This window comes from Actinomycetospora aeridis (assembly GCF_037400275.1).
Classification (GTDB): domain Bacteria; phylum Actinomycetota; class Actinomycetes; order Mycobacteriales; family Pseudonocardiaceae; genus Actinomycetospora; species Actinomycetospora aeridis.
Window position 1 is genome coordinate 1 of the sequence record NZ_JBBEGL010000006.1, and the last position, 56,994, is coordinate 56,994.

Annotated in this window: 55 protein-coding genes; 11 read left to right on the forward strand and 44 right to left on the reverse strand. The window is 75.6% G+C overall.

The features are described from left to right. Positions 1-144: 144 nt before the first annotated feature. The 29 genes from dapA to WCD41_RS21310 all read right to left on the reverse strand — a co-directional run bounded on the left by dapA (position 145) and on the right by WCD41_RS21310 (position 33,326). Positions 145-987 (reverse strand): 4-hydroxy-tetrahydrodipicolinate synthase, encoded by an 843-nt coding sequence (dapA, locus tag WCD41_RS21170; RefSeq protein WP_337716108.1) that lies wholly within the window; start codon positions 985-987, stop codon positions 145-147. Positions 988-1,020: 33 nt separating this feature from the next. Beyond that, positions 1,021-1,401, reverse strand: a complete 381-nt coding sequence (locus WCD41_RS21175) for a cupin domain-containing protein (protein ID WP_337716110.1) — start codon at positions 1,399-1,401, stop codon at positions 1,021-1,023. A 13-nt stretch (positions 1,402-1,414) separates the two neighbouring features. Further along, positions 1,415-2,395, reverse strand: a complete 981-nt coding sequence (locus WCD41_RS21180) for a malate dehydrogenase (protein ID WP_337716112.1) — start codon at positions 2,393-2,395, stop codon at positions 1,415-1,417. 76 nt (positions 2,396-2,471) lie between these two features. After that, complete coding sequence (locus tag WCD41_RS21185; protein WP_337716116.1) at positions 2,472-3,734, reverse strand: NAD(P)/FAD-dependent oxidoreductase; 1,263 nt, start codon at positions 3,732-3,734, stop codon at positions 2,472-2,474. Positions 3,735-3,907: 173 nt separating this feature from the next. After that, entirely contained in the window at positions 3,908-4,567 is a 660-nt protein-coding gene (locus WCD41_RS21190; protein WP_337716118.1) for a hypothetical protein, read from the reverse strand. A gap of 113 nt (positions 4,568-4,680) precedes the next feature. Continuing rightward, the gene (locus WCD41_RS21195) at positions 4,681-5,610 is read right to left on the reverse strand and encodes an RluA family pseudouridine synthase (RefSeq protein WP_337716120.1); all 930 of its coding nucleotides are present in this window, start codon (positions 5,608-5,610) and stop codon (positions 4,681-4,683) included. Continuing rightward, on the reverse strand, positions 5,607-6,167 hold the full coding sequence (gene lspA / locus WCD41_RS21200) for a signal peptidase II (RefSeq protein ID WP_337716123.1): 561 nt from the start codon (positions 6,165-6,167) through the stop codon (positions 5,607-5,609). Before lspA ends, WCD41_RS21195 begins: the two co-directional genes overlap by 4 nt. Further along, a complete protein-coding gene (locus tag WCD41_RS21205; RefSeq protein WP_337716125.1) occupies positions 6,164-7,735 on the reverse strand; it encodes a potassium/proton antiporter in 1,572 nt (523 codons plus the stop codon). Before WCD41_RS21205 ends, lspA begins: the two co-directional genes overlap by 4 nt. A gap of 116 nt (positions 7,736-7,851) precedes the next feature. Then, positions 7,852-9,411, reverse strand: coding sequence for a hypothetical protein (locus WCD41_RS21210; RefSeq protein ID WP_337716127.1), 1,560 nt, complete (start codon positions 9,409-9,411; stop codon positions 7,852-7,854). A gap of 68 nt (positions 9,412-9,479) precedes the next feature. After that, on the reverse strand, positions 9,480-10,421 hold the full coding sequence (gene wag31 / locus WCD41_RS21215; RefSeq protein WP_337716129.1) for a DivIVA-like cell division protein Wag31: 942 nt from the start codon (positions 10,419-10,421) through the stop codon (positions 9,480-9,482). 507 nt (positions 10,422-10,928) lie between these two features. Next, complete coding sequence (locus WCD41_RS31250; protein ID WP_444876308.1) at positions 10,929-11,861, reverse strand: cell division protein SepF; 933 nt, start codon at positions 11,859-11,861, stop codon at positions 10,929-10,931. An 83-nt stretch (positions 11,862-11,944) separates the two neighbouring features. Then, positions 11,945-12,661, reverse strand: coding sequence for a YggS family pyridoxal phosphate-dependent enzyme (locus WCD41_RS21225; protein ID WP_337716131.1), 717 nt, complete (start codon positions 12,659-12,661; stop codon positions 11,945-11,947). Then, positions 12,658-13,368 carry a peptidoglycan editing factor PgeF gene (gene pgeF / locus WCD41_RS21230; protein WP_337716994.1) on the reverse strand — a complete coding sequence of 237 codons (711 nt, stop codon included), beginning with the start codon at positions 13,366-13,368 and terminating at the stop codon, positions 12,658-12,660. Before pgeF ends, WCD41_RS21225 begins: the two co-directional genes overlap by 4 nt. A 67-nt stretch (positions 13,369-13,435) precedes the next feature. After that, the gene (gene ftsZ, locus WCD41_RS21235) at positions 13,436-14,848 is read right to left on the reverse strand and encodes a cell division protein FtsZ (protein WP_337716133.1); all 1,413 of its coding nucleotides are present in this window, start codon (positions 14,846-14,848) and stop codon (positions 13,436-13,438) included. Between the two features lie 298 nt (positions 14,849-15,146). Continuing rightward, positions 15,147-16,049: a cell division protein FtsQ/DivIB gene (locus WCD41_RS21240; protein WP_337716136.1), complete on the reverse strand. Its 903-nt coding sequence runs from the start codon at positions 16,047-16,049 to the stop codon at positions 15,147-15,149. 10 nt (positions 16,050-16,059) lie between these two features. Further along, positions 16,060-17,559 (reverse strand): UDP-N-acetylmuramate--L-alanine ligase, encoded by a 1,500-nt coding sequence (gene murC / locus WCD41_RS21245; RefSeq protein ID WP_337716138.1) that lies wholly within the window; start codon positions 17,557-17,559, stop codon positions 16,060-16,062. Further along, the gene (gene murG, locus WCD41_RS21250) at positions 17,556-18,668 is read right to left on the reverse strand and encodes an undecaprenyldiphospho-muramoylpentapeptide beta-N-acetylglucosaminyltransferase (protein WP_337716139.1); all 1,113 of its coding nucleotides are present in this window, start codon (positions 18,666-18,668) and stop codon (positions 17,556-17,558) included. Before murG ends, murC begins: the two co-directional genes overlap by 4 nt. Positions 18,669-18,700: 32 nt before the next feature. Then, positions 18,701-20,020, reverse strand: coding sequence for a putative lipid II flippase FtsW (ftsW, locus tag WCD41_RS21255; RefSeq protein WP_337716141.1), 1,320 nt, complete (start codon positions 20,018-20,020; stop codon positions 18,701-18,703). Then, on the reverse strand, positions 20,017-21,468 hold the full coding sequence (gene murD / locus WCD41_RS21260) for a UDP-N-acetylmuramoyl-L-alanine--D-glutamate ligase (protein WP_337716143.1): 1,452 nt from the start codon (positions 21,466-21,468) through the stop codon (positions 20,017-20,019). Before murD ends, ftsW begins: the two co-directional genes overlap by 4 nt. Further along, positions 21,461-22,528, reverse strand: coding sequence for a phospho-N-acetylmuramoyl-pentapeptide-transferase (gene mraY / locus WCD41_RS21265; RefSeq protein ID WP_337716145.1), 1,068 nt, complete (start codon positions 22,526-22,528; stop codon positions 21,461-21,463). Before mraY ends, murD begins: the two co-directional genes overlap by 8 nt. After that, positions 22,525-23,970 carry a UDP-N-acetylmuramoyl-tripeptide--D-alanyl-D-alanine ligase gene (locus WCD41_RS21270; protein WP_337716147.1) on the reverse strand — a complete coding sequence of 482 codons (1,446 nt, stop codon included), beginning with the start codon at positions 23,968-23,970 and terminating at the stop codon, positions 22,525-22,527. The genes mraY and WCD41_RS21270 overlap by 4 nt, the downstream gene beginning before the upstream one ends. Then, positions 23,967-25,457, reverse strand: a complete 1,491-nt coding sequence (locus WCD41_RS21275) for a UDP-N-acetylmuramoyl-L-alanyl-D-glutamate--2,6-diaminopimelate ligase (RefSeq protein WP_337716149.1) — start codon at positions 25,455-25,457, stop codon at positions 23,967-23,969. The genes WCD41_RS21270 and WCD41_RS21275 overlap by 4 nt, the downstream gene beginning before the upstream one ends. 207 nt (positions 25,458-25,664) lie before the next feature. Continuing rightward, complete coding sequence (locus WCD41_RS21280) at positions 25,665-27,416, reverse strand: peptidoglycan D,D-transpeptidase FtsI family protein (RefSeq protein ID WP_337716151.1); 1,752 nt, start codon at positions 27,414-27,416, stop codon at positions 25,665-25,667. A gap of 164 nt (positions 27,417-27,580) precedes the next feature. Then, positions 27,581-28,312: a cell division protein FtsL gene (gene ftsL / locus WCD41_RS21285; protein ID WP_337716153.1), complete on the reverse strand. Its 732-nt coding sequence runs from the start codon at positions 28,310-28,312 to the stop codon at positions 27,581-27,583. Further along, positions 28,309-29,307: a 16S rRNA (cytosine(1402)-N(4))-methyltransferase RsmH gene (rsmH, locus tag WCD41_RS21290; RefSeq protein ID WP_337716155.1), complete on the reverse strand. Its 999-nt coding sequence runs from the start codon at positions 29,305-29,307 to the stop codon at positions 28,309-28,311. The genes ftsL and rsmH overlap by 4 nt, the downstream gene beginning before the upstream one ends. 212 nt (positions 29,308-29,519) lie before the next feature. After that, positions 29,520-29,951, reverse strand: coding sequence for a division/cell wall cluster transcriptional repressor MraZ (gene mraZ, locus WCD41_RS21295; RefSeq protein ID WP_337716157.1), 432 nt, complete (start codon positions 29,949-29,951; stop codon positions 29,520-29,522). 788 nt (positions 29,952-30,739) lie between these two features. Beyond that, a complete protein-coding gene (locus tag WCD41_RS21300) occupies positions 30,740-31,138 on the reverse strand; it encodes an SCO2097 family morphological protein (protein WP_337716159.1) in 399 nt (132 codons plus the stop codon). A 128-nt stretch (positions 31,139-31,266) separates the two neighbouring features. Continuing rightward, the gene (gene dinB / locus WCD41_RS21305) at positions 31,267-32,577 is read right to left on the reverse strand and encodes a DNA polymerase IV (protein ID WP_337716997.1); all 1,311 of its coding nucleotides are present in this window, start codon (positions 32,575-32,577) and stop codon (positions 31,267-31,269) included. After that, positions 32,574-33,326 carry a class I SAM-dependent methyltransferase gene (locus WCD41_RS21310; RefSeq protein WP_337716162.1) on the reverse strand — a complete coding sequence of 251 codons (753 nt, stop codon included), beginning with the start codon at positions 33,324-33,326 and terminating at the stop codon, positions 32,574-32,576. Before WCD41_RS21310 ends, dinB begins: the two co-directional genes overlap by 4 nt. A gap of 95 nt (positions 33,327-33,421) precedes the next feature. Between WCD41_RS21310 and WCD41_RS21315 the strand changes: the two genes are divergently transcribed. Next, complete coding sequence (locus tag WCD41_RS21315; RefSeq protein WP_337716164.1) at positions 33,422-34,264, forward strand: ParA family protein; 843 nt, start codon at positions 33,422-33,424, stop codon at positions 34,262-34,264. A 22-nt stretch (positions 34,265-34,286) separates the two neighbouring features. Here the strand turns inward: WCD41_RS21315 and WCD41_RS21320 are convergent, their stop codons facing one another. Together WCD41_RS21320 and WCD41_RS21325 are read right to left on the reverse strand one after the other, a co-directional pair. Next, a complete protein-coding gene (locus WCD41_RS21320) occupies positions 34,287-34,820 on the reverse strand; it encodes an SAV_6107 family HEPN domain-containing protein (RefSeq protein WP_337716165.1) in 534 nt (177 codons plus the stop codon). Between the two features lie 33 nt (positions 34,821-34,853). Next, on the reverse strand, positions 34,854-35,147 hold the full coding sequence (locus WCD41_RS21325; RefSeq protein ID WP_337716167.1) for a hypothetical protein: 294 nt from the start codon (positions 35,145-35,147) through the stop codon (positions 34,854-34,856). 329 nt (positions 35,148-35,476) lie between these two features. Here WCD41_RS21325 and WCD41_RS21330 point away from each other — a divergent pair, with 329 nt between their 5' ends. Both WCD41_RS21330 and WCD41_RS21335 read left to right on the forward strand, forming a co-directional pair. After that, a complete protein-coding gene (locus tag WCD41_RS21330; protein WP_337716169.1) occupies positions 35,477-36,094 on the forward strand; it encodes a GNAT family N-acetyltransferase in 618 nt (205 codons plus the stop codon). A gap of 35 nt (positions 36,095-36,129) precedes the next feature. Next, positions 36,130-36,861, forward strand: a complete 732-nt coding sequence (locus tag WCD41_RS21335; RefSeq protein ID WP_337716171.1) for an LppM family (lipo)protein — start codon at positions 36,130-36,132, stop codon at positions 36,859-36,861. A 37-nt stretch (positions 36,862-36,898) separates the two neighbouring features. Here WCD41_RS21335 and WCD41_RS21340 read toward each other — a convergent pair whose 3' ends face one another. After that, the gene (locus tag WCD41_RS21340) at positions 36,899-37,786 is read right to left on the reverse strand and encodes a methylenetetrahydrofolate reductase (protein ID WP_337716173.1); all 888 of its coding nucleotides are present in this window, start codon (positions 37,784-37,786) and stop codon (positions 36,899-36,901) included. A 168-nt stretch (positions 37,787-37,954) separates the two neighbouring features. Between WCD41_RS21340 and WCD41_RS21345 the strand changes: the two genes are divergently transcribed. The 4 genes from WCD41_RS21345 to WCD41_RS21360 all read left to right on the forward strand — a co-directional run bounded on the left by WCD41_RS21345 (position 37,955) and on the right by WCD41_RS21360 (position 41,966). After that, positions 37,955-39,067, forward strand: a complete 1,113-nt coding sequence (locus WCD41_RS21345; RefSeq protein ID WP_337716174.1) for a polyprenyl synthetase family protein — start codon at positions 37,955-37,957, stop codon at positions 39,065-39,067. A 62-nt stretch (positions 39,068-39,129) separates the two neighbouring features. Continuing rightward, positions 39,130-40,623, forward strand: coding sequence for a phytoene desaturase family protein (crtI, locus tag WCD41_RS21350; protein ID WP_337716176.1), 1,494 nt, complete (start codon positions 39,130-39,132; stop codon positions 40,621-40,623). A 6-nt stretch (positions 40,624-40,629) separates the two neighbouring features. Beyond that, positions 40,630-41,598: a phytoene/squalene synthase family protein gene (locus WCD41_RS21355; protein ID WP_337716178.1), complete on the forward strand. Its 969-nt coding sequence runs from the start codon at positions 40,630-40,632 to the stop codon at positions 41,596-41,598. Continuing rightward, positions 41,595-41,966: a hypothetical protein gene (locus tag WCD41_RS21360; RefSeq protein WP_337716180.1), complete on the forward strand. Its 372-nt coding sequence runs from the start codon at positions 41,595-41,597 to the stop codon at positions 41,964-41,966. Before WCD41_RS21355 ends, WCD41_RS21360 begins: the two co-directional genes overlap by 4 nt. Here WCD41_RS21360 and WCD41_RS21365 read toward each other — a convergent pair. Together WCD41_RS21365 and WCD41_RS21370 are read right to left on the reverse strand one after the other, a co-directional pair. Beyond that, complete coding sequence (locus WCD41_RS21365) at positions 41,935-42,297, reverse strand: Rv2175c family DNA-binding protein (RefSeq protein ID WP_337716182.1); 363 nt, start codon at positions 42,295-42,297, stop codon at positions 41,935-41,937. The genes WCD41_RS21360 and WCD41_RS21365 overlap by 32 nt on opposite strands. A 4-nt stretch (positions 42,298-42,301) precedes the next feature. Further along, entirely contained in the window at positions 42,302-43,021 is a 720-nt protein-coding gene (locus WCD41_RS21370) for an alpha/beta fold hydrolase (protein ID WP_337716184.1), read from the reverse strand. Positions 43,022-43,113: 92 nt separating this feature from the next. Between WCD41_RS21370 and WCD41_RS21375 the strand changes: the two genes are divergently transcribed. Continuing rightward, positions 43,114-44,400 (forward strand): protein kinase domain-containing protein, encoded by a 1,287-nt coding sequence (locus WCD41_RS21375; RefSeq protein WP_337716186.1) that lies wholly within the window; start codon positions 43,114-43,116, stop codon positions 44,398-44,400. Between the two features lie 17 nt (positions 44,401-44,417). Here WCD41_RS21375 and WCD41_RS21380 read toward each other — a convergent pair whose 3' ends face one another. The 3 genes from WCD41_RS21380 to WCD41_RS21390 all read right to left on the reverse strand — a co-directional run bounded on the left by WCD41_RS21380 (position 44,418) and on the right by WCD41_RS21390 (position 47,118). Next, positions 44,418-45,818 (reverse strand): class II 3-deoxy-7-phosphoheptulonate synthase, encoded by a 1,401-nt coding sequence (locus WCD41_RS21380; RefSeq protein WP_337716188.1) that lies wholly within the window; start codon positions 45,816-45,818, stop codon positions 44,418-44,420. Between the two features lie 79 nt (positions 45,819-45,897). Beyond that, positions 45,898-46,401, reverse strand: a complete 504-nt coding sequence (locus WCD41_RS21385; RefSeq protein WP_337716189.1) for a polyadenylate-specific 3'-exoribonuclease AS — start codon at positions 46,399-46,401, stop codon at positions 45,898-45,900. A gap of 27 nt (positions 46,402-46,428) precedes the next feature. Next, positions 46,429-47,118 (reverse strand): lysophospholipid acyltransferase family protein, encoded by a 690-nt coding sequence (locus WCD41_RS21390; protein ID WP_337716190.1) that lies wholly within the window; start codon positions 47,116-47,118, stop codon positions 46,429-46,431. Between the two features lie 260 nt (positions 47,119-47,378). Between WCD41_RS21390 and WCD41_RS21395 the strand changes: the two genes are divergently transcribed. Together WCD41_RS21395 and WCD41_RS21400 are read left to right on the forward strand one after the other, a co-directional pair. After that, positions 47,379-48,197, forward strand: coding sequence for an alpha/beta hydrolase (locus WCD41_RS21395; protein WP_337716192.1), 819 nt, complete (start codon positions 47,379-47,381; stop codon positions 48,195-48,197). Further along, the gene (locus tag WCD41_RS21400; RefSeq protein ID WP_337716194.1) at positions 48,194-48,838 is read left to right on the forward strand and encodes a hypothetical protein; all 645 of its coding nucleotides are present in this window, start codon (positions 48,194-48,196) and stop codon (positions 48,836-48,838) included. The genes WCD41_RS21395 and WCD41_RS21400 overlap by 4 nt, the downstream gene beginning before the upstream one ends. Here WCD41_RS21400 and WCD41_RS21405 read toward each other — a convergent pair. From WCD41_RS21405 to WCD41_RS21425, 5 genes are all read right to left on the reverse strand, one after another. Next, the gene (locus WCD41_RS21405; protein WP_337716999.1) at positions 48,835-49,779 is read right to left on the reverse strand and encodes an ROK family protein; all 945 of its coding nucleotides are present in this window, start codon (positions 49,777-49,779) and stop codon (positions 48,835-48,837) included. The genes WCD41_RS21400 and WCD41_RS21405 overlap by 4 nt on opposite strands. A 20-nt stretch (positions 49,780-49,799) precedes the next feature. After that, positions 49,800-50,690 carry a hypothetical protein gene (locus tag WCD41_RS21410; RefSeq protein WP_337716196.1) on the reverse strand — a complete coding sequence of 297 codons (891 nt, stop codon included), beginning with the start codon at positions 50,688-50,690 and terminating at the stop codon, positions 49,800-49,802. Beyond that, positions 50,687-51,919 (reverse strand): ArsA family ATPase, encoded by a 1,233-nt coding sequence (locus WCD41_RS21415; protein ID WP_337716198.1) that lies wholly within the window; start codon positions 51,917-51,919, stop codon positions 50,687-50,689. The genes WCD41_RS21410 and WCD41_RS21415 overlap by 4 nt, the downstream gene beginning before the upstream one ends. Further along, positions 51,920-52,348, reverse strand: coding sequence for an SRPBCC family protein (locus WCD41_RS21420; protein WP_337716201.1), 429 nt, complete (start codon positions 52,346-52,348; stop codon positions 51,920-51,922). Between the two features lie 78 nt (positions 52,349-52,426). Continuing rightward, the gene (locus tag WCD41_RS21425) at positions 52,427-52,852 is read right to left on the reverse strand and encodes a polyketide cyclase / dehydrase and lipid transport (RefSeq protein ID WP_337716203.1); all 426 of its coding nucleotides are present in this window, start codon (positions 52,850-52,852) and stop codon (positions 52,427-52,429) included. 126 nt (positions 52,853-52,978) lie between these two features. Here WCD41_RS21425 and WCD41_RS21430 point away from each other — a divergent pair, with 126 nt between their 5' ends. Continuing rightward, complete coding sequence (locus WCD41_RS21430) at positions 52,979-54,775, forward strand: AMP-dependent synthetase/ligase (RefSeq protein ID WP_337716205.1); 1,797 nt, start codon at positions 52,979-52,981, stop codon at positions 54,773-54,775. A 109-nt stretch (positions 54,776-54,884) separates the two neighbouring features. Here the strand turns inward: WCD41_RS21430 and WCD41_RS21435 are convergent, their stop codons facing one another. Next, positions 54,885-56,030, reverse strand: coding sequence for a glycosyltransferase family 4 protein (locus WCD41_RS21435; protein ID WP_337716207.1), 1,146 nt, complete (start codon positions 56,028-56,030; stop codon positions 54,885-54,887). Between the two features lie 61 nt (positions 56,031-56,091). Continuing rightward, complete coding sequence (locus WCD41_RS21440) at positions 56,092-56,976, reverse strand: alpha/beta fold hydrolase (RefSeq protein ID WP_337716209.1); 885 nt, start codon at positions 56,974-56,976, stop codon at positions 56,092-56,094. Positions 56,977-56,994: the final 18 nt, after the last annotated feature.

A 56,994-nucleotide genomic window follows, 5' to 3' on the forward strand; every position in this document is an offset into this window, starting at 1 on the left:
TACGGCGTGTCAAGGATGTCGCCGGTCACGACACACCTCGTGAGCGCCCCGGAGGTGCACACACCGCCCCTGATCACCCCCGCCCGCCGCGCGCCCTCGCGAGAGGCACCGTCAAGCGGGTACGCCCTGCGCGGGACCCCGGCGTCAGAGCAGCCCGGCCCCCGCCAGCGCGGAGCGCACGACCTCGCGCTCGTGCTCGTCGGCCTCGAGCAGCGGGAGGCGCAGGCCGCCGGCCCGGTGGCCCAGCAGCTCGAGCGCCGCCTTGACCGGGATCGGGTTGGTGGTGACCCCGAGCGCGTCGAACACCGGCTTCAGCGACGCCTCGATCTCGGCGCGCTGGTCCGGCTCGTCGACCATGCGCCGCATCTCGGTCCCGACGACGTGGCTCGCGACGAGGATGCCGCCGCAGCCGCCCATCTCGAGGACCGAGCCGAACAGGTCGTCGTTGCCGGCGTAGATGCCGAGGCCGTCGACGGGCGCGAGGTTCGCGTTGTTGGCCTGCTTGACGTAGTCGATCCGCTCGATCTGGGCGAGCTCGGCGAGCAGCTCGTTCGGCAGGTCGACGACGCAGCGCGAGGGGATGTTGTAGAGGACGACGGGCTTGTCGGTGGCCCGGGCGATCGCCCCGAAGTGCGCGAGCATCCCGCGCCGGTTGGGCTTGTTGTAGTACGGGGTGACCGAGAGGATCGCGTCGGCACCCAGCTCGGTGGCCCGCTCGGTCATCTCGCAGGCGTGGCGGGTGTCGTTCGAGCCGGTGGAGGCGACGACGGTCTTCCCGGCCGGCCGGTGCTCCAGGGCAAGCTCGACGAGGCGCAGGTGCTCCTCGGTGGAGAGCGTCGACGCCTCGCCGGTGGTGCCGCACACCACGAGCCCGTCCGAGCCGTGCGCGTAGAGATGGCCCATGAGGTCGACGAACGCCTTCTCGTCGACCGCGCCGTCGGGGGCGAACGGGGTGACGACGGCGGTGAGGACGGCTCCGAGGGTCATGACCTCAGGTTGCCCCACCGCACCGGGAGCGGTCTACGCCGGGTCCGGCCCGTCGACGTTGACCGTCGGCGGGCCGTCCCCGGCACGCCCGATGACCGCGGTGGACCGCTCGCCGGTCGGGTTGGACTCGCGGTGCACGGTGTGCGGCGGCACCCGCAGGAAGTCGCCGGGTCCGGCCTCGACGACGTGATCGCCGCCGGGGCCGAACTCGAGCCGCATCGCCCCGTGCACGACGTAGAGGCTCGTCTCGTGCTCACCGTGGTGGTGCCACCCCGAGGCCGCGCCGGGCTCGGTGTGGACGAGGCCCGCCCACAGCGCGTCGGTCGAGAACGCCACCTCGCGCCGCATGCCCGGCGTCGGGTCGCCCTCGGCCAGCTGGTCGCCGCGGAAGACCTCGACCGGTTCGCTGCTCACGCCCGACAGCGTGTCAGACGAGACCGAGCTTCTGGACGGCGTCGCGCTCCTCGGCGAGCTCGTTCACCGACGCGTCGATCCGCTCGCGGGAGAAGTCGCTGATCTCCAGGCCCTGGACGATCTCGAACCTCCCGTTCGACGCCGTGACCGGGAACGACGACACCAGGCCCTCGGGCACGCCGTAGGAGCCGTCGGAGACGATCGCCGCGGAGGTCCAGTCGTTCGGCTTGGTGCCGTTGACCCAGGTGTGGACGTGGTCGATGGCCGCCGCGGCCGCGGACGCCGCCGACGACGCGCCGCGCGCCTCGATGATCTCCGCGCCGCGCTTGGCGACCCGCGGGATGAACTCGTCGGTGAGCCAGCTCTGCTCGACCTGGTCGGCGATCGGCTTGCCGTCGACCTCGGCGTAGGTGACGTCGGGGTACTGGGTGGCCGAGTGGTTGCCCCAGATCGTGAGCTTCGAGACCGAGCCGACGCGCACGCCGAACTTGGTCGCGAGCTGCCCGACGGCGCGGTTGTGGTCGAGGCGCGTCATGGCGGTGAAGCGGTCGGCCGGCACGTCGGAGTTCGACCGCGCGATGAGCGCGTTGGTGTTGGCCGGGTTGCCGACGACGAGCACCTTCACGTCGTCCGCGGCGCCGTTGAGCGCCTCGCCCTGCGGCTTGAAGATGCCGCCGTTGGCCTCGAGCAGGTCGCCGCGCTCCATGCCCTTGGTGCGGGGCCGCGCGCCGACGAGCAGGCCGACGTTGGTGCCCTCGAAGGCCTTGGTGGCGTCGTCGTAGACGTCGATGCCGTCGAGCAGCTCGAACGCGCCGTCGGTGAGCTCCAGCGCGGTGCCCTCGGCGGCCTTCACGGCCTGCGGGATCTCCAGCAGCCGCAGCCGGACCGGCACGCCCTCCCCCAGCAGGTCGCCGGCGGCGATGCGGAAGAGCAGCGCGTAGCCGATCTGTCCGGCCGCGCCGGTGACGGTGACGTTGACGGGGGTGGGCGCCATGCCTTCGCTCCTGCGTTCTGTCGGTTCAGGCGATCTCGGGTGCGGCCGGAGCCTTGCACGTCGGGCCGCGGGTCGCTCAGCCCGGGTCGTCGCCGACGACCATCACCCCGCGGCGCTGCGCGAGGTAGCGGAACGCGAGGCCGAGCGTGACGAAGACCCGGTTGCGGTTGCCCAGCAGCGCGAAGATGTGCACGAACATCCACGTCAGCCAGGCCAGCACGCCGACGAGCTTGGGGCCGTGGGCGATGTCGGCGACGGCCGAGAGCCGACCGATCGTCGCCATCGTCCCCTTGTCCTTGTAGTGGAACCGTTCGGTCGGTTCCCCGGCGAGGACATGCATGATCGTGCGGCCCGCGTGCTGCCCGGTCTGCAGCGCCGGCTGTGCGAGCTGGGGCAGCGCGTCGTCCTCGATGACGCCGATGTCCCCGGCGACGAGGATCTCGGGGTGGTCCGGGACGCGCAGGTCGCCGCCGACGACGATCCGGCCGCCCTTGCCCTGTCGCAGGCCCCAGTTCTTCACCCGCTCGTGCGCCGCGACGCCCGTCGCCCAGACGGTCATGTTCGCGTCGAGCTCGGTGCCGTCGGCGAGGAGCACCGAATCGGGGCGGACCTCCTTGACGGCGGCCTCGAGGCGCAGCTCCACGCCGCGGGCGCGCAGCTGCTCGGCGGCGTACTCCCGCAGCCGGGGCGCGAACGGCGGGAGGACCTTGTCGGTCATCTCCACGAGCACGACGTGGACCTCGCCGGGGTCGAGCTCGGGGTAGCGGCTCGGCAGGACGGTGTTGCGGAGCTCGGCGAGCGTGCCCGCCATCTCGACGCCGGTGGCGCCGCCGCCGACCACGACGACCGACGCGCCGCGCGCCTCGCCGGTGGCGGCGATGTGGTCGAGGTAGCTGGTCATCCGGTCGCGGACGGCCAGCGCCTCACCGCGCGTGTAGATGGGGAAGGCGTGCTCGGCGGCGCCCGGGACCCCGAAGTAGTTGGTGGTCACGCCGTTGGCGATGACCAGGTAGTCGTAGTGCAGGTCCGGGCCCACGTCGAGGGAGATCGTGCGGGTCTCGGGGTCGACGGTGGTGACCTCGCCCTTGCGGAAGTACGCGCCGGTGTGGGCGGCGAACCCGCGGGCGCCGTAGGTGATGTCGCCGGGGTTCAGCGCACCGGTCGCCACCTGGTAGAGCAGCGGCTGGAAGGTGCTGTAGCTGTGCCGGTCGACGAGGGTGACCTTCACCGGGGCCTTGCGCAGCGACCGCACGGCGGAGAGGCCGGCGAAGCCGGCGCCGAGGACGACCACGTGCGGCCGCGGGTCGGCGTCCGTGAGGGACGACGGTTCGGCGGTCATGGTGTCCGCACTCCTCTCGCCAGGGGTCCGTCGGTGCTGGACGTGACGATTCAGCAGGTGCCCGACGGACGGTTCCTCATCGCTCTACCCGCCATGCTCCTCCCCCACGCCGTGCCCCGGGAGGCGTCACCGGGACGTCACCTGTCGGGTCGATCACGAGACCCGGGTCACGCTCACGGCGGGGGCACGGGGCCGTCGTCGGGGACGGGGCCGACGGTCGCGGTCTGCTCGGGCAGCAGCGGCGACACCGCGAGCGCGCCCGGGCGGGCCCCGGCCGGCGCCACCTCCACCGCGCGTACCCCGGCCCGGGCGGCGAGGGCCGGCACGAGCGCGGGATCGGTCTCGACGACCGCCGCCAGCACGCACGGGCACCCCGCGGACAGGCGCGCCGACTCCGTCGCGGCCACGGTCGCCGGGCGCCCCGACGACGTGCGGGCCTGCTCCCCCGCACGGTTGGCCGCCTGGGCCTCGGCGAGACGCAGGGCCTCGGCCGGGGCGACGGCGCCGGTCACGTCGAGCGGCACCCGGCGCAGGGCGGTCTGCACCCGGGGCAACGGCACGCGGAAGACGGCCTCCCGCGCGGTCGTGCCGTCCACGGCCGCGGCGGCCCCGGCGACGTCCTGCCCGGCGGCGAACGTCACGAGCGCGAGGCGCGGGCCGGACGGCCCGGGCGGGACCGCCCGCGCGCGCTCGAGGTACGACGCGACGTCCTCCCCCGCCGCGGGCCCGAGGCGCGTCGCGTCGGTGCTGCCGGGGACGCCCCCGCTGCCGGGACCCACGGCGGACCCCGCCACCCAGGCGGTGATCAGGGCGACCACGAGGACCGCGGCCACGACGATCGCGACGGTGGGCCAGCGCAGGCGGACGTCCCCGTCGACGTCCCCGTCGTCGTCCCCGTCGTCGTCCCCGTCGTCGTCCCCGTCGTCGTCCGGCGACCCCGGCGTGCTCAGCTCGCCGCCCGCAGCGTCTCCAGCGCCTGGGCGAGGTCGGCGGGCGGCTCGCTGACGAACTCGACCCACCGCCCGTCGGCGGGGTGGTGGAAGCCGAGGCGGTGGGCGTGCAGCCACTGCCGGTCGAGCTTCAGCGTGCGGGCGAGCACCGGGTCGGCGCCGTAGGTGATGTCGCCGACGCACGGGTGGCGCACGGCGGAGAAGTGCACGCGGATCTGGTGCGTGCGGCCCGTCTCCAGCTCCACCTCCAGCAGCGACGCGGCCCGGAACGCCTCGAGCGTGCGGTAGTGGGTGACGCTGGGCCGCCCGTCGGTGACCACCGCGAACTTCCAGTCCTGCTTGGGGTGGCGGTCGATGGGCGCGTCGATCGTGCCCTCGCTCGGGTCGGGGTGGCCCTGCACGACCGCGAGGTAGACCTTGGCGACGGTGCGCTCGCGGAAGGCCGCCTTGAGCACCGAGTAGGCGCGCTCCGACTTCGCGACCACCATCACCCCGGTGGTGCCGGTGTCGAGCCGGTGGACCACGCCCTGGCGCTCGGCGGCGCCGCTGGTGGCGATGCGGATCCCGAGCGCGGCGAGCCCCGCGACCACGGTCGGGCCGGTCCACCCGGGGCTCGGGTGCACCGCGACACCGACCGGCTTGTCGACGACGACGATCTCGTCGTCCTCGTGGAGCACGACCAGGCCGTCGACGGCCTCGGCGGTGACGACCGTCGTCGCCTCCGCCGGTTCGGGCAGCTCGACCTCGAGCCAGGCGCCGGCGACGAGCCGGTCGGACTTGCCCGCCGGGGACCCGTCGACGCGGACGGCACCGTCGGCGGCGAGCTCGGCCACGATGGTGCGCGACAGGCCGAGCATCCGGGCGAGCCCGGCGTCGAGGCGCATCCCGTCGAGCCCGTCGGGGACGGGCAGCGTGCGCAGGCTCATGCGTCGGCGTCCTCGTCGGTCGAGCCCGTGCGGGTGCCGTCGAGGTCGCGGCCGAGCAGGGCCAGCAACACGAGGAGCACCCCGCCGACGGTGATCGCCGAGTCGGCCACGTTGAACACCGGGAACCAACCGACGGAGACGAAGTCGACGACGTGGCCCTGCAGCGGCCCGGGCCCCCGGAAGAACCGGTCGACGAGGTTGCCGAGCGCCCCGCCGAGCACCAGCCCGAGCGCGAGCGCCCACCCGCGCGAGCGCAGCCGGCGGGCGAACCGCGCGATGCCGATGACCACGGCGAGGGCGACGAGGGTCAGCACCCACGTCATGCCGGTGGCGAACGAGAACGCCGCCCCGGGGTTGCGGATGAGCGTGAACGACACGAGGTCGCCGATCAACGGCACCCGCTCGCCGTCCGCCAGCCACGACACCATGACGATCTTGGTGACGAGGTCCAGGAGCACGACCGTCACCGCGATCGCCGCCAGCATCGCGACACGCTTCGGCGGGCGGTCCCCCGGCGCCTCGGGCGCGCTGTCGGGCTCGGTGGGTGCGCTGCTCACCGGTCCATCGTCCCAGGACCCGTCCCGTCCCCCGGCGGGGTGCCGCGCTCGCCCCGCGCAGCGCGATCGTTGCCGGCCCGCAGCGACGGTGTGCCCCCGGTGTCGCCCCGCCAGCGGGCGAGGCGGCCGGACCGGTCGACCGAGCGCAGACGTTGCTCCGCGGCGTCGCGGGCGGTCTCGGTGGTGACGACGAGCAGCTGGTCGCCCTCCTGGATCCGGCTCTCGCCCTGCGGCGTGAAGCTCGAGCCGCCGCGGACGACGAGGCTGAGCCCGGAGCCCTCGGGCAGCCGCAGCTCGCGGACGTAGACCCCGTGCATCCTCGACCCGACGGGCACGGTCATCTGCAGGAGGTCCGCGCGCAGGGAGTCGAGGGGGGCGGCGTCGACCTCGATCTCCTCGACCCGGGAGTCACCGGTCAGCCCGAGCCGCTTGGCGACGAACGGGAGCGTCGTGCCCTGCAGGAGCACGAGCACCACCACGAGGACGAACACGGCGTCCACCAGCGCGCGGGCACCGGGCAGCCCCTCGGTGAGCGGGACCAGGGCGAGCACGATCGGCACGGCACCGCGCAGCCCCGCCCACGAGAGGAACACCTGCTCGCGCCACGGCACCCGGAACCCGACGGCCGCGGCCGCCACCGACAGCGGGCGGGCGGCGAAGAGCAGGACCGCACCCGCGATCAGCGCCGGGACGACCGCGCCGGCGAGACGTTCCGGCGACACGTAGAGCCCGAGCAGCACGAACAGCCCGATCTGGGCGAGCCAGCCGAGCCCCTCGGCGAACGAGCGCGAGCCCTCCCGGTGCGGCAGTGTCGAGTTGCCGAGCACGAGCGCGGCGACGTAGGTCGCGAGCAGCCCCGAGGCGTGCAGCAGCTGCGCCGACGCGAACGCGAGGATGCACACGGCCAGCGTCGCGAGCGGGTAGAGCCCGGTCGCCGGCAGCGCCGCGCGGCGCAGCCCGAGCGCCCCGAGCCGTCCGAGCGCGGCGCCGAGCAGGCCGCCGAGGGCGAGCTCGTAGACGACGAGCAGCGGGTCGACCCAGCTCAGCGCCGCCGTGGACGACAGGAGCACCACCGCGAGGAAGACCGGGGCGTCGTTGAGCCCGGACTCGAGCTCGAGCGACCCGACCAGCCGCCCGCTCAGGCCCAGGTTGCGCAGGACGCTGAACACCGCGGCCGCGTCCGTCGACGAGAGCACCGCGCCCCAGAGGAACGCGACCCGCAGGTCGAGATCCAGGAGCGCCCACAGCGCGACGCCGGTGACCCCGATGCTCACCGCCACCGCGACCGTCGACAGGGCGAGCCCGAGCCCCAGGGCCGGCCGCACCGTCGTCCAGCGCGTCGAGAGCCCGCCGTCGGCGAGGATGAGCACCAGCGCCGCCACCCCGAGCGCCTGCGTGAGGCCGGCGTCGTCGAAGCGGATTCCCAGGCCCGACTCCCCCAGCGCCACCCCGATCCCGAGGTAGATCAGCAGCGAGGGCAGCCCGACGCGGGTGGACACGCGCACGGCGAGCACGGAGACGAGCACGACCGCCGCGCCCACCCCGAGCAGGAGAGGCAGCTGGTCCACGTGTCGTCACCCCTCCCCCTGGTGGAAGGGGACGACCCTAGCGAGCCGACGTGCCCGGAACGTGCCGGGATCTCCGGTCGGTGAGCCGGTTCACGCCGGTCGCACCGGGGGCGGCGTCAGCGGCGGCTGTCGGCGCTGCGCGCTCCCGCGAGCGCGCCGACCGGGGTGCACCACGAGCAGCCGGTGAAGCCGAGGTCGAGCGCCTCGGCGACCGGGAGCGGGATCACCTCGCGGCCGTAGAGGTAGCTGCACCGACCCAGGTGGAACAGGGGCTCCTCGTCGATGACGAGGACCTCGTCGTCGAGACCCGCGGCGGCCTGCCGGGTCGCGTCGTCGACGACCTCCTCCTCCGGCTGCGCGGCCGGCGGCGGGGGCGGCGGGGCGCCGGGGGGCCCGGGCTGCTGTCCCGCCGGCGGTCCTCCCGGTGGTCCTCCCGGAGGACGGCCGCCGGGTGCCTGCCCGAACGGCGGTGCTCCCGCCGGCGGCTGGCCGGGCGCGCCCTGCGGCGGGCGGCCCGGAGCACCCGGAGCACCGGGAGCACCGGGGCCACCGGGACCGCCGTTGGCGGCCGCGCCGTCCCCGTGTCCCTGCTGGTGGCGCGCGCGGGAGATGTCGTTCAAGTCGATCCGCGTGGTGGCGGCGTCGTCGCCGGCCTCGGCGCCGGGGCGTCCGGCGGGAGGGGCACCGACGGGCGCCGAGGGCCCGGACGGTGCCGCAGCGGGCGCGCCACCGAGGCGGGCCTCGGCGGGGGTGCCGGGCATCGGCAGCATGCCGAGCAGGCGCGCGCCCTGCGGGGCACCGGCCACGCGGGAGGGCTCGGAGCCGGGGCGTGCCGTGGTGCTCGCCCACCGGGTGGCGGGCGATCCGGACGACGAGCCGGCCGGACCGGCTCCGCCCGGTCCCGATCCGGGGGGTCCCGACGCCCCGGCAGACCCGGACGGACGCGACGCCGCGGCGCCGGCGATTCCGGCGCCGGCGAGCCCTGCCGCCGCCGCTCCGGCGGCGCCGGCGGCGGCCGGGCGCTCACCGTTGCGGTCGCCGAACGGCTGGCCCTGCGGACCGTGCTGGTGCGGTCCCTGCTGCTGACTCTGCTGCTGGCCCTGCGGCGGGCCCTGCTGCTGGCGCGGACCGTCGGCGCCGTGGCCGTCCCGACCGTCCGGGCCGGCGGGAGCCCGCGACGGCGCCCCGGGGGCGACGGCCGCGTCACTCGGGCCGGACGGCCCCTGCTGCTGCGGGCCGGCGGCTGGACCGCCGTGCTGGTGCGGTCCCTGCTGCGGAGAGCCCTGCTGCGAAGAACCCGGCGGCGGGGGTCCCTGCTGGGGCCCGGTGCCGCTCGCGGGCGGCGGCCCGGAGCCCGCGGTGACCGACGTCGGCGCCGCCTCCGGGGAGCCCTGTCCCGGGCCCGAGGAGTGCGTGCCCGGGGCGAACCCGGAGGGCGACGAGCTCGATGCGATCGGTCCGGAGGACCCGGACGCCTGCGGCGCGGCGGCCGCGGTTCCGGTGGTGCCTCGGTCACGCTCCCGCCGACGACGCCGGATGACGTCGGCGACGAGGAGCGCGGCGGCCAGCACGCTGGCGATCACCGAGCCCCAGGCCCACGTGGCCACCGAGGTGACCACCGCGACGACCAGGAGCCCGAAGGCGATCAGCACGGCCAGCAGGACGAGGAGCAGCACGGTCGGGACCCCCACTCAGGGCCACGAGCCCGCTCCGCACGAGGGCGGAGCGGGCCGCGCGGCCTCCGTCAGCTGCCGGCCTCGGCGCGGGAGCCGTAGCCGCTGGTCGCGTACCCGCTGGCGCCGTTGCGGCCGTTGTCCGGCGCGGCGGAGCCACGGCCGTCCAGGTCGCGCAGCTGCGACTCCAGGTAGGTCTTCAGCCGGGTCCGGTACTCGCGCTCGAAGGTGCGCAGCTCGTCGATCTTCTTCTCGAGCCCGCCCTTCTGCTGCTCGATGAGGCTGATCGTCTCGTTGTGCTTGCGCTGCGCGTCGCGCTCGAGCGTCGAGGCCTTGTCCCGCGCCTGCCGCTCGAGGGTCTCCGCGCGGGTGCGCGCGTCGTTCAGCATCGTCTCGGCGCGGGTGCGCGCCTCGTTGACCATGCTGTCCGACTTCGTGCGCGCCTCGGAGAGCAGCTGCTCGGACTTGGTGCGCGCGTCGGCGAGCATCCCGTCGGCCTCGGACTTGGCCTCGGCGGTGAGCCGGTCGGCCATCTCCTGGGCGAGCCCGAGGACCTTGGCGGCCTGGACGTGGTGGTCGCCACCGCCCGCACCGCCCTGACCCTGCTCCGACATCCCGAACGGCGGCGGCACGACGGCCTGCTGCGTCTGGGCCATCGGCGGCTGCTGGGGCTGGGCCGGCGGCATCGGCTGCTGCACGGTGCGCGGGACGTCCTCGACCGGGCGGCTCGGCGGCGGGGCCGAGACCTGCGTCGCCGGGCCCGAGTTGGCGCTCGCGCTCTGCGCCGCACTGGCCTTGCTGCGCGCGTCGTCGAGGTCGGCGTGCGCCGACGAGAGCTGCTGCTCGAGCTGCTCGACCTGCTCGCGGAGGTCGTTGTTCTCCTCCAGCAGGCGACCGAGCTCGGCCTCGACGAGGTCGAGGAACGCGTCGACCTCGTCCTCGTTGTAGCCCCGTTTCCCGATCGGTGGCTTGCTGAACGCGACGTTGTGAACGTCGGCGGGGGTCAGCGGCATCGGATCTCCTCAAGCACTCCTCGGCTGCGGAACCCCAGGTACCTCGGGCTCTTCGAGCTCCGCCACCCGCAGAGTATGACCTCTGCGAGCGACAGAACCATAATGGACGGGTCCAGTGACGCGCTGCCCTCGCCGCCCGAATGGTGACGCAGCGCCACGAGCGGGCGTGGGAAAACCCACAGACCTACCGATTGACAGGCCGGACGGCGATCCGCCGGTCGGGTCGTGACGGTCCGTGACCCTCTACGTGCGGTGACAGGACCGGATCCCGAGCCCGCCGGACATGCCGTAGCCGCGCGGGCACGCTCGGCGCACGGGAGAGGCCATCCGGCGCGCCGTCCGCAGCGTCGCCCGTTCGGCCGCGCGGCACCGCCGCCCGAGGAGGGTTCCCGGACGACCCGGACCCGCCTGACGTGCATCGCTCGCCGACCCGTGGACGTGACGGCGATCCCACGACAGGCCGGTGAGCGTAGCCACTATGGCGCGGACGACAACCCCGGGACCGCCTCAGGAGGTCCGGGCGTAGTTGGTCTCCGCGAGCTTCCGGCGGTCCGCCGCCGAGACCTCGACGTTGGGCGGCGAGAGCAAGAACACGCGGTTGGTGACCTTCTCGATGGACCCGCGCAGCGCGAAGGCGAGGCCGGCGGCGAAGTCGACGAGCCGCTTCGCCGCGACGTCGTCCATCTCCGTGAGATTCATGATCACCGGAATGCCGTCGCGGTAGCGCTCCCCGATCACCCGGGCCTCGTTGTAGCTCTTCGGCTGCAGCGAGGTGATCTCGGCGGGGGCGCTCTGCGCCTCGCTCTCCGCGGGGGCGGCCGCGCTCTTCAGCGGGCTCACCGGAGCCGCGGTGGCGGCGCCCGACGAGGACGCGGACGAGGAGGCCCCCGACGCGGACGTCGAGGACAGCGACGGCGGGGTCCGCGGGGTGGTCGGCCGGACCGACGTGTGGCCCGTGCCGCTCGCGGCGGCCCAGCTGCGTCCCCGGCCGGCGCGTGCCGCCGCGTCGGCGGCCTGGTCGTCACGGTCGTCACGCCGGATCTCGGTGACCTCCGGGTCGCGGGGCCGCGGCGCGCGGCGCTCCCGGGAGTCGTCGAACCGGTCGTGGCGGTCGTACCGGGACTCGCGGGACTCCCGGACGTCGCGGGCGTCGCGGGCGTCCCGGAGGTCGCGCGAGTCTCGGGACTCCCGCCCGTCCCGGGCGTCGTCGGTCGCCCGGCCCCGGCCGTGCCAGCCGCTCTCGTAGGAGTCGCGGCCGTCGTAACGGTCGTCGTAGCGCTCGTCGTACCGGTCGCTCCCGTAGCGGTGGCGGTCACCGGAGTGCCGCTCCGCGGGGTGCCGGTCGCGGTCGTAGCGGTCGTCCTCGTAGCCGTCGTACTCGTCGAGCTCATCGGCCGGGACCATGCCGAAGTACGCCTTCACCCGGTGCAGAGTGGTCATGGCCCTCTCCCCTGTCCGACGGGGACCCCTCGCACCACACGCGGTGAGTCACATCCGTGTCGTTCACTCACACGGAACGCTAGCTACCGACAGCCGAGCAGCGCCGTTCCGACACGCACGCACGTCGACCCGTACGTGACCGCGGCTTCGAGATCCCCGGACATGCCCGCCGACAATGTCGTCGCGCCCGGGTGCGACGCGCGTACCCGCGTCGCGAGCTCCCACACCGTGGCGAAGGCCTCCTCCGGCGCGACGTCCATCGGCGCGACGGTCATGAGCCCGCCGAGGTGCAGGTGCTCGCACCCGGCGACCCGGTCGGCCAGGTCGGGCACCTCACCGACGGGCGCGCCACCGCGCTCGGGGTCGGCGTCGACGCTCACCTGGACGAGGACCTCGAGCGGTTCGACGCGCTCGCCGGCGTCGGCCGCCTTCGCCGCGGCGGCCTCCAGGGCGTCCACGAGGCGCGGGGAGTCGACCGAGTCGACGGCGTGCGCCCACCGCACGAGGTGGCGGGCCTTGTTGCGCTGCAACCGCCCCACGACGTGCCAGCGGGCCGCGACGTCGGGGCGCAGGTCGGCGAGCTCGGCCGCCTTGGCCGATCCTTCCTGCTCCTTGTTCTCCCCGAACGCCGTGAGCCCGAGGTCGGCGAGCAGCGCGACGTCGGACGCCGGCCACGTCTTCGTGACCGCGAGCAGGCCGACGTCCGACGGGTCGCGGCCGGCCGCGCGGGCGGCCTCCGCCACGCGCTCGCGGACGGCGGCCAGCGCGTCGGCGAGCTGGGCACGACGGTCGTCCGTCACGGCCGGGCGTACTCCCACCACGTCACCGCCGCGAGCCGCCCGGTGGGGCGGGCGCGCCGGTGGCTGAAGAGCTGGTCGTCCTCGAACGTGCAGCGGGTGTCGACGTCGACGCGGGTGATCCCGAGGTCGGCGAGGCGACGGCGCAGGCCGGCGCGCAGGTCGAGCGACGGCGTCCCGATGCGGGTGGTGGCCGCGCTGCCGGGCAGCACGGCCTCGACCTCGTCGCGCATCGCGGCGGGCACCTCGTAGTCCTCGCCGCAGATCGCGGGGCCGAGGAGCACCTCGACCCGCCCGGTCTCCGCGCCCAGACCGGTCATCGCCTCGAGCGTGCGCTCGAGGACGCCGTCGGCGGCCCCGCGGCGCCCGGCGTGGGCGGCCGCGACCACCCCGGCGCCGGGGTCGGCGAGCAGGACGGGCACGCAGTCGGCCACGACGACGGCCAGCGCGAGCCGCGGGCGGTCGGTGACGAGCGCGTCGGCCGTCGGGGTGTCGCCACCGGCGGCGTCGACCACGGCGACGTCGGTGCCGTGGACCTGGTTCATCCACGCCACCCGCTCCGGACCCAGGCCGATGCCCTCACCGAGGCGGCGGCGGTTGGCCGCCACTGCCGACGGGTGGTCCCCGACGTGGTCGCCGAGGTTGAACCGGTCGTAGGGCGGCGCGGAACGGCCTCCCGCCCGGGTCGTCAGGACACGCCGGACACGCACCGACGACGACGTGGTGCCGCCGTCGGTGTCGTGCGCGGTCGCGGATCGGGAGCCGGCAGCCACGCCCTCAGCGTCTCATGAACGACGGGACGTCCACGTCGTCCTCGTCCGCCGCGCGGGCGGCCGGCGTCTCGGTGGTCGGGGCGTTCACCGACGACGGGGAGGTGGAGGCGGGGGACGTGGCGGTGGAGGACGTCGAGGCGGCGGCCGCCGGGGTCTCCGGGGGCTTGGACGCCGCGGCCGCGCCCGCCGGGTCGCTCGGGGCGGGGCCGGTCGAGCCGGCGCCGTTGGTCGAGCCGGCGGCCGGGCCACCGGTCGCGGCGGTCGCGGCGGCCGCGCGGTCACGGTCGAGCGTGCTGCGGTCGACGGCGGGCGCCGCCGGGACCGTCGGGGTCGACGACGGGGACGGGTTGCCGGCGGTCACCGGCGGAGCGGGCCGCTGGACCTGCCCGGCCTGCGCCGAGGCGGTCGCGGTCGGGGAGCCCGGCGAGGCCGACCCGAGGGCCTGGGGCTCGAGCTTCTTGTGGGTCGGCGAGCCGGAGTCGAAGCCGGCCGCGATGACCGTCACCCGGACCTCGTCGCCGAGGGAGTCGTCGATGACCGTCCCGAAGATGATGTTCGCCTCGGGGTGGGCGGCCTCCTGGACGAGCGACGCCGCCTCGTTGATCTCGAACAGCCCGAGGTCGGACCCGCCGGCGATGGAGAGCAGCACCCCGTAGGCGCCGTCCATGCTGGCCTCGAGCAGCGGGGAGTTGATCGCCTTGCCGGCCGCCTCCACCGAGCGGCTCTCGCCCCGGGCGGCACCGATGCCCATCAACGCGCTGCCCGCCCCGGACATGACGCTCTTGACGTCGGCGAAGTCGAGGTTGATCAGACCCGGCGTGGTGATGAGGTCGGTGATGCCCTGGACACCGGAGAGCAGGACCTCGTCCGCGCTGCGGAAGGCGTCCATGAGCGAGAGGCCCACGTCGCCGAGCTGCAGGAGCCGGTCGTTCGGGATCACGATCAGCGTGTCGCACTCGTTGCGCAGCTCGGTGATGCCGTTCTCCGCCTGGGTGGCGCGGCGCTTGCCCTCGAAGTTGAACGGTCGGGTGACGACGCCGATCGTCAGCGCACCCAGCTTGCGGGCGATGCTCGCGACCACCGGCGCGCCGCCGGTGCCCGTGCCGCCGCCCTCGCCGGCGGTCACGAAGACCATGTCGGCCCCCTTGAGGACCTCCTCGATCTCCTCGCGGTGGTCCTCGGCAGCGCGGCGACCCACGTCGGGCGCCGCGCCCGCGCCGAGCCCGCGGGTGAGTTCACGGCCGACGTCGAGCTTGACGTCGGCGTCGGACATGAGCAGCGCCTGTGCGTCGGTGTTCACCGCGATGAACTCGACGCCCTTGAGGCCGACCTCGATCATGCGGTTGACGGCGTTGACGCCGCCGCCACCGATGCCGACCACCTTGATCACGGCCAGGTAGTTGTGCGGGGGCGTCATGTGTTCGCCTTTCGAGCTGGGTCTGGTCGACGGTCGTCGTCCGGGTCCGGCGTGTCGCCAACCCTCGACCTTCAGTGGAGGTCTAGGTTGAGGCTCTGCTGAGCTGGGCGACGTGCGCACGGTAGGCAGGCCCGGGACGGCATTTCCACGAGGCGCGCCGGGCGTGTCCCCACGTCATCGACGGTTCATCGCCGGGCGGTCGCCGCGGGCGTCAACCCTCGACCGGTCCTCGAGACTCCACTCGCGTGTCGCAGTGGCCTCGGCCGGGGTCGCCGTCGTGAGCGGCAGCAGCGAGACCTCAGCGCACGACGGCGAGGTCCGGGGTGGACACGTCGTAGACGCTGCCGGGGCGGGTCAGCAGCGCGGCGAGCACCGCGGCCTTGCGCTCGTTGTCGGCGTCGGCGCCCCAGCGGACCTCGCGGTCGCCGGTGAGCACGAACGCGACGTCGTAGGGACCGTTCGCCCGCACCTCCACCAGGTCGGCGCGCAGCGACGCGGGCAGGGCGACGACGACGTCCGCGGCGGCGCGCGTGCCCGGCTCGTCCGGCGACGGGAGCAGCCCCGGCGGGAGCGTGAGGGCGGGGACGCCGGGCGGGCGGGCCGGCATGGTGCGGTAGCCGAGGCCGGTGGCGTCGACGAGGACCACCCCGCCGCCGGGGGCGGGTGTCGCCAGGATCGGTTCGCGTTCGGCGACGGTGACGACGAGGGTGCCGGGCCAGTCGCGCGCGACGTCGACGGTCGCGACGCGCGGCAGGGTGCGCACGCGCTCGCCGATGTCGTCGGTGTCCAGCCACAGCAGCGAGGTGGCGGGCTCGACGGCCGCCGCGGCGCGGACCGCCTCGACCTGGTCCGGGGCGGCGCCGACGACCTGCACCTCGCGGACGTCGAGCAGGGGCGACCACACCGTCAGGTACACGGCCGCCGCGACGAGCAGGAGCCCGACGGCGAGCCCCGCCCACAGCCCGCGGCGGCGCCGCACCGTGCCGCTGACGGCCGGACGCGGTCGGCGTGCCCGGCCCGGCGACCCGGACGCGGCCCCCTCGGGCCGGGCGCCGGCGCCCCCGTGCCGGCGCTCGTCGCGCCGGTCGGCGCGCTCCGGCCGATCCGTCCGGGCGCCCCGCTCACCCCGGCCCGCCCGGCCCGTCCGGCTCGCCCGGCCGCTGCGGCCGGGTCGTCCGGTGGGTCGGGCCGGGCCGTTCATACGGGTCCGGTCACCGCGCGTCGGTCCCCGGCGAGTCCCCGTCCTGGGCGGCCCGGCGCTCGATCTCGGAGAGCACCTCGGGCCCGAGGACGGTGATGTCGCCGGCGCCCATCGTGACGACGAGGTCGCCGGGGCGCGCGAGGTCGGCGAGCAGCGCGGGCACCTGACCCCACGACGGCTCGTAGTGCACGTTCTCGACGGGCAGCGTGAGCTGGCGGGCGATGAGCTCGCCGTTGACGCCCGGCTCCGGCTGCTCGCGCGCGCCGTACACGTCGAGCACCACGACCTCGTCGGCCAGCGACAGCGCGGCGCCGAACTCGGCGGCGAAGTCGCGCGTGCGCGAGTAGAGGTGCGGCTGGAACGCCACGATGAGGCGGCCGTGCTCGCCGAGCACGGGGCGGGCGGCGCGCAGCTGGGCGGCGACCTTGGTGGGCGCGTGGGCGTAGTCGTCGTAGACCCGCACCCCGGACGCGGTGCCCCGGTACTCGAAGCGGCGGCGGACACCGTCGAACCCGGCGAGCCCGGCGAGCAGGCCGTCGAGCGGGGCGCCGAGGTCCACGCCGGCGAGCAGGGCGGCGCAGGCGTTGAGGGCCTGGTGCTCGCCGGGCACCCCGAGGCGCAGCTCGTGGGACTGCCCGCCCAGGGACAGCCGCAGGATCCCGGTCGAGCCCTCGGCGCGGTAGTCGAGCACGCGGACGTCGTCCTCGCCGGTGGCCGCGCGGCCGTAGCGGCGCACCCGCACCCCCGTGGCGGCGGCCCGGTCGCCGAGGGTCGCCGAGCCGGGGTCGTCGGCGCAGACGACGAGCGCGCCGCCCGGCTCGACCCGCGCGGCGAAGGCGTCGAACACCGCCATGTAGGCCTCGGCGGTGCCGTGGTGGTCGAGGTGGTCGGGCTCGACGTTGGTGACGATCGCGACCGCGGGCGAGTACGCGAGGAAGGAGCCGTCGCTCTCGTCCGCCTCGGCGACGAAGACGTCCCCGAGCCCGTGGTGGGCGCTCGACCCGGACGCGAGCAGGTCGCCGCCGATCATGAACGACGGGTCCTCGCCGCACGCCTGCAGCGCGACGACGAGCATCGAGGTCGTCGAGGTCTTTCCGGCGCTGCCCGACACGCACGCGGCGCGGTGGTCGGCCATGAGCTCGGCGAGCACCGCCGAGCGGTGCAGCACCGGGACGCCGCGGGCCGCGGCCTCGAGGAGCTCGGGGTTGTCCGGGTCGGCCTGGTGCACGGCCTTCGTCGTGACGAGGCAGGTCGGGCCGCCGGGCAGCAGGTCGAGGTTGTGGGCGTCGTGGCCGACGGTGACCTCGGCGCCGAGGGTGCGCAGGGCGAGCACGGCCCGCGAGTCCTTCGCGTCGGAGCCCGACACCATCGCCCCGCGCGCCAGCAGGATGCGCGCGATCCCGCTCATCGCCGCCCCGCCGGCGCCGATGAAGTGCACCCGCGAGAGCAGACGAGGCAGCGGGGGCACCCCGGAGTCGGTGACCTGCTCCGCCTGGTCCGTCGGGCTCATGCCTGGGTCCTCCCCGTCACGCTCGTGCCGACGTGACCCGCCACGTCCAGCACCGTCCGCGCCAGTGTCTCGTCCGCCCCCGCGTGGCCCGAACGCCGGGCCGCCGCGGCGGTGGCCGCCAGCCGTGCGGGGTCCGCGACGAGGCCGGTGACGAGCGTCGCGACCTGCTCACCGGTGAGCTCGGCGTCGGGGACGACCATGCCGCCGCCGGCGTCGACGACGGGGCGCGCGTTGAGCTCCTGCTCGCCGTTGCCGTGCGGCAGCGGCACGTAGATCGCGGGCAGCCCGACCGTCGAGACCTCCGCGACGGTCATCGCGCCCGACCGGCACAGGGCGACGTCCGCCGCGGCGTAGGCGAGGTCCATCCGCTCGAGGTAGGGCACCGGGACGTAACCGGGCGCCTCGACCGTGGGCTCGTTCTTCGGCCCGTGGGCGTGGAGGACCCAGACGCCGGCCGCGGTCAGCGCCGGCACGGCCGCCGAGACCGCCTCGTTCAGCGAGCGCGCGCCCTGCGAGCCGCCGAACACCAGCAGCACGGGCGCGTCCGGGTCGAGCCCGAAGTGCTCGCGGGCCTGCGCCCGCAGCCCGGCCCGGTCCAGGTCGGTGATCGCCCGGCGCAGCGGGATGCCGATGACGCGCGCGCCGGCGAGCCCGCTGCCCGGGACGGCGGCGGCGATCTCGCGCGCGAACCGGGCGCCGACCTTGTTCGCGATCCCGGCACGCGCGTTCGCCTCGTGCACGACGATCGGCAGGCGCATCGAGGCCGCCGCGAGGTAGGCGGGCAGCGCCACGTAGCCGCCGAAGCCCACGACCACGTCGGCACCGACCTCCCGCAGCACCCTGCGCGTCCGGCGCACCGAGCGGACGACGCGGAGGGGCAGCCGCGCCAGGTCGGCGTTCGGCTTGCGCGGCAACGGCACCGGCGGGATCAGCTCGAGCGGGTAGCCGCGCGCCGGGATCAGGCGGGTGTCGAGGCCCTTCTCGGTGCCCAGGGCGGTGATCCGTGCGTCCGGGCGCAGCCTGCGGATCGCGTCCGCCGTGGCGAGGGCGGGTTCGACGTGCCCCGCGCTGCCACCACCGGCCACGACCACGGAGAGCGGGGTGTCCATCCCCCTATGGTCCGGATCGCCCGCCGGGCCCGTCACCGGCCCCCTCCCCGCGCGCCCGACCGCCCCGCCGCGCGGGCCGACACCTCCGGTTCGGGCAGGCGCAGGGCCCGCGCGAGGCGCCCCTGACCGTGCGCCCGCAGCGCCCGGGCGGCCTCGGGCTCGTGCCGCGCGAAGTTCGCGAGCAGCCCGCCCGAGAGCAGCGCCAGCGCGAGCGACGTGCCGCCCGAGGACACCAGCGGCAGCGGGATGCCGGTCACCGGCAGCAGCCCGACGACGTAGCCGATGTTGATGCAGGCCTGCGCCACCAGCCACACCGTCAGCGTCGATGCGACGACACGGATCCACGGGTCGACGCTGCGCACGGCGATCCGCAGGCCCACGTAGGCGAGGGTCGCGAACAGCGCGATGACGGCCGCCGCGCCGACGAACCCCAGCTCCTCGCCGATGATCGCGAAGATGAAGTCGTTGTCGGCGTTGGGCAGGTAGTCCCACTTGGCGCGGCCCTGCCCGAGCCCGGCGCCGAACAGGCCGCCGTCGGCGAGCGAGTACAGCGCCTGGCGGGCCTGGTAGGCGGGGCCGAGGGGGTCGGCGGTCTCGGGGTTGAGGAACGCGGTGATGCGGCTCTGGCGGTAGGTGGCGACGATGCCGAGCACCACCGAGGCCACGACGCCGCTGGACACGATGAACGCCATGAGGCCCAGCGGGGCGCACGCGAACCACAGCAGCGCGAACACGATGATCATCAGGGACACCGTGGTGCCGAGGTCGGGCTGGGCGAGGACGAGCCCGAGGACGCCGAGCGACACCGGCAGCAGCGGCATGAGCGCGGCGCGCCAGGTCCGCGGGTGGGGACGGTGACGCACGAGGACGTGGGCGCCCCACAGCGCGAGCGCGATCTTCGTCAGCTCGGAGGGCTGCAGCGAGAGCCCGGCGACGCGGAACCAGCTGCGCGAGCCGTTGACCACCGCGCCGAGCCCGGGGACGAGCACCAGCACGAGCAGCACGAGGCACCCGGCGAGCAGCCAGGGGCTCGCCGCGCGCAGCCGCCGGGGCGGGATGCGCAGCCCCAGCCAGAACAGGGCGAGGCCGATCAGCGCGAACGCGGACTGCCGGAGGAAGACCCCGTACGAGGACCCGCCCGCCGCGTAGGACGACACCGCCGACGCCGAGAGCACCATCACCAGGCCCAGCGCCGTCAGCAGCCCGAACACCGCGAGGACGAGGTGCAGCGAGGTCAGCGGACGCTCGAGCCACTGGTGCAGCGCCGTGCGGGCGGAGGCGAGGACGCCGGGACGGGACGGACCCCGTCCCGGACGACCCGGCCGGCCCGGACCGCGGGCCGGCGCGCTCACGTCGCCCGGGTGGACTCGACGTCGGCGACGGCGGCGCCGTGCGCGCCGCCCCCGCCCGCGACCGTGCGCGCCGCGGCGGCGAACGCGTCGCCGCGCGCGGCGTAGTCGCGGAACATGTCCATCGACGCTGCCGCCGGGGCGAGCAGCACGGTGTCGCCGGGCCGCGCCAGGGTCGCGGCGCCCCGGGCCGCGCGCAGCATGCCGTCGGTGCCGTGCTCGGGATCCGTCACGGCCCCATCGTCGCCTCCGCCCACGTCCAGGACGGGGACCTCGGGGGCGTGTCGCGCCAGGGCTGCCGCCACCACCGCCCGGTCGCGGCCCAGCACGACGGCGCCGGCCAGCCGCCCGCGGTGCGCGACGACCACGTCGGTGACGTCGGCGCCCTTGAGCAGCCCGCCCGCCACCCACACCACCCGCGGGTGCGCGGCGAGCGAGGCCGCGGCGGCGTGCGGGTTGGTCGCCTTCGAGTCGTCGACCCAGCGCACCCCGCCGGCCTCGGCCACCACCGCGCCCCGGTGCGGGCCGGGGGCGACCGCGCGCAGCCCGGCGGCGACCGCCTCCGGTGCCACGCCGTGCGCCCGGGCGAGGGCGGCGGCGGCGAGCGCGTTGGCCTCGCCGGGCGGCCCGGGCGGGGCGACGTCGGCGACGGCGGCGAGGGGGGTGCGCTCGCCGAACGCGCGGTCCACCAGGTGCCCGTCGACGAGCCCGAGCTCGCCCGCGGCCGGCTCGCCGCGGGTGAAGCCCACCCGGCGCGGCGCCGGCGCGGCGGCGAGCAGGGCCGCCGCCTCGCGGTCGTCGAGGCCCCCGACGGCGACCTCCCCGCGCAGCACGCGGGCCTTGGCCGCGCCGTAGGCGGTCATCGAGCCGTGCCAGTCGAGGTGGTCCTCGGCGAGGTTGAGCACCGCTCCCGCGAACGGGCGCACCGACGGCGACCACTCGAGCTGGAAGCTGGAGAGCTCCACGGCGAGCACCCGGTGCCCGGCGCGCAGGGCGTCGACCACCGGCAGCCCGATGTTGCCGCACGCGACGGTGTCCTCCCCCGCCGCGCGCAGGATCGCCTCGAGCATCGTCGTCGTCGTGGTCTTGCCGTTGGTGCCGGTGACGGCGAGCCAGCGCGGCGGGCCGTCCGGGCAGACCGCGGGGTCGTCGCCGAGCCACCAGGCCAGCTCGGGCTCCCCGACCATCGGCACCCCCGCGGCCCGCGCGGCCAGCGCCAACGGGGAGTCGACGCGGAAGCCGGGGCTCGTGACCACGAGGTCGACCCCGTCGGGCAGCGCGGCGAGGTCCTGCGTGCGGGCCACCGGGCGGTCCCCGAGCGTGTCGAGCTGGGCCGGGTCGCCGTCGGCGACGGTCACCCGAGCACCGAGGTGGAGCAGGACGTCGACGACGGAGAGGCCCGTGCGGCGTGCCCCGGCGACGAGCACATGGCGGTCGGGCCAGCTAACCACCCGACGCCGCCAGCCATTCGCTGTAGAACAGCCCCAGCCCCAGCGCGCAGCAGATCGCCGCGAGCAGCCAGAACCGGATGATGACCGTGGTCTCCGCCCAGCCCGCGAGCTCGAAGTGGTGGTGGAAGGGCGCCATGCGGAACGGCCGGCGCCGTGTCGTCCGGAAGACCGCGACCTGGATGACGACCGAGAGCGCCTCCACCACGAACACGCCACCGAGCACCACGAGCAGCAGCTCGGTGCGCGTCACCATGGCCAGGCCGGCGAAGAGCCCGCCGAGCGCGAGCGAGCCCGTGTCGCCCATGAAGATCCGGGCGGGCGCGGCGTTCCACCACAGGAACCCGATGCACGCCCCCATCGCCGCGGCGGCGACGAGCGTGATGTCGAGCGGGTCGCGCACCTGGTAGCAGCCGGCCTCGATCTGCACGCCGCACGCGTTGCGGAACTGCCAGAACGACACGATGAGGTACGTCGCCAGCACCATCGCCGACGTCCCCGCGGCCAGGCCGTCGAGCCCGTCGGTGAGGTTCACGGCGTTCGAGGCCGCCGTGACGATGAGGTAGCAGAACAGCACGAACCCGACCGCGCCGAAGCCGATCACCGCGATGTCGCGCACGAACGAGAGGTTCGTGGAGACCGGCCGCAGGCCCTGTTCGTCGGGGAACTGCAGCGCGAGCACGGCGAACACGACGGCGCTGACGAACTGGCCGACGAGCTTCGCGGTCTTGTTCAGCCCCAGGTTGCGCTGGCGCCGGATCTTGATGAAGTCGTCGAGGAACCCGACGATCCCCAGCGCCGTCATCAGCATCAGCACCAGCAGGGCCGACGCGGAGATCGCGACGTCGCCGACGAGGTGGGCGGCGAGGTAGCCCACCCACACCGCCGCGAGGATCGCGACGCCGCCCATGGTCGGCGTCCCCCGCTTGCCGCGGTGGCTCTGCGGGCCCTCCTCGCGGATCTCCTGGCCGAACCCCTGCTTGATGAACAGCCGGATCACGTACGGGGTCAGGAGGATCGACACGGCCAGCGCGACCCCTGCCGCCACCAGCACGCCCCTCATCGGGCCCCTTCCCCGTCCACGAGCACCTCGGCCACCTTCTCGAGCCCGGCCGACCGGGACGCCTTGATCAGGACCACGTCCCCGGGGGCCACACCGGCCGTCACCATCTCAGCCGCCGCGGCCGCGTCCGCCACCAGGTGGGAGTCGACGCCCGCGCCGGCGGCCGCCTCGTGCAGGCGCACGACCGCGTCGTCCGCCCCCACCACCACGAGACGCTCCACCCCGGTGCGCGCGACCTCGCGCCCGAGCTCCGTGTGCGCGCGGGGGGCGTCGTCGCCGAGCTCAGCCATCATCCCGAGCACGGCGGTGTGCCGGCCGCTCATGGCCCCGAGAGTCGCCAGCGCGGCGCGCATCGACTCCGGGTTGGCGTTGTAGGCGTCGTTGAGCACCCGCACGCCGTCGGGCCGCTCGGTGAGCTCCATGCGCCAGCGCGAGCGGGGCGCCGCGGTGCCGAGGCGCTCGGCGATCGTCGCGACGTCCAGGCCCGCGGCGAGGGCCACCGCCGCCGCGGCGAGGGCGTTGTCGACGTGGTGGGCGCCGTGCAGCCCGAGGCGCACCGGAGCCTCGCCGTCGGGCGTGACCAGGCGGAACGCGGCGCGCCCGGCGTCGTCGATGGTGACGTCGACGGCCCGGACGGTCGCCTCGGGCGCCCGCCCGGCGTGCACGACGCGCGCGGTGGTGCGCTGCGCCATGGCCGCCACGACCGGGTCATCGGCGCCCAGGACGGCGACGCCGTCACGCGGCAGGGCCTCCACCAGCTCCCCCTTGGCCTGCGCGATCGCCTCGCGCGAGCCGAACTCGCCCAGGTGCGCCGAGCCGACGTTGAGCACGGCGCCGATCCGCGGCGGCGCGACCCGGCACAGGGCCGCGACATGGCCGGGACCACGCGCGGAGAGCTCGAGGACGAGGTGGCGGGTGGACGGGGTGGCGCGCAGGGCGGTCCACGGGTGGCCGAGCTCGTTGTTGAAGGAGCCGGGCGGGGCGACGGTCTCGCCGGCCGCCTCGAGGAGGTGCGCGACGAGGTCCTTGGTCGAGGTCTTGCCCGACGAGCCCGTGATGCCGACGACGAGCAGCCCGTCGGCGGCGAGGACGTCGACGACGTGGCGCGCCAGCAGGGCGAGCCCCGCGAGGACACCCGCCCCGGCGCCGTCCGCGTCGGCCGCGAGCACGTAGGAGGAGGACACCTGGCGGACCGGCGGCACGATCACCGCCGGGGCGTCCACCTCGCGGGCAGCGAGGACGCCCGCGGCGCCGGCGCTGCGCGCCTTGTCCACGAAGTCGTGCCCGTCGACGCGCTCGCCGGGCAGGGCGACGAAGAGCCCGCCCGGGGTCACCGCTCGGCTGTCGAACTCGACGCTGCCGGTGACGCGCTCGTCCCCGGTGGCGCCGTGCAGCCGGCCGCCGGTGATGCGGGCGACGTCGGCGAGGGTCAGCTCGATCACGGGCGACCACCGGCGGACCGCTTCAGGGCTCGTTCCAGTTCGTCGACGTCGGAGAAGGGGACCTTGTGGTCCCCGACCTGCTGTCCGGTCTCGTGGCCCTTGCCCGCGACGACGACCACGTCGCCGGGCCGGGCGTCGGCCACCGCGGCCGCGATGGCCTCGCGGCGGTCGCCGACCTCGTCGACGAGCGCGCCGTCGACCTCGCGGGCACCCGCCAGCATCTCGGCACGGATGGCGGCCGGGTCCTCGGTGCGCGGGTTGTCGTCGGTGATCCAGACGTGGTCGGCGAGCTGCGCGGCCAGCCGGCCCATGACGGGGCGCTTCGCGCGGTCGCGGTCGCCGCCGCAGCCGAGGACGGCGAGGACGCGCCCGCTCGTCCCGGCACGCAGGGTCTGCAGCAGCGCCTCGACCGCCGCCGGCTTGTGGGCGTAGTCCACGACGGCGAGGAACGGCTGGCCGGTCTCCACGCGCTGCATGCGGCCCGGCACGCGGACCTGCGCGAGGCCGCGGGCGAGCACCGCCGGGTCGTGGCCCGTCGCCGCGCCGCACGCGAGGGCGAGCAGGGCGTTGGTGACGTTGAAGGCGCCGGGCAGGCGGACGGTCACCGGGAGCTCGAGCGCGTCCGGGCCGTGGACGGTGAAGCGCTGGGTGCCGTCGGGCAGGGCGACGACGTGCTCGGCGCGCCAGTCGGCGTCGGGGGCACCGACCGTCACGGTCCCGTCCGTCACCAGCCGGCGGCCCCAGGGACCGTCGACACAGACGACCTCGTGCCGTGAACGCCCGTCGAACAGGCGCGCCTTGGCGGCGAAGTAGTCCTCCATGTCGGCGTGGAAGTCGAGGTGCTCCGCCGACAGGTTGGTGAAGGCGCCCACGGCGAACCCGGTGCCGGCGACGCGGCCGAGGCTCAGCGCGTGGCTCGAGACCTCCATGGCCACGTGGGTCGCGCCGTCGTCGGCCATCCGCGCGAGCAGGGCCTGCAGGTCCGGCGCCTCGGGTGTCGTGAACGCACTGGGCAGGCGCTGCCCGCCGAGCCGGGTCTCCACGGTGCCGATCAGCCCGGTGGTGGCGCCGGCGGCCGCCAGGGCCGCCTCGAGCAGGTAGACCGTGGTCGTCTTGCCGCTGGTGCCGGTGACGCCGAGGACCTCGAGGCGCGTCGACGGGTCGCCGTAGACCAGCGCCGACGCCGGGCCGATCGCGGCGCGCGGGTCGGCGTGGACGAGGACGGGAACGTCGGACCCCCGCAGGGCGTCCCTCTCGGCGCCGGCGGCGTCGGTGAGCACGGCCGCCGCGCCGCGCTCGAGCGCCCGGTCGGCGAAGTCGGCCCCGTGGGCGCGGGCTCCGGGCAGGGCGGCGAACAGGTCGCCGGGACGCACCTCGTGGGCCCGCAGCGTCGCCCCCGTGACCCGCGCGCCGGCGTCACCGACGATCTCCACCGGCCCGTCGTCCGGGCGGGCGGAGCGGATGCGCTCGGCGACAGCAGTGATCATCACGGGCTCCGTCCGGCGGGGCCGCAGCGGGCCCTCGTCCGTGGGGGCGGGACCGCCACCGGGAGCACCGCCGCCGACCCGTCCCCGGGCGGGGCCGGCGGCGTCGTCGGAGGTCCTCGGCGGTGCGGCGGGCACGATCGCGCAGGTTACTCACCGTCTCCACGGCCACTCGGCAGGCCCTGTGGCCTGCAGGGCGACCCGCGCGTGTCAGGGCAGCGTCAGCGGCACCATGCGCGGCGGCGCCGTCGACACCGGGACCGCACCGTGCTGGGCGAGGTAGGCGCCGATCTCGTGGAACAGCGGCGCCGCGGAGTCGCCGCCCGGCGGGCGGTCCAGCATGAGGGCGACCACGTAGCGCGGGTCCTGGGCGGGGAACATCCCCGCGAAGGTGATCCAGTAGTTCGACTGCGAGTAGCAGCCGCAGCCCGGGTCGACCTGCTGGGCGGTGCCGGTCTTGCCGGCCACCGGGTAGCCGGGCATCGCCGCCGCGGGCCCGGTGCCCCGGTTGCCGCCGCGCCCGTCCTGGGTCACCGACTGCAACATGTCGCGCATCGTCCGCGCCGTCTCCGGGCTCATCGCCCGGACGCCCTCGGGCGTCGGGGACGGGATGCGCACCCCGTCGCCGCCGACCTCGGCCTCGACCATCCGCGGCGGGACGCGCACGCCGTCGTTGGCCACGGCCTGGTACATGCTCGCCATCTGCAGCGTCGTCATCGACAGGCCCTGGCCGATCGGGAGGTTGCCGAACGTGCTGCCCGACCAGTCCTCGCGGGCCGGTACGGACCCGGGGCTCTCGCCGGGCAGCTCGATGCCGGTGCGGGACCCGATGCCCAGCGCCCGCAGCATCGTGTCGAAGCGGTCCGGTCCGACACGCTGCGCGGTCATCAGGGTGCCGACGTTCGAGGAGCGCCCGAGCACGCCGTTGAGCGTGAGGTTGATCGTCCCGTGCGACCAGGCGTCGCTGATCGTCCGGTCGGCGACGCGGATGCTGCCGGGCACCTGCAGGACGTCCTCGGGGCGCGCGACGCCGTTCTCGATCGCCGCGGCCATGGTCACGAGCTTGTTGACCGAGCCGGGCTCGAACGGCGCCGTCACGGACGGGTTGCTCAGCTGCGCGCCCGGTGCGCCCGGCGCGGCGGGGTTGAACGAGCCGGAGTTGGCCATCGAGAGCACCTGGCCGGTGTGCGCGTCGAGCACGACGGCGCTGCCGCTGCGGGCGCCGACCCGCGCGGTGTAGTCCCGCAGGCGCTGCTCGACGGCGTACTGCAGGTCGGTGTCGAGGGTCAGGACGATGTCGCGGCCGGCCTGGGCAGGCTGCTCGGCCCGCGTCGTGCCGGGGATGACGGCGTCGCTGCCCTCGGCGGTGTCGACGACGCGGAACCCGTCGGTGCCCGCGAGCGTCGTGTCGAGCGCGCTCTCCAGACCGATCGAGCCACGGATCTTCTGGCGGTCCATGTTCCAGGACGCGCTGCCGACGACCGTCGCCGCGACGTCGCCCGCCGGGTACTGGCGCGACTCGCGGTCCTCCTCGGCGATCTCCGGGAAGGCCTCGCGGACCTGCCGCGCGGCGCCCGGGTCGACCAGCGGAGCGAGGACGACGTAGCTGCGGTCCGAGGTGAGCGAGGCGAAGATCGGGCCGGGGTCGAGGCCGAGGATCCGGCCCATACCGACGGCGATCGCCGACTTGCGCTGGTCCGGCGTCGGCGAGCCGGTCTGCGAGCGGACGGCGGGGTCGTTCCAGTCCTCCGTGATCCGCCGCGGGTTGGCGACGAGCGCCTTGGCCTCGACGCTGAACGCCAGCGGGGTGCCGTAGCGGTCGAGGATCGCCCCGCGCTCGGCCGGCACGTTCAGCCGGGTCGTGCGCTGCTGCGCGGCGTCGGCGGAGAGCTCGCCCGCACGGATGCCCTGGACCTCGACCAGCTTGAGCGTGCAGAGCAGCAGGACGGCCACCAGGATCACGCGGCCGACCCGCAGCCGGCGGCGCGGGTCCGGCGGGCGGGGCGACGGTCGGCGCGCGGGACGCCGCGGCGGGGGTGGTGGCGGCGACGGGCGGCGACCGCTCGGGGCCCGGCCGCCGGGCGCGCGGGCCGGCGGGCGGCTCAGGGTGGGTGCGCTGCGCGCCATCACTGCCCGGCCGAGGTGGTGGCGGGGCCGGCCGGGGTGTCCTGGGTGTTCTGGGTGTCCTGCGCGGTCTGCGTGGTCTGGTCCTGCGTGCTGGGCACCGCCACGAGCTGGTCCTCGGCCGCAGCGGCGCCGGCGGGCGCGGGAGCCGGCTGGCCGTCGGCGGCGGCCTGGGCGCCGGTGGTGCCCTGGGCGGGGGTCGCCGGGGCGGGGGCCGGCGCGGCGGGCGGCGGGGCGACGTCCTCGGCCGGGCGGGGGTCGCCGATCACCTGCGACGTCCCGTCCGGCGCGACCAGGAGCACCGCCGGGTCGCCGGCCGGGACCATGCCCTGCGCGCGGGCCGCGGCGGCCAGCGCGGGCGCCGACTGCGCGGCCTCGACGTCACGGTGCAGGCGCTCGGTCTGCTCGGAGAGGTCGCGCGAGACCTGGCGGGCCTCGTCGAGCCGGTAGGAGTCGGCGGCCGCGGCGGTCGAGAGCCAGAGCGTGGCGACGAGGCCACCCGTCAGCAGCACCATGATCAGCAGCACGAAGGGCGCGGTGCCGCCGGACCGGGCGTCGGACGCGGTGCTGGTGCTGGTCCTGGTGCTGGTCCTGGTGGTGGCTGTCGTCGTGCTCGTCGCGGGGGCCGGGCGCGTCGACGTCCGGTCGGCGGGACGGCGCGGGGAGTCGTCCCGTCGGGTGCCGGGCCGCGTGCTCGTCCCCGTGCGGGGTTCATCCAGGGTCGCGCTGCTCATGCTGCGGCCTCCCGCACTCGCTCGGCGGCACGCAGCCGCACCGACGCCGCTCGGGGGTTGGCGGCGATCTCGTCGTCGTCGGCCTTCTCGGCGCCGCGGGTCAGCAGGCGCAGGTCGGGCTCGTCCTCGGGGCGCACCACCGGCATGTCCGGCGGTGCCTTCGAGCGGGTGTGCTCGGTGAGCACCCGCTTGACGATGCGGTCCTCCAGGGACTGGTAGGACATGACGACCACCCGGCCGCCGACCGCGAGCGCGTCGACCGCCGCGGGGACGGCCGTCGCCACGGCGTCGAGCTCGCCGTTGACCTCCACGCGCAGCGCCTGGAACGTGCGCTTCGCGGGGTGGCCGCCCGTGCGGCGGGCGGCGGCCGGGATGGCGTCGTCGAGGAGGGCGACGAGCTCCGCGCTGGTGCGCAACGGAGCCCGCCGCCGGGCACGCACGACGGCCTCGACGATGCGTCGGGCCGCTCGCTCCTCGCCGTAGTCGTGGAGCACCCGGATCAGGTCGCCGGGTGCGTAGGTGTTGAGGACGTCGGCCGCGGTCGGCCCGGTCGACGGGTCCATCCGCATGTCGAGCGGCGCGTCGCGGGCGTAGGAGAAGCCGCGCTCGTCCTCGTCCAGCTGCATCGAGGAGACGCCGAGGTCGAACAGCACGCCCTGGACCGCGTCGTAGCCCAGGTCGTCGAGGACCTCGGGCAGCGCGTCGAAGACGGCGTGGACGAAGTGCGTACGTTCGGCGTAGGGCGCGAGGCGCGTTCGGGCAAGCCGCAGCGCCGACTCGTCCCTATCAACACCCACAAGAGTGAGTCCGGAGTGCCGAGAAAGGAGCGCGGCGGAGTGACCGGCAGCCCCCAGGGTGGCGTCGACGAGCACGGCGTCGCGGTCGGCGAGGGCGGGGTCGAGGAGGGCGACGATGCGCTCGAGCAGGACGGGGACGTGACGCTCGCGGCGCCCGGCCGGCCCTCGGCTGGGCTCCTCCGCCCCGTACTCGTCCACCGCGTGACCTCCACCGACTCGTCGAACGGGCCGCGACCGGCCCGCCGTGTGCTGGGGCCCGATGTCGTCACGTCCCGGTCCGCAGATCGACGGACCTGGCGCCGGGGAAGGTGCGCCAGGGCCGTCGCCCTGCGGGCCGGGGCCTCACGGCACCGGACCGTGCGCCCCTCGCGGGGGCGCCGCCTGTTCGCTTGTCGTCGGTGCGGTCGGCGTCAGAAGACGCCGGGCAGCACTTCCTGCTGGGCCTGGGCGTAGCCGGCCTCGTGCTCGTCCTGGTAGCGGGCCCACGCGGTGCTGTCCCAGATCTCGAGGCGGCTGACCGCCCCGATCACCGTGCAGTCCCGCTCGAGCCCGGCGTAGCGCCGGAGTTCGGCGGTGATCGGGATGCGCCCCTGGGAGTCGGGGCGCTGCTCGTCGGTGCCGGCGAACAGGTAGCGCTGGTACGCGCGCACCCGCTCGTCGGTGAACGGCGCCTCGGCCACCTTGCGGGCCATCTGCTCGAACTCGTCACGGGGGAACACGTAGAGGCAGTGGTCCTGGCCCTTCGTGATCATCAACCCCCCTGCGAGCTCGTCCCGGAACTTCGCGGGCAGGGTCAACCTGCCCTTGTCGTCCAATCTCGGGGTGTGGGTGCCGAGGAACACGGCCCCCACCTCCCTGGCGAGGCCCGTTCGCCCCACTGCTCACCACCATACCCCACCTCTCCCCACATCCAAACCATCCTGCGGGCGAGGTGATCCCCTTTCGGGGGAGTTCTGCCTGGTCAGCGACGGTGGGGAAAGGTGGGGGAGCTGAGCGTGACCATGACGGTCCCAGGCCCCGGAGGTCCACCGACACGCCGGGACGAGCCCCCGCCGCCCCCTCTCCCCCGGCGTCGAGCAGGGCGAATGGCACCGGTGGGGCGTGGTGGGGACGCCCGTGGGGCGTGGTGGGGACGCCGGTGGGTGGGAGTGGAGCGCGCGGTGGGGCGTGGTGGGGGCTCTCCGCCCCTCCTCGGCGGCGCCGGGCCGTCGAGAGGCACGTTCAGCAGGTCAGCGACCCTGTTGATCATGCGCAACGTGCCGCTCGCGGCCGCCGGCACCGTGCCACGGAGGAGCGAACGACGCCTTCGCTGCTTCCGTAGCAGCGAAAGCGCCGTTCGCTGCTCGACGGAAGCGGGTGTGGGCCTGGGCGTGGGGCGGAGTGGGGCGGCGCCGAGATCAGGAGCGTCACGCACCTCGGCGACGCCGTGGAGGTGCACAGCGCACTCCTGATCTCGACGTCGACCCGTCCCCGCCCGCGTGCTCTTCCCGCGAACGCGGACTTTGCGCGCGTAGAAGCAGCGAACAGCGCGTTCGCTGCTCGAGGGATGCCGGGGCACGGCTGCGGGAACGACGACGCGCCGCCGACCCGGAGGTCGACGGCGCGCCGGAGAACGGGCGAGCGGGGAGGGCTACTCCTGCTCGAAGCGGCGGCGGAAGCGCTCTTCCATCCGCGAGGTGAAGCGGCTGCGCTCCTTCTCGGAGGCGCCGCCGGCCGCGGCGGCCTCGCCCTCGGCGGCCGCTTCCTTCTTGCGGGCCCCGAAGGACGTGATCGCGAGGACGGCGCCGCCGAACATCGCGAGGAAGCCGACCACGCTGACGATGATCCCCACCGTGGAGGAACTGAAGACGACGCCGAGCACCAGCATCACGACGCCGATCACGAAGAGCGCGACGCCCTGGATGCGCCGGCGACGTGAGGGACGTCGGAGCTTGCCTCCCCGAACCGTGGACGCGAACTTCGGGTCCTCGTCGTAGAGAGCGCGCTCGATCTGCTCGAGCAGACGCTGCTCGTGCTCGGAGAGCGGCATGATTCTCCTCCGGCACCGGAATGGAAAATTCGCCCGACCCGTCAGGGTCTGGCGGGCATCGTCCTGATGACCCAGCACCATCCTACGAGTCCGTCGGCAGTCCGACTACCCGGACCGGCGTGTTGCCCTCACTGATCATCCGTTCGGCGCCGGACTGCTGCCGCTCGCGACACGCGCGGATGCGGTCGGTGACCGTCGCGGGCGGGGTCCGCGGCCTCCGACGGTGATCGCGCCCGCTGCGGATCGGGATCGCCGAGCAGGCTCGCCGGGCGCACCGCCGCGACGCCGAAACGCGATCGGGCCTGGTCAGCCGCACGCTCCGCGTCGGACCACCCGTGCTCGGGGTCGCCGAGGACGATCTGTTCGGGCGCGCGGTCGGCGGGCACGAGACCTTCGCCACGGACCCCGAGGAGCCGGACGGGCGCGATCTCCCCCAGCGCGTCGTGGAGCTCGACCGCCGTGGCGTGCAGGTCGCGGGCGAGATCGGTGGGTGCGGGCAGGGTCCGCGACCGTGTGATCGTCGTGAAGTCGTCGAAGCGGACCTTGAGCGCGACGGTCCGTGCCCGCACGCCGCGCTGTCGCAGCATCCGGGCCGCGCGGTCCGCGAGACGCAGCAGTTCGCGGCGCCGCACCGCCGGATCGACCAGGTCGCGGGCGAACGTCTCCTCGGCGCCGGCGGACTTCTCGCGGCCGTGCGGGTCGACGCGGCGCTCGTCGATCCCGTGTGCGAGGGCGAGCAGGTGCGCGGCGTGGGCCTCCCCCACCGCGCGCCGCATCGTCGAGGGCCCGGCGGCGGCCACGTCGGCGACCGTGGTGATCCCGTGCCGGCCGAGCACCTCCTCGGTGCGCGCCCCGACGCCCCACAGGGCCCCCACCGGCAAGGGGTCGAGGAAGGCGCGGACGCCGTCGGCGGGCACGAGGTGCACCCCGTCGGGCTTCGCGACCCGGGAGGCGAGCTTCGCGACGAACATCGTGGAGGCCACGCCCACCGAGCAGGTGATCCCCTGGCCCGCCGCCACCTCCTCGCGGATCGCGGCGGCGACCCCGAGCGGGGTGGTGCCGAGGCGGCGCAGGGCTCCGGAGACGTCGAGGAACGCCTCGTCGAGGCTCAGCGGCTGCACGAGCGGCGTCACCGCGCGGAACACCGCCATGACCCCCCGGGAGACCTCGGCGTAGGCGGCGAAGTCCGGCGTCAGGAACACCGCCTGCGGGCAGAGCCGGTGGGCGCGGGCGGACGGCATCGCCGAGCGCACCCCGTAGGCGCGGGCCTCGTAGCTGGCCGACAGCACCACGCCGCGCTCCGGCCCGCCGCCGACGACGACGGGACGTCCCCGCAGCTCGGGGCGCGAGCGCACCTCGACCGCCGCGTAGAAGGCGTCCATGTCGACGTGCAGGATCCCGCAGCCGGCGTCGGCCCCCGGGGCGGGCGGGCCGCTCAGCCGGGCCGCCGGGCCAGGACGTGCAGGCGGGCCGCCATGTCGCGCAGCGGCGGGGTGCCGGCGGCGATGTCCTCGAGCTCGGCGAGCGGGTCGGGCGAGGCGCCGCCGGAGTCGAGCACGCCGTCGGGGACGAGGTCGGCGAGCACGCGGTGGCCCTGGACGCGCTCGACGGCGAGCTGGCCGCCGGCCTCGACGAGCGTGCGGATCTCCTCGACGTCCATGCGTCGGCGCAGCGGATCGCCCGGGCCCCAGCGGCCGGAGGGGTCGACGAGGACCTGCCGCGCCTCGGCGAGGCGTCCGGCGACGACCCGCGACAGCACGGCGGCGAAGCGCCCGGCCACGAGCAGCGAGACCGCCGCCCCGGGCACGGCCGCACCGGCGAGCGCCCGGCACGCGTCGGCCGGGTCGTCGACGTACTCGAGCAGCCCATGGCCCAGCACGAGGTCGGCCTCGCCCTCTCCCACCACGTCGGCGAGGGCGTCGACGTCACCCTGGATGGCCCGCACCCCGGCCGCCACCCCCGACTCGCGGGCCCGGCTGCGGAGCACCGCGAGGGCGTTCGCGCTGGAGTCGACCACCGTGACCTCGCAGCCGTCCGCGGCCAGCGGCACCGCCCAGGTGCCGCTCCCCCCGCCGACGTCGAGGACACGCGGAGCGGCGCCGTCGCGCCGCGCCCGCGCCGCGGTGAGCTCGACACGCAGGGTGCGCGCGACGACGTCGACCGGGGCGGACGACGCGGCACGGGTCACGGGCGACACCGTAGAACGTGTGGCGGGTGCTCGGGACCACAGATCCCGACGGTGCGGTTCCGGCAGCCTGCCCGCCCGGCCGGTAGGTTCCCCCCGTGCACGTCACGGCGGTCCTGAGCCTCAAGGGCGGTGTCGGCAAGACCACCGTCGTCCTGGGCCTGGCCGGGGCGGCGCTCCGGGCCAGGCTGCGCACCCTGGTGGTCGACCTCGATCCCCAGGGGAACGCGACCACGGCGCTGGAGCTCGAGGCGACGGAGACCACGATCGCCCAGGCGATGGAGCGCCCGTCGGCCGCGGTGCTCGCGTCCTCGATCGCCCCCAGCGCGTGGGGCGAGGAGGTCGACGTCCTGGTCGGCTCCGAGGACGTCGAGCGCCACAACCACCCCGATCCCGGATCGCAGCGTCTCGGCCGCCTCGCCCGGTTGCTCGCGGCCCTGCCCCGCGACGGTCACGACGTCTCGGAGATCGGCGTCCCCGCCTACGACCTCGTGCTCATCGACTGCCCGCCCTCGCTGGGTCAGCTCACCCGCTCCGCGCTCGTCGCCGTCGACCGGGCCGTGCTGGTCACCGAGCCGACGATCTTCGCGGTGTCGGGCGTGCAGCGGGCGTTCGAGGCGGTGCAGGCCGAGCGCGAGAACAACCCGGACCTGCAGCCGCTGGGCGTGCTGGTGAACAAGTACCGCTCGCGCTCCTCGGAGCACGAGTTCCGCGTCGCGGAGCTGCGCGAGCTCTTCGGCCCGCTGGTGCTCTCCGGGGTGCTGCCCGACCGCAGCGCCGTGCAGCAGGCCCAGGGGGCCGGGGTGCCGATCCAGCGGTGGGACACCCCGGGCGCCCGGGAGATCTCGAGCCAGTTCGACGCCCTGCTGGGCCGGATCGTCCGGTCGCGCGCCGGGCGGTCGGCCCACCGGGCCCGCGCCCGGCGCGCCCCGGAGGCCTGACCCGGCCGTCGGGGCGGCCCGCTCAGCGCGTCCGCCCCGCGACCGTGCGGGTGACGAGCGCGAGGAACAGGTCGGCCTGGCGCACCATGTCGTCGGCGTCGCGCTGCGACACGCGGCCCCGCACCCCGGCCTCGACGGCGGACCGGGTGTCCGAGTGGGCCGCGAAGAACGCCGCCCACTCGCCGTACTCCGGAGCGACGGAGGCGAGCAGCGTCCAGGCGTCGGTCGGGCGCGAGGACCGCTTGGACCGGGCCCGCAGCGCGAGCACCGCCGCGGCCGCGCGCAGCGCCCCGAGGTGGGCCGAGCGGAATCGTTCCGCGGGCTCGTCCTCGGCCTGGGCCGCCCGCAGCTCGTCGCGCGCCGCCCCGAGCAGCTGCACGACGGTGCGCGACGGCGGCGGGGGCGGTGGCGTGGGAGCGGACCTCCGCGAGGTGGACGCCCGCGGGGCGGGGGCCGATGCGACAGCCGGGGTCGAGGCCGGGGTCGAGGCCGGAGCGGGGGCGGCGTCGTCGGGCGTGGTGTCGAACAGTCCGGGCATGGCGAGGGCGCTGGTCATGGTCGGTCTCCTGGGTGACGGGGCGAGCAGGGGTCAGGCGTCGGCCCAGCGGAGGTCCCACACGCCGGGGCCGGAGCGCATGCGCAGGACGAACTCGCCCGGCGGCAGGTGCGGCTCGTCGGTGCGGCAGGCGAGCACCCGCCAGCACCGGCACCGGTCGCCCCCGACGGGCATGGCCGAGAGGAACGGCCACGCCGACTCCTCGATCCAGCGATCGCGCACCTCGGTGATCAGGTAGTGGCTGTCGCGCCGGTTCGGGCGGCGATGGAACTCGACGGGGTCACCGTCCGCGCAGCGGACCTGGACCGGCGAGGGACTGCGAACCACGATGCGTTCCTCCACGGCGGCTCGTGCTCCTCGGCCCGTGGCTCGGGCCGAGCGGGTGCCTGCCACCGTGGGGAGCCGGCGGCACTCCCGGGCGACGGGGCGCTTCCCCCGCCCCGCCGCCCGAGCCATCGAACATGTGTTCGATGGAGTCCAGTGAACCCGCTCGGTCCGACGTCGTCAAGTCGCGTCGGACCGGCGCACGGTCACGCTGCGTCGACCCTCGCGGCGGCCCCGCACGGTGACGGACGGGTCGCGCGGCGGAACGGCTCTGGCGGGTCGTGGTGAGATGGGCGTGTGTCGCACCCCGCCGCCGGACCAGGAGCCGGACGGTGACGGCCGCCCCCGCCCACGCCTCCGTCGTCGACCTGACCCCCGACGACCTCGCGGCGCGCATCGACGAGGCGCTGACCGTCTACGTCCGCGCCATGGGCTACCCCGCGGGCACCGTGCGCCAGCGCCGTCCGATGTGGGTCGAGCACTCGCGACGCACGGGCTGGCACGCGGCGGGGGCGTTCGGTCCCGACCACTCGCTCTGGGGCATCGCGTACGGCTACCCCGGCGCCCGCGGTCAGTGGTGGTACGAGGAGGTCCGGCGCGGCCTGCTCGCCGCGGGGCCCGAGGGCCACGAGCTGGCCGACACCGTGCTCGGCGACTACTTCGAGCTCACCGAGCTCCACGTCCGTCCCGACGTCCAGGGCGCCGGGATCGGCGAGGCCCTGGCCCGCAGGCTGCTCGCGCACCCCGGCGACCGCCACGTCCTGCTCTCCACCCCGGAGGCGGACGACCCGACGCGCGCCTGGTCGCTCTACCGGCGCCTCGGGTTCCGTGACGTGCTGCGCCACCACCGCTTCACCAGCGACCCGCGCCCGTTCGCCGTGCTCGGCCGCGAACTGCCGCTCGACCCGCCGGACGGCCCGCCGCACGACCGGTCCCCGCGCCGCGCCTGAGCGGCACCGTCGGGGGCGCCTGGCACCATGCGCGGGTGCCCGACACCGCTCCCGTCCCGACCGCCGACCCCGTCGGTCCCGGGCCCGCCCCCTCCCCGCGCCGCGCCGGGTGGCGCGGCCTGGTCCTGCTGGCGGTCGTGCTCGCCCTGGTGAGCGTCCTGGGCGCCGGGTGCGTGCGGGTGCGGGCCGGGATGGCCGTCTCCCCGGACGACCGGGTCTCGGGCGTCGTCGACATCGCGACGCCGGACGGGTCGCCGGGCGGGTCGGGGCCGCCGCTGCAGGTGCCCGACGACCTCAGCGGCGACGTGTCGGTGGAGCGCTACGAGCAGGACGGCTACATCGGCTCGCGGCTGCGGTTCGACGACCTGTCGTTCGACGACGTCACGCGGGTCCTGCCCGCCGTCAGCCCGTCGACGGGTCAGGCGATCCGGGTGCAGATGCGCCGCGCGGGCGACCGCGTCGTCGTCACGGGACAGGTCGACCTCACCCGCGTCTCCCCCGAGAGCTCCGACGTCCAGCTCAAGATCGCGTTCCCCGGCGACGTCCGGCAGACCGACGGCACCGCGTCGAACGGCGTCATCAGCTGGACGTTCCAGCCCGGCACGGTCACCGACGTCAACGCGGTGGTCGACTACCCGGACCCGGACGCCCCGTCGTGGATCCTCTGGGCCCTGCTGCTGCTCGCCGTCGTGGCCGTCGCCGTGGCCGTCGTGTTCGTGCTGGCCAACTCCTCGCGCACGCAGCTGCACACCCGCGCGCGGCGGTGACGGACGGCGCGGCCCCGAGCGGGGCCGCGCCGGCGCGTCAGGCCCCGGGCCGTGCGGCGATCCCGAGGCGCTCCACGACGTCCACCACGGCCGGCGACCGGTTCATGCTGATGTAGTGGATGTTGGTGACCCCCTCGTCGAACATCCGCTGCGAGAGCTCGACGCACAGGTCGATCCCCGCGTCGCGGTAGCCGGCCTTGTCGTCCTTGAGCGGATCGAGCCGCTCGCTCATCAGCGCCGGCAGCGGCGCCCCGGCGAAGTCCGCGCCGCGCTCGGCCGACTTCGGCGTGGTCACCGGCATCAGTCCCGGCATGATCGGGATGTCGCAGCCCGCCGCGGCGATGCGGTCACGCATCCGGAGGAACTGGTCGGCGTCGTAGAACATCTGGGTGATGGCGAACTCCGCGCCGGCCTTCACCTTCTGGATGAAGAACCGGGTGTCGGAGTCCTCGTCGACCGACCGCGGGTGCAGGTACGGGAAGGCCGCGACGCCGCAGCAGAAGTCGCCGAGGCGCCGCACCATGTGCACCAGCTCCTCGGTGTAGCTCAGGCCCGCCGGGTGCGGCACCCAGTCGGCGTCCTTGTCCCCCGGGGGGTCGCCGCGGATCGCGAGCACGTTGCTGATGCCGGCGGCGGCGTAGGAGCCGATCACCTGGCGCAGGTCGTCGAGGGACGCGTCCACGGCCGTGAGGTGGGCCATCGCCGTCAGGGTGGTGTCGGTGGCGATGCGCCCGGTGGTCCGCACGGTGCGGTCGCGGCTGGAGCCGCCCGCACCGTAGGTGACCGAGACGAAGGCCGGGTCCAAGGGCTCGAGGTCACGGATGGTCCGCCAGAGGGTCGCCTCACCCTCGTCGTCCTTGGGCGGGAAGAACTCCGCCGAGAACGTGGGCACCCCGCGCTGGATGCGCTCCGTCACAGTTGCCATCCGTCGACCCTACGGTGACAGGGCGTTCACACGGAGGGCCCTTGTGACCGGGACCGCCCGATCAGCCGGTTCGGCCGTCCGCACCTACGCTCGATCCCATACACGGCCGACGGTCCGAGGGGAAGAGCGCGTATGACGGTGGGCGGAACGTCGACGACGGTCGGGACCGTGCCCGAGGACCCGTTCGACACCGACGGCCGGTACGACCTCGCCTCCCTGGAACGCGACCTGCCCGCCGCCGTGACGGCGGAGCTCGCGGACTACCTCGCGGGCCGCCGGCGGGACACCGTCGAGGTGGCCGAGGAGTTCGCCGAGGCCACCGACGACCTGGCCCGCTTCGTCCTCTCGGGCGGCAAGCGCCTGCGCCCGACGTTCGCCTGGTGGGGCTGGCGGGCCGCGGGCGGGCTCGACGAGCCGGGCACCGTGCTGCGGGCCGTGAGCGCCCTGGAGCTCATCCAGGGGTGCGCGCTGGTGCACGACGACCTCATCGACGACTCCGCCACCCGGCGCGGCGAGCCGACCGTGCACGCCCGGTGGGACCGGCGCCACCGCGAGGCACGCTGGACCGGCGACCCGACCCGGTTCGGCGCCGCCGTCGCCATCCTGCTGGGTGACATCTCCCTGGCGTGGGCCGACGACATGCTCCACGAGGCCGGCCTCGACCCCGCCGCGATCGCCCGGGCACGCCCGGTGTGGCAGGCCATGCGCACGGAGGTCCTCGCCGGGCAGTTCCTGGACGTCCGCGGGCACGCGACGTCGGACTCCCGCCCGGAGACCGCGCTGCGCATCAGCCGCTACAAGACGGCCGCCTACACCGTCGAGCGGCCGCTCCACCTGGGCGCGGCGCTCGCCGGCGCCGACGACGCCACCGTCGCCGCCCTGCGGCACTACGGGCGCGACCTCGGCATCGCCTTCCAGCTGCGTGACGACCTGCTCGGCGTGTTCGGCGACCCGGCCGTCACCGGGAAGCCGGCGGGCGACGACCTCCGCGAGGGCAAGCTGACCCTGCTCGTCGCCCTCACCCGCGCCCACCCCGACCGCGCCACCGCCGCCGTGGTCGAGCGGACCCTCGGCGACCCCGACCTGGGCGCCGACGCGGTCGCCGCGGCCCGCGAGGCCCTCCACACCCTGGGCGTCGTCGACGACGTCGAGGCGCGGATCACCGAGCTCACCGCGTCGGCCCTCGACGCGGTCCGGGGTGCCGACGCCCCCGCGCTCGCCCCGCCCGCGCCGGAGCGGCTCGCCGACCTCGCCGTCGCCGCCACCCGCCGCGTCCGCTGACACCGCTGACGCCACTGACACCGCTGACGCCACTGACACCGCTGACCCAGCGCAGGAGTTCCGTGAGCACCCTCCGTTCCGTCCGCTCGCCCACCGACCACGTCGTCGTCGTGGGCGCGGGACTCGCCGGGCTGGCGACGGCCCTGCACCTGCTCGGCGCCGGCCGCCGGGTCACCATCGTCGAGCGCGACCCCACCCCGGGAGGCCGCGCGGGCCGCCTCGACCTGCAGGGGTTCCGCCTCGACACCGGCCCCACCGTCATCACCATGCCCGAGCTCGTCGAGGAGGCCCTGGGCGCCGTCGGGGAGAAGCTCGGCGACCGCCTCGAACTGGTCGATCTCCACCCCGCCTACCACGCGCGCTTCGCGGACGGGTCCGCCATCGACGTGCACACCGAGCCCGGCGCGATGGAGCAGGAGATCCGCGAGAAGGTCTCGGCGGCCGACGCGGAGGGCTACCGCCGGCTGCGGGCCTGGCTCACCGAGCTCTACCGGGTGCAGATGGCGACGTTCGTCGACGCGAACTTCGACTCCCCGCTCGACGTCCTCTCCCCCGAGCTCGCGCGGCTCGCCCTGATGGGCGGCTTCGGGCGGCTCGGGCCGCGGATCGGGTCCTTCCTCGACGACGAGCGGCTGCGGCGCATCTTCTCCTTCCAGGCCCTCTACGCCGGGGTCCCGCCGGCCCGCGCGCTGGCCGCGTACGCGGTGATCGCCTACATGGACACGATCGCCGGGGTGTCGTTCCCGAAGGGCGGGGTGCGCGCCCTGCCCCAGGCCCTCGCCGACGCCGCCGCCGACGCCGGGGCGGAGTTCCGGTACGGCACGACGGTGACGGGGCTCGAGCGCTCGGCCAGCCGGGTGCGCGCCGTGCGCAGCGTCCCGACCGGCGAGCTCGGCGCCGACGGCGACCGCCTCGCCGCCGACGCCGTCGTCCTGACCTGCGACCTCCCCGTCGCCTACGGCCTGCTCGGCCGCACCCCGCGGCGGGCGGTGCCGACGCGCTGGTCGCCCTCGGCGTACGTGTGGCACGCCGGGGTGCCGGCGGGCACGGGGCTCGGTCACCACACGATCTCGTTCGGCGATGCGTGGGCGAGCACGTTCGACGAGATCATCACGGAGGGCCGGGTGATGTCGGACCCGTCGCTGCTGATCACCCACCCCACGGCCACCGACCCGTCGCTCGCCCCGGCGGGCCACGAGCTGGTCAGCGTCCTGGCGCCGACACCGAACACGGACGTCGCACCGCTGGACTGGGCCCGCATCGGGCCGCGCTACCGCGACGAGCTCGCCGGGGTCCTCGCCGGCCGCGGCATCACGCTCGGCGAGCCGGTGGTCGAGCACGTGATCACCCCGGAGGACTGGTCCGCGCTCGGCCTTGCCGCGGGCACGCCCTTCTCCGCCGCGCACACGTTCGCCCAGACCGGCCCGTTCCGGGCCCGCAACCTCGTGCGGGGCGAGGGCAACGTGGTGCTCGCCGGCTCGGGGACGACCCCGGGCGTCGGGGTCCCGACGGTGCTGATCTCGGGCAAGCTCGCCGCCGCCCGGATCACGGGCTGACCGGAGGTGGTCTCCTCGGAGCTCGACGCCGCCGGGATCGACGATCCCGCGCTGCGCGACGCCTACGCCCGGTGCCGCGCGCTCAACGCCGCCCACGGGCGCACCTACTTCCTGGCCACGCGGCTGCTCGCCCCGTCCCAGCGCCCCGCGATCCACGCCCTCTACGGCTTCGCGCGGATGGCCGACGACGTCGTCGACGACCCCGACGCGGACGCCTCCCCGGCGGCCGTCGCCGCGCGGCTGGAGGAGGTCCGGGCCCGCATGCGGCGCGGGCTGGCCGGCACCGACCCCCGCGAGCTCGTGGCCGACGGCGAGCCGGTGGTCGCGGCGCTGGCGGACACGGTGTCCCGCCACGGCATCGAGCACCGCCACCTCGAGGACTTCATGGACTCGATGGCGATGGACCTCACCATCACCGACTACGCGACGTTCAACGACCTCGCCCGCTACGTGCACGGCTCCGCCGCGGTGATCGGGCTGCAGGTGCTGCCCGTGCTCGGGACCGTCGGGCCCCGCGAGGAGGCCGCGCCCTACGCCGCCGACCTCGGCGTGGCCTTCCAGGTGACCAACTTCCTGCGTGACGTCGGCGAGGACCTGGACCGCGGCCGCGTCTACCTCCCCCGCGACGAGCTCGCCGCGTTCGGCGTCGACCGCGAGCTGCTGGCGCACGGGCGGGCCACCGGGCGCACCGACCCGCGGGTGCGGCGCGCGCTGGCACACCTCGTCGCCCGCACCCGGGCGGTCTACCGCCGCGCGGAGCGCGGCATCCCGCTGCTGCACCCGGTCTCGCGTCCCTGCGTCCGCACCGCGCACGTCCTCTACGGCGGCATCCTCGACGAGATCGTGGCCGCCGACTACGCGGTGCTCGAGCGGCGCGTCGCCGTCGGCTCCGGGCGCCGCGCCGCCGTCGCCCTCCCCCAGCTCGCCCGCGCCGTCGGCGCGCGGTGGCGCCGCCCCGGACCCGCCGCGGCGTGACCGAGCTCGTCCTGGCCTTCGACGCCGCGTGCACGCGGTGCCGGGCCGTGGCCGCGGCCGTCGCGGACACGGTCGACGGCACCGCCGGTCCGGTCCTGGACGTGCTGCCGCTGGCCGACTACCGGGTCGTGGCGTGGTGCGCCGAGGCCGGCGTCGCCGGGGACGCGCCGACGCTGCTCGAGGTGGTCCCGACCGACGGCGACGACACCGTCCGGGCGTGGACGGGGCCCGCGCTCGGGGTCGCGCTGCTCCGCAGGCTCGGTGCCCGGCGCACCGCCCGGCTGGTGGGCACGCTGCGGGCCCACGGGCTGCTCGCCGACGCGGTGTGGCGCGGCCTCAGAAGGCCATCGCCTGGGCGCGGCGCTTGACCTCCCGGCCCCGGTCGGAGCGCAGCGCCTCGATCGGCATGCCCGGCAGGGACTCGTCGTCGGTGAACAGCCACCGCAGGATCTCGCCGTCGGCATAGCCGCCGTCGCGGAGCACCTGGATGGTGCCGGGCAGCCCCTTGACCACCCCGTCGGGCACGAGGAACGCCGAGGGGACCACCCACCGGTCGTCCTCGCGGACCCCGAGCAGCTGGCCCTGCTTGATCATCTGACTGACGCGCGTGCGTGGCACGCCGAGACGCTCGGCGACCTGGGCGAGCGTCTCGACCTCGATGTCGTGGCCCACGATGGCGGCGACGGCGGACTCGGACACGCGGTCACTGTGCCAGAGGAGGGGCGCTTTCGGACCCCGCAACACCGGCGTCCGGGGAGGTGAGTGCCTCGACGAGGCCGTCCGGGTTCGCCAGCGCGAGCAGGTGCCCGCCCGGCACCACGACCGGCTCGACCCCGGCGCGCTCGCGGGCCAGACGGACCTGGAAGTCGGCGGGGAAGAACCGGTCGTCGCGCCCGACGACGACCGTCACCGGCACGTCCGGCCACGCCGGCAGCGACCAGCCGTCGACGAACGGGCCGTCGGTCTGCTCGCGCTGGTGCTCGGCGCCCGCCGCGGCGACGTCGGCGGGCACGTCGTGCAGGAACTCCCAGGCCTCGTCGAACCCGGCGTCCTGCCGCCCCGCCGCACGGACGGCCGCCTCCTTGGCCTCCCGATGTCCCGAGGCCGTCCACCACTCCCCCGGCGACTCGCCGACGGCCGGGATCATGGCGTTGACCAGCACGAGCCGCCGCACCGGCACGCGGCGGGCGATCTCGACCGCACTCGGCCCGCCCAGCGACTGGCCGACGACCACGACGTCGTCGGAGCGGTCACCCAGCGCCTCCAGCGCCACCTCGACGTAGCGCGGGATGCCGGCCTCCGGGTCGTCCGCGGGCAGATCGGGAGCGACGACGACGTCGCCGCGGGCGCGCAGCCGCTCCGCCACCAGGTGCCAGTACCACCCCGCGCCGCCCGCGCCGGGCAGCAGCAACCATGTCGTCACGGCGGTCACCCTAGGGCCGTCACCCGACAGGGCCGGGCGCGTCGTGGCCGAGGATCCCCGCAGGTCACCGACGTCCTCGTAGCATCGCGGCCATGGCCGCTCCCACCGCCCACCCCGAGGGGACGGTGCTGGAGGGGCGCTACCGGGTGGACGGCGTGCTCGCGCGCGGCGGGATGTCGGTGGTGTACCGCGGGGTCGACCTGCGCCTGGAGCGCCCGGTGGCGATCAAGGTGCTGGACGGCGCGCTGGCCTCGGACCCCGCGTTCGTCCGCCGCTTCGAGCGGGAGGCCCGTGCCGCGGCCCGCCTGGCGCACCCGGGCATCGTCGCGGTCCACGACCAGGGCCGCGACCCGGACGGCACCGTCTTCCTCGTGCTCGAGCTCGTCGAGGGCGGCACGCTGCGCGACGTCCTGCGCGACCAGGGCCGGCTGCACCCCGCGGCGGCGCTGACGGTGGCCGAGCAGATGGTCACCGCGCTGCAGGTCGCGCACGACCGCGGCCTGGTGCACCGCGACGTCAAGCCCGAGAACGTGCTGGTCGGGCGCGACGGCTCGGTGAAGGTCGCCGACTTCGGCCTGGTGGCGGCCGCGTGGGAGACCGACCCCGACGACGCCGGGGAGATGGTGCTCGGCACCGTCGCCTACCTCGCGCCCGAGCAGGTCACCGACGGCCGCGCCGACGCCCGCAGCGACATCTACGCCACCGGGATCGTGCTGTTCGAGCTGCTCACCGGCGTGCCGCCCCACGGCGGCGGCGACGGCCGCGAGGACGCGGTGGAGGTCGCGCGACGCCACGTGCACCACGACGTCCCACCGCTGGCGGCGGTGGTCGGGGGCCTCCCGCGACCGCTCGACCGTCTCGTCCTCGCCGCCACCCGCCGCGACCCCGAGGCCCGGCTCGCCGATGCCGACGCGTTCCTCGCCGCCTGCCGCGGCGTGCGGATCGACGCGGACCTGCCCTTCCACCCGGTGCCCCCGCCACCGCGCCGCACCGGCACCGGGGGGTCCCGGCCGCTGCGGGGGACGCGGCTGCTGGACCTCGATCCCGACCCCGGGACCGACGGTGCGCGGCGCGACCGTCGTCCGCCGCCTCCGCCGGTGGAGGAGGACGAGGACGACGACACCTGGGAGGGCGAGGCCTGGGAGGAGGACGAGCCCGAGGACCCGCCCGACGAGCACCCCGACGACACGGACCGTGCGGGCGCCGGGCGCCGCAGGCCCGACGCCCCGGTCGACGACGTCGACGTGGCGATCGAGCAGATCGAGCGCCGCCGGGCCCGGTCCCGCTCCCGGCGGCTCCTCACGGCGTGGCTGATCCTGGAGGCCATCGCCGTGGCCGCCGCCGGGGCCGCCGGGTGGGGGCTCGGTCTCCCCGGGTAGCCCGGGCCGGTGGCCGGCTAGTTGCGCAGCATCTCCGCGACGAGGAACGCCAGCTCCAGCGACTGCTGGGTGTTCAGGCGCGGGTCGCACGCCGTCTCGTAGCGGCCGGCGAGGTCGGTGTCGGAGATGTCCTGGGCGCCGCCGAGGCACTCGGTGACGTCCTCGCCCGTGAGCTCGACGTGGATGCCGCCGGGGTGGGTGCCGAGGCGCTGGTGCACCTCGAAGAAGCCCTGGACCTCGTCGACGACCTGGTCGAAGTGGCGGGTCTTGTAGCCGGTGGTGGCCTCGACGGTGTTGCCGTGCATCGGGTCGCACTGCCAGATCACCTGGTGCCCGGAGGCGGTGACCTTCTCGATGATGCCGGGCAGCACGTCGCGCACCTTGCCCGCGCCCATGCGGGAGATCAGCGTCAGGCGGCCGGGCTGGTGGTGGGGGTCGAGGCGCTCGACGTACTCGACGGCCTGCTCGGGCGTGGTGCCCGGCCCGATCTTGATGCCGATCGGGTTGGCGAGGAGCTCGGCGAAGGCGATGTGGGCGCCGTCGAGGGCGCGGGTGCGCTCGCCGATCCACAGGAAGTGCGCGCCGAGGGAGAACAGGCGGGCGTCGTCGCGGCTCGTGGCCTCGACCCGCGAGTCGAGGCGCAGCAGCGCGCGCTCGTAGTCGAGGACCAGCGCCTCGTGGCTCGCGAAGATCTCGGTGCCGTGCAGCGAGTGGTCGGTGACCCCGGCCGCGGACATGAACCGCAGCGCCCGGTCGATCTCCGCCGCGACCGCCTCGTAGCGCTCGCCCGCCGCGGACGTCCGCACGAACTCACGGTTCCACTCGTGCACCTCGTGCAGGTCCGCCATGCCGCCGGAGGTCAGCGCGCGGACCAGGTTCATCGCGGCGCCCGCGTTGGCGTAGGCACGGATCATGCGGCCCGGGTCCGGGATGCGGCGCTCGGCGTGCGCGGCCAGCGAGTTGACCATGTCGCCGCGGTAGCTCGGCAGCCCGAGCGCGTCGGTCGACGACGAGCGGGGCTTGGCGTACTGCCCGGCGATCCGCCCGATCTTCACGACGGGCAGCGACGCCCCGTAGGTGAGCACCACCGCCATCTGCAGCAGCGTGCGGATGTTGCCGCGCAGGTGCGGCTCGGTGTTGTCGGCGAAGGTCTCCGCGCAGTCGCCGCCCTGGAGCAGGAACGCCTCGCCGCGTGCGACGGCGGCGAGCTGCGACTGCAACCGGTCGACCTCGGCCGGCACGGTGATCGGCGGCACGTGCTCGAGCACCGTGCGGACGTCGGTCACCGCCTGGGCGTCCGGCCAGTCGGGCTGCTGCGCGGCCGGGCGTGACAGCGCGTCGTCGAGGCGTTCACGGAGGTGCGAGGGCAGCGGGGGCAGGCCGGGGAGAGCGTCCACGGGCAGGTCGACGGACCACACGACACGTCAGCGTAATGGTGCGGTCAGGTGGGACGGTTGTGTTCCCCGTGACGACCGCGCGTCGTGGTGTGCTCGGCACTCAGCGTGGCGCGACCTGACGCTGCCAGGCCGCGTCGATGACCTCCCATCGCGCGAGGTTGTGGCGCGCGTCGGCGAGGGCGTCGTGGGCGTCCGCCGGGGCCGGGGGCAGGTCGGGGCGCCCGACGTCGTCCCAGCGCTGGCGCAGGTCGCGGGTGAAGCGCGGCAGGGCCCGCGGGAGGTCCGGCATCGCGCCCCAGAGCTGGGCGATCGCCACGTGGTCGTACGCCGCGTACCAGGCCCAGAGCTCGACCGGGCCCTCGCCGGCGGTCACGAACTCGTAGAACGCCTCGCGGATCGCGAGCCGGCTCATCCAGGCCGGGTCGGACGTCGGGGGCAGCTTGTCGAGGACGTTCCGGCGGACCCACGGCCCGGCCCGCATCGGGTCGAACTGCCGGGAGATCGCGTAGAACTCGCCGCCCCGCTCGTCGACGACGCCCACCGAGACCAGCTCGATCGTGGTCCCGTCCTCGATGAACTCGCAGTCGTAGAAGTACCGGGCCACGCGCTCATCATGGCGCGCGCGAGGAGGTCAGGCCGCCTCCGGGGTGGCCTGGTCCTTGACGGTGCTGGCGTACACGTCGACGTACTCCTGCTCCGAGAGCACGCGCACGGCGTCCATGATCTCGTCGGTCATGGCCCGCTCGACCTGCCGGTCGTCGGTGATCCCGAGATAGCGGGAGAAGTCCAGCGGCGGCCCGATGCGGATGCCGATGCGGCACGGCCGCCAGAAGCGGGAGCCGACGGGGTTGGCCCGGTCGGTGCCGATCATGGCGACGGGGACGACGGGCACGCCCGCCTCGAGGGCCATGCGGGCGACGCCCGTGCGGCCCTTGTAGAGCCGGCCGTCGGGCGAGCGCGTGCCCTCGGGGTAGATGCCGAACAGCCGGCCCTCGCGCAGCACCCCGATCCCCGTGTCGAGCGCCGCGCGGGCGGCCCGGCCGTTGCCGCGCTCGATCGGCACCTGGCCCATGCCGGTGAAGAACCAGCGCTTGAGGGTGCCGACGAGCCCGGGCTGCGTGAAGTACTCCGCCTTCGCCGGGAAGGCCATCCGGCGCGGCACCATCAGCGGCAGCACGAACGAGTCGAGCACCGCGAGGTGGTTCGACGCGACGAGCGCGCCACCCTGGCGTGGGAGGTTCTCGGCGCCCTCGACCCGCGGCCGGAACGCCAGGCGCATCAGCGGCCCGAGCAGCGCGAACTTCATGATCCAGTAGAGCACCGCGGCCTCCCGTTCTCGGCTGGGGCGAGCCTAGGGCGCGGCCCCCGCGTCGCGGCACCGCATCGCGACGGGTCACACCCGACAGGGACCCGCGGGCCGGCCGCCGCCCACCCCGTCGGCCGCCGACGGGAACCGTCCGGCGCGTCACCGACCCCGGCGCGTGACCCGACCGTGTGGGACGTGCCACGATGGGGATCCCGATTCCGCTCCCCGCCCCCGTGGTGGCCTGACGCCGCGCCGTCCGGCGCTCGGAGGACCCCGTGCCCGTCCTGCCCGGAGCCGAGCCCTTCGCCTCCGATCCCGGCGACGGGACGCGGGAGATCGGTGTCGTGCTCAGCCACGGGCTCACCGGCACGCCGCAGAGCATGCGCGCGTGGGGCGAGGCGCTCGCCGCCGAGGGCATCGGGGTCCGCGGTCCGCGCCTGCCCGGTCACGGCACGCGCTGGCAGGACCTCAACCGCACCCGCTGGCCGGACTGGTACGGCGAGGTCGAGCGGGCCGTCGACGACCTGCGGCGCGAGTACCGGTCGGTGTTCGTGTTCGGCCAGTCGATGGGCGGGACGCTGACGCTGCGCCTCGCGCAGGAGCGCGGGGACGACCTCGCCGGCATCGCGCTGGTCAACCCGTCGGTCACCACGCTGCGCAAGGACGCGGCGGTCGCGCCCTACATCCAGTGGATCGTGCCGTGGGTGCCCGGCGTCGCCAACGACATCAAGAAACCCGGCGTCACCGAGCTGGCCTACGACCGCCTGCCGACCCGCGCGGCGGTGTCGCTCACCGCCCTGTGGCGCCTGGTGCGGGCCGACCTCGGGCGGGTGCGCTGCCCGGTCCTGCTCTTCCACTCCCCCACCGACCACGTCGTGGAGCCGGTCAACAGCACGCTCGTGCTGGACGGCATCGGGTCCGACGACGTCACCGACGTCGTGCTCGCCGACAGCCACCACGTCGCGACGCTCGACAACGACGCCCCCCGGATCGTCACCGACAGCGTGGCCTTCGTCCGCCGCGTGCACGCCGCCCGCACGGCCGAGCACTCCGTGCCGGACCCCACCGGCTCCACCTCAGGGACCACCGCATGACCGCTCCCGACCCCGACGCCACCGGACCCGACGGCGTGCGACCCGATCCGGGCGCCGCCCGGCGTCCCGACCTCCCCGCCGACGTCGACGCCGCGTTCGCCTCGATCGTCGCCGACTGGGCGGCGGACGGGGCCCCGCGGTGGCCGGACGAGATGTCCGGTCCGGAGCTCCCCGAGCCGTCGGACGCCCGCGCCGACGACGGGCCCTCCTCGGGTCTGGGCACGGCGACGCCCCCGCGCGGGCAGCGGCCGGCCCCTCCGGATTCCTCTCCGGACGCCCCCTCGGACGCCCCCTCGGACGCCCCGCCGGACGCCCCGCGCCCGGCCTCCCGGCCCCGCCCCGATCCCGCCGCCGACGGACACCGTCGCCACGTGCCGCCGGTCCCGCCCGAGGACGAGCACTTCGTCCCACCCGAGCCGCCGCCGCTGCCGCGCCTGGGTCTGAGCAGCCTGCTCGGGCTCGCGCTGCTCGTGGTCGGGGTCGTGCTGCTGGCCGTGCCCGGGCTGCTCGGCGGGCCCGTCGGGCTGGGCATCGTGCCCGGCCTGCTCGCCATGACCGCAGGGCTCGGCTGGCTGGTGTTCGGCCTGCGGCGGGCCCGGGGCTCGGACGGGGACGGATCGGACGACGGCGCGATCCTCTAGCGCTGCGCCGCCCGTTCGCGCGCGTCCAGTGCGGCGCCGACGATGCCCGCGCGTCCCCCGAGCACGGCGGCGCGGACGTCGGCCAGGCGACGGTGCCCGCCGCCGGTGACCTCGTCGGCGTAGCGCCGCCGGGCCCGGTCCAGGTAGAGGTCCGCCGACGCCGAGACCTCGCCGCCGATGACCACGACGTCGGGGTCGAACACGTCCGCCACCAGCGCGAGGGCCTGTCCGAGCCACTCGGCGAACTCGTCGACGACGCGGCGGGCCAGGACGTCGCCCGCCTCGGCGGCGTGGGCGACGTCGCGCCCGGTCACCGGCTCGGCGCGCTCCCAGGTCGCCCGGAGCAGCGAGAAGTCCTCCGTCGCCGCGATGAGCTCCTCCGCCGAGCGGCCCAGCGCCGTCCCGCTGCAGTAGCGCTCGAGGCATCCCCGCTTGCCGCAGGGGCAGGGGCGCCCGCCGCGGACCACGGTGAGGTGCCCGAGCTCGGGGGCGACGCCGAACGCCCCGCGGTAGACGGCGCCGTCCACCAGCAGGGCGGCCCCGATCCCCGTGCCGAGGGCGACCAGTACGGCGACGGACGCGCCGGCTGCCGCGCCCACCCGGTGCTCGGCCAGCCCGGCGGCGTTCGCGTCGTGCTCGAGCACCACGGGCAGGCCGAGGCGGTCGGTGAGGCGTTCGACGACCGCGTCGTCACGCCACGGCAGGTGGGCGCCGAAGGCCACGCTGCGCCGGTCGGGGTCGACGAACCCGGCCACCGCCAGGCCGACCGCGGCGACCGGGCGCTGCGCGGCGAGGTCACCCACGAGCTCGGCCACGGTGTCGTCGAGGGACCGGGCGCGTTGCGCGGTCGGGGCCGCCGCCTCGGCGAGGACCGTCCCGTCGGCCTCGACGACCCCGGCGCGCACGGACGTGCCGCCGATGTCGACGCCGATGGTGAGCACCGTGTCGGTCGGCTCGGTGGTCACGGTGGCGGAGCCGCGCCGCCCGCCGCGTCCGGGCCGGGCGTCCCGGACGGCCGGGCCGGACGCTCGGGTCGCCGGATCGCGATGCGCTGCACCGACGGGCGGGCGGGGCTCCCCGCCGAGCCGGTCGGGGCCGCCTGCGGGCCGTCGGTGGTGCCGGCCGGGGCCGGTGTGGGGCTCGGCGTGGGGCTCGAGGTGGGACCCGTCGTGGGGCTCGGCGTGGCCGCGGCCGCCGGTGCGGGCGTGTCGCGGAAGGTCGCCGAACGGGGCGAGGCGCGGCGGATCGGGACGCGCCCACGGCCGGCGGGGCCGGCGGGACGGCGGGGCCGGGAGGCGGCGGGGGTGGCGGGGGTGTCCTCGGCGCCGGGCCGGCTGCCGGGCGCGGCGTCGCACTCGGGAGCATCCGCCGGGCCCGCAGCATCCCCGGGGGCCGAGGCGTCCGGGGACGCGGCGCCCCAGCCGTCCCACGCGCCCCACTCGGCGGGCCCGCCCGCCGGGGGCGCGTGGTGCTCATGAGAAGTGTGGTGGCCAGGGTCCTGATGCGTCTGGACCATCAGGCGCAGCAGCGTCATCAACCCCGACGCCTGCTCCGCGAGGCGGGCCGTGAGCTCGGGCTGCTCACCGCGCAGCGCCGCCACGAGGGCGCAGATCGGGCACCAGGCGCAGGGCCCGGGGCTCTGCGGCGGGCGCATCCCGAGCCGGGAGTGGCCCGCCGTCGTCCGGCGCGAGCCCCCGGCGGGGCCACCGCCCGCACCGGTGGACGTCGCCTCCACGCGGGTGCCGAGCCAGTCGATCAGGGCCGACGCCGTCGCGCGGGCCTCCTCGGTCAGGCGCTCCTGCGCGGCGCGCCCGGCGTCGGCACCCTCCGCCCCTCCCCCCGGCGTGCTCACCGCATCCACACTGCGGGGTCGGGGCGGAACACCACGGAGAGCAGGTCGTCGCCGAGGTCGGCGCCCGTGACCTCGCAGCGGCGCAGCACGGGCGGCAGGGAGACCGCGCGGCGGCGCCCGTCGACGGTGACGGCGAGCTCGTCGCCGATGCGGGCGAGGTCGACGTCGGCCTCACCGATCCCGGCCACGTGCAGGTCGAGCACGAACTCGCTGTCGGGCTCCGTGCCCGCGCCCGCGGTGCGGCGGACGGCCACGAGGGCCCGGCCGACCGGGCCGTCGAGGGGGTCGTCGTCGCCGTAGAGGGTCTCGGCCAGCGCCGCGAGCTCCTCGACGCCGACCGGCTCGCCGGCACGGTGGGGCACCCGCCGGACCGGGACGTCGCCGCCGGCGCCGGAGAGGTCGGCGAGCACGGCCTCCTGCTCGGCGCGGCGGGCCCGCACCCAGGTGGCCGCCTCGCCGCGCCCCTTGCCGGCGTCGGGGACCAGGCGGTTCGCGACCATCCCGTCGACGTGCAGCCCGTGGAGGGCCAGGGCGGTCAGCGTGCGACGGGTCTCGGCGGCGACGACCCGTTCCGGGGTGAGCACGAGGCGGATCGTCGTGGTGCGGTGATCGGCGAGGAGGTCACGCAGACCGGCGAGCTGCTCGGCGAGGCGCGAGAGCGAGGCCGCGGCGGCGTCCCACCGCGCCACCGTGGCGCTGCTGCCGGCGAGCCCCGCCAGGACGCCGCGCACGGCGCGCCGGTGGGTCGGGAAGAGACGTTCGAGGTAGGAGCCGAGGGCCTCCGGCAGGGCCAGGAGCCGCAGGGTCTCGGCGGTGGGCCCGCAGTCGACGACGACGACCTCCCAGGGCCCGTCGACCGTCGCGCGCCGGACGTCCTCGAGGGCCAGCAGCTCCTCGACGCCCGGCAGGACGGTCAGCTCGTCGGCGACCATCTCGTCGACCCCGGCGCCGGCGAGCAGCGTGCGCAGCTGGGCGCGCAGCGGCTCCCAGGCCTCGTCGACGAGGGCGCGGGTGTCGATGTGGGCGGCGAACAGGCCCGGGTAGAGCGCGGGGGCGACCTCGCGGGGGGTGCCGTCGAGCGGGGCGGCCAGCGAGTCGCCGAGCGAGTGCGCGGGGTCGGCGGAGAGGGCGAGCACCTTGCGCCCGCCGCGGGCGAGCGCCACGGCCGTCGCGGCGGCGGTGGTCGTCTTCCCGACCCCGCCCTTGCCGGTGAACAGCAGGACCCGCACTCAGCCCTCCACGCGACGCTTCAGCCCGGTCAGCGCCTGGTCCATGATGCGCTTCTCGGCCCGTCGCTTCAGCAGGCCGGGCAGCGGCACGGCGAGATCCACCGAGAGGGTGTACGTCACCTCGGTGCCGCCGCCGCTCTCGGCCACCCGGTAGCGGCCGCGCTGGGAGCGCTGCATCTGCCCGGACACGAGGTCCCAGGTGACGCCGTCGTCCACCCAGTCGTAGGCCAGCACGTAGGTGTCCTTGATCGGCCCGGCGTCCAGCGAGAAGCGGACCTGCTCGGGCCGGCCCTCGTCGTCGTGGGTGAGCACCGAGGCCGAGGTGATCGAATCCGCCCACTCGGGGTAGGCGCCGAAGTCGGCGATGACCCCGAGCACGTCGGAGGCCGCCGCCGCGATCGTGATGGACTGGGTCGACTCGTCGGCCATGGCGCGGAAGGCTACCGCCGTACCCGAGTCCGGCGTCACGCCCGGTGGGCCCGCGGCGGACCGGGCGTGATCAGGCCCTCACCGGGTCGCGTCGCCGTGAGCGGGGTCCCACCGCGACCCCCACTCGCCGGGCGACACGCCCGGGGGGCGACCGGCCTCCAGCCGGTCCTTGAGCGCGAAGGCGACGGCCTTCGCGGCCCGCTGGCGCCGGACGACCTCGCGGGTGGCGGCCCGGCGCGTCAGCGTGCCGTCGACCGGGTCCACGCGCAGGAACCAGTGCAGCACCGTGCCGTCGCCGACGGCCTCGAGCCACACCTCCATGCTGCCGTGCCAGGCGTCCCCGACGACGCTCCAGCGCACACCCTGCGGGCCGCGGTCGGTGAACACGCGCAGCGCCAGGTCCGGCCAGAGGTCGCGCCACCGGCCCGGGTCCGCGAACTCGGGGGCCAGCCGCTCGGGCGGGACCGCGAGGAAGGTCTCGTCCACCACGTCCACGCTCGCCACCCGACCAGCGTGGCACGCGGCCGTTCCGACGCCGCCGATGGGCGGATTGTCCGGCTACCCGGAAGTAGTCGCCGCGACTATGGTCACAGCCGTCGCAGTGGGGCGCGGTCCAGGAAGTGGTGCCAGATGCAGCAGTACACGGAGCCGGCGGTCGCGAAGGTCGCCGACGACGACAACCTCACCTCCGCGCCGTGGGCGAACGCCGAGGCCCACGGCAGCGAGGTGGCCTACCGCCGCCTCGTGGACGACACCTGGCGCGACATCACGTTCGCGGCCTTCCGCGACGACGTCGCCGCCGTCGCCAAGGGGTTCATCGCCGCCGGGCTGGCGCCGGGCGACCGTGTCGGGCTGATCTCGAAGACCCGCTACGAGTGGACGCTCGTGGACTACGCCCTCTGGGCGGCCGGCGCGGTGACGCTGCCGATCTACGAGACCTCCTCGGCAGACCAGGTCGAGTGGTGCCTGTCCGACTCCGGCGCGCGCGGCGTCGTCGTCGAGTCCGACGAGCACCTCGCGATCGTCGAGGACCTGCGGGCGAAGCTCCCCGACCTCGGACACGTCTGGCAGATCGACGGCGCCTCGGGTGCCGTCGACGCCCTGCGCGAGGCCGGCGCCGGGGTGGACGACGCCACCCTCGAGGAGCGTCGGACGGCCGTGCACGCCGACGACCTCGCGACGCTGATCTACACCTCGGGCACCACCGGGCGCCCCAAGGGCTGCGAGATCACCCACCGCAACCTGCTGTTCGAGGTCCGCGCCGTCGCCGACACCTTCGGCGACCTCATGCAGCCGGGCAACAGCACGCTGCTGTTCCTGCCGCTGGCACACATCTTCGCCCGCGTCATCCAGTGCGCGGCGCAGGAGTACCGCTACACGATCGGCCACTTCGCCGACACGAAGAAGCTCACCGCCGAGCTCCCGCGCTTCCAGCCGGACTTCCTGCTCTCGGTGCCGCGCGTGTTCGAGAAGGTCTACAACGGCGCGAAGGCCAAGGCGCACGGCGAGGGCAAGGGCCGGATCTTCGACATCGCCGAGGCGACCGCCGTCAACTACAGCAAGGCGCTCGACGCCGGGGGGCCCGGCATCGCCCTGCGCCTGCAGCACGCCCTGTTCGACAAGCTCGTCTACGGCAAGCTGCGCGCGGCGCTCGGCGGGAAGGTCCTCGGCGCGGTCTCCGGCGGCTCCGCCCTCGGGGCGCGGATCGGCCACTTCTTCCGCGGGGTCGGCGTGCCGATCCACGAGGGCTACGGGCTCACCGAGACCTCCGCGGCCGTCACCGCCAACCCGAACCGGGCGATCAAGGTCGGCACGGTCGGCAAGCCGATCCCCGGCGTCACCATCGCCATCGCCGACGACGGCGAGGTGCTCGCCAAGGGCGACGTCGTGTTCCGCGGCTACTGGAACAACCAGGAGGCCACGGCGTCGACGATCGTGGACGGCTGGTTCCACACCGGCGACCTCGGCAGCCTCGACGACGACGGCTACCTCTCGATCACGGGCCGGAAGAAGGAGCTCATCGTCACCGCGGGCGGCAAGAACGTCGCCCCCGCGGTGCTCGAGGACCGTGTCCGCGCCCACCGCCTCGTCAGCCAGGCGCTGGTCGTCGGCGACAACAGGCCCTACATCGGCGCGCTGATCACCCTCGACCCCGAGGCCCTGCCGGGCTGGAGCAGCGAGCACGGCAAGGACAGCTCCGACCCGGCCGCCCTCACCGAGGACCCGGACGTCCGGGCGGAGATCTCGGCGGCGATCGACGACGCCAACCGCGCGGTCTCCAAGGCCGAGGCGATCAAGCAGTGGCGCATCCTGACGAGCGACTTCACCGAGGAGAGCGGCGAGCTCACCCCGACGATGAAGCTCAAGCGCAACGTCATCGCCGAGAAGCGCGCCGACGACATCGAGGCCGTCTACCAGCAGCGCTGAGGTCCCGACCCGACGAACGAACGGCGCTTTCGCTGCTTCCGAAGCAGCGAGAGCGCCGTTCGTTTCGCGGGTCGGCGCGCGAGCGGAGCAGCGGGGTCCGGCGAGCGGGTCAGCCGGCGGCGAGGGCGCGCAGGCGCGCCGCGCGGGCGTCCCACGTCCAGTCGGCGCGCATCCACCGCCGCCCCGCCTCGCCCATGGCGCGGGCGGCGTCGGGGGCGGCGAGCAGGTCGGCGAGGGTCTCCGCGACGTCGGCGGGGTCCCGACCGTCGACGAGACGCCCCGTCGTCCCCGCGCGCACGGTCTCGGGCGCGCCCCCGGAGCGGCCGGCGATCACCGGCACCCCGCACGCCTGCGCCTCGAGCAGCACGATGCCGAGGCCCTCGACGTCCAGGCCGCCGCCGAGCGTGCGGCACGGCAGCGCGGACACGTCGGCGGCGACGTGGTGCGCCGGGACCTCGTCGGGGGTCATGGGACCCGTGAAGACGACGTGGTCGGCGACGTCGTGGCGGCGGGCGAGGCGACGCAGCCGGTCGCGGTCGGGACCGTCGCCCGCGACGAGGAGCGCGGCGCCGGGGACGAGGCGGCGCAGGCGGGCGAGCGCGGCGATGAGGACGTCCTGACCCTTCCGCCGGACCAGGCGCGACACGCAGCCGACGACCGGCCGCTCCCCCAGCCCGTGACGCCGCCGGATCTCCTCGCGCGCGCCGGGGTCGGGCCGGAACCGGTCGGTGTCGATGCCCGACGGGAGCGGCTCGAGGGCGGCGTCCGGCCCGAGCGCCGGGGCGATCCGTCCCCGTGTGTAGCGGCTGACGGTCGTGACGACGTCGCTGTCGTGCCCGATCCGCGCCAGGAGCTGGCGGCTGCCCGGCAGCATCGACCACCCGACCTCGTGGCCGTGGGTGCTCGCGAGCACGCGCCCCGCGCCGGCCCGGCGCAGCGCGGGGGCCATGAGGCCCAGCGGGGCCGCGGCGCCGAACCACACCGTCTGCGCGCCGTGGGCGCGCACCAGCTCCGCGGCCCGCCGGGTGGCCCCGGGTGTGGGCAGCATCATCGTCGTGGGCAGGCGGTGCACCTCGAACGGCTGCGCGGCGTCGAAGCGGCGGCACGCGGCGAGGGCCTCGTCGGTGTGCTTCCAGGTCGAGGCGAGGACGACGAGCTCGTCGGACGGCAGGTGCGTGGCGAGCGCGTGCAGGTAGGACTGGATGCCGCCGGGACGGGGCGGGAAGTCGTTGGTGACCAGCAGGGTGCGCGCCACGGCCGGAGCCTCGCACGGGCACCCCGGGCCCTCGGCACCCACCGCTGGGGCCGAGTCGTGATCACCCCCAGGCGCCGACGAACTCCGCGGCCGCCGCGTTGACGATCCCGGGGTGCGAGGCGCTCAGGAAGTGCCGGCCGCCCTCGACGACCCGCAGCTCGGTGTGCGGGGAGCGGGTGAACAGGCCGATCTCGTCCTGCGCGTTGGCCACCGAGTACACCGGGTCCTCGGTACCGTGCAGCCAGAGCACCGGGCAGCGGACCTCGTCGAGACGCCCGTGCAGCCCGTCCCGGTCGCGCAGGTTGATCGAGGACGTCCGCAGTCGGCGGCGGCCGGCGTCGCCGGTGTAGTTCTGCTGGTGGGTCGCGTGCCAGAAGGCGCGCGTCTCCTCGTCCACCTCGCCGAGCCCCTCCGCCAGGACGGCGTCGACCATCTCGGTCGGGATCACCCAGCCCTCACCGACCGGCTCCGCGAGGGCGTCGATCGCGGGTGTGCAGAACGCGATGCCGTCCCAGCAGCCGAGCTCGCGGCTGCGGGGGCTCTCGAAGTCCATCGAGGTGCCGAGCGGGATCACGCCCTGGACGACGTCCGGGGCGAGCAGCGCCATCCGCACAGCGATCCAGCCTCCCTGCGACGTCCCGAGCACGAAGGCGCGCCCGATGCCGAGGGCGTCGAGGACCTGGAGCGCCGCGGCGGCGGTGTCCCAGTAGGTGAAGTCGGCGAACCCGGCGCGGGTGCTGCCGTGGCCGTAGGGCTCGATCGCCAGCAGGTTCGCGGTGCGGCCGAGCTCCTCGTCGGCGAACTGCGGGCGGTAGAGGTCCACCGACGTCGTGAACGAGTTGACCATCACGAGCGTCGGGAGGGTCTCGTCGAACGGCTCGCCGAGCGCGTACCCGACGTGCGAGGAGCCGAGGTGGGGCACTGTGATCGTCCGGGCCGCGCTCATGGGGCCGGATCGTGTGGC

What these genes read in the sequence shown, in the direction of transcription:
- dapA (WP_337716108.1), bottom strand. Translation starts at nt 987, where the DNA reads ATGACCCTCGGAGCCGTCCTCACCGCCGTCGTCACCCCGTTCGCCCCC.
- WCD41_RS21180 (WP_337716112.1), bottom strand. Translation starts at nt 2,395, where the DNA reads ATGGCGCCCACCCCCGTCAACGTCACCGTCACCGGCGCGGCCGGACAG.
- WCD41_RS21185 (WP_337716116.1), bottom strand. Translation starts at nt 3,734, where the DNA reads ATGACCGCCGAACCGTCGTCCCTCACGGACGCCGACCCGCGGCCGCAC.
- WCD41_RS21195 (WP_337716120.1), bottom strand. Translation starts at nt 5,610, where the DNA reads ATGAGCCTGCGCACGCTGCCCGTCCCCGACGGGCTCGACGGGATGCGC.
- wag31 (WP_337716129.1), bottom strand. Translation starts at nt 10,421, where the DNA reads ATGCCGCTGACCCCCGCCGACGTTCACAACGTCGCGTTCAGCAAGCCA.
- WCD41_RS31250 (WP_444876308.1), bottom strand. Translation starts at nt 11,861, where the DNA reads ATGACCACTCTGCACCGGGTGAAGGCGTACTTCGGCATGGTCCCGGCC.
- ftsZ (WP_337716133.1), bottom strand. Translation starts at nt 14,848, where the DNA reads ATGACGCCCCCGCACAACTACCTGGCCGTGATCAAGGTGGTCGGCATC.
- WCD41_RS21240 (WP_337716136.1), bottom strand. Translation starts at nt 16,049, where the DNA reads ATGAACGGCCCGGCCCGACCCACCGGACGACCCGGCCGCAGCGGCCGG.
- murC (WP_337716138.1), bottom strand. Translation starts at nt 17,559, where the DNA reads ATGAGCCCGACGGACCAGGCGGAGCAGGTCACCGACTCCGGGGTGCCC.
- murG (WP_337716139.1), bottom strand. Translation starts at nt 18,668, where the DNA reads ATGGACACCCCGCTCTCCGTGGTCGTGGCCGGTGGTGGCAGCGCGGGG.
- mraY (WP_337716145.1), bottom strand. Translation starts at nt 22,528, where the DNA reads ATGAGGGGCGTGCTGGTGGCGGCAGGGGTCGCGCTGGCCGTGTCGATC.
- WCD41_RS21275 (WP_337716149.1), bottom strand. Translation starts at nt 25,457, where the DNA reads ATGATCACTGCTGTCGCCGAGCGCATCCGCTCCGCCCGCCCGGACGAC.
- ftsL (WP_337716153.1), bottom strand. Translation starts at nt 28,312, where the DNA reads ATGAGCAGCGCGACCCTGGATGAACCCCGCACGGGGACGAGCACGCGG.
- WCD41_RS21300 (WP_337716159.1), bottom strand. Translation starts at nt 31,138, where the DNA reads ATGCCGCTCTCCGAGCACGAGCAGCGTCTGCTCGAGCAGATCGAGCGC.
- WCD41_RS21320 (WP_337716165.1), bottom strand. Translation starts at nt 34,820, where the DNA reads ATGACCAGCGCCCTCGCCATGCCCGGACTGTTCGACACCACGCCCGAC.
- WCD41_RS21340 (WP_337716173.1), bottom strand. Translation starts at nt 37,786, where the DNA reads ATGGCAACTGTGACGGAGCGCATCCAGCGCGGGGTGCCCACGTTCTCG.
- WCD41_RS21375 (WP_337716186.1), top strand. Translation starts at nt 43,114, where the DNA reads ATGGCCGCTCCCACCGCCCACCCCGAGGGGACGGTGCTGGAGGGGCGC.
- WCD41_RS21400 (WP_337716194.1), top strand. Translation starts at nt 48,194, where the DNA reads ATGACCGCTCCCGACCCCGACGCCACCGGACCCGACGGCGTGCGACCC.
- WCD41_RS21420 (WP_337716201.1), bottom strand. Translation starts at nt 52,348, where the DNA reads ATGGCCGACGAGTCGACCCAGTCCATCACGATCGCGGCGGCGGCCTCC.
- WCD41_RS21430 (WP_337716205.1), top strand. Translation starts at nt 52,979, where the DNA reads ATGCAGCAGTACACGGAGCCGGCGGTCGCGAAGGTCGCCGACGACGAC.
- WCD41_RS21440 (WP_337716209.1), bottom strand. Translation starts at nt 56,976, where the DNA reads ATGAGCGCGGCCCGGACGATCACAGTGCCCCACCTCGGCTCCTCGCAC.